We start from the raw sequence: 57671 nt of genomic DNA, 5'->3' as shown, positions 1-57671 counted from the left end.
CGCGCCGCGGGGGCTCGGGTCCCGCTGACATGTACGTCGTCGCCACCGCCGGCCACGTCGATCACGGCAAGTCGACCCTCGTGCGCGCCCTCACCGGGATGGAGCCGGACCGGCTCGCCGAGGAGCGGCGGCGCGGCCTGACGATCGACCTCGGCTTCGCGTGGACGCGGCTGCCCTCCGGCCGCGAGGTCGCCTTCGTCGACGTGCCCGGCCACGAGCGGTTCCTCGCGAACATGCTCGCGGGTGTCGGCCCCGCCCCCGCGGTGTGCTTCGTGGTCGCGGCGGACAAGGGCTGGCAGGCGCAGTCGTCGGATCATCGCGACGCGGTGGCGGCGCTCGGCATCGAGCACGGCCTCGTGGTGATCACGCGCGCGGATCGCGCGCCGGACCGGGTCGCCGAGACGATCGAGCAGACCCGGATCGCGCTGGCGGGCACCCCGCTCGAGCGCGCACCGGTGGTGGTCTCGGCGCTGCCCGCCGGCTTCGACGAGTCGGGTGGCGCGGCGCCGAGCACCGGTCTCGGCGAGGTCGTGGAGCGGCTCGACGACGTGCTCGCGGCCGTGCCCGAGCCCGATGCCGGGGCCCGTGTGCGGCTCTGGGTCGACCGCTCCTTCACCATCAGGGGGGCGGGCACCGTGGTGACGGGCAGCCTGACGGCGGGCACGCTGCGCCAGGAGGACCGCCTGCAGCTGATCGGCGACGGGGGAGCGCACCCGACGGCCGTGCGGGGGCTGCACAGCCGGAACGAGGCGGCGACCGCGGTGACGCCCCACGCGCGGGTCGCCGTGAACCTGCGCGACGTCGCCGCCGACGCCGCGCACCGCGGAGACGCCCTCGTCACGCCGGACGCGTGGCCGATCGTCGACGCGGTCGACGTGCGGCGCACCACGGGGGCCGGCTTCGCCGATGCGCCGCAGCAGCTCGTGGCGCACATCGGCACCGCGGCGGTGCCCGTTCGCCTGCGGCCGTTCGGCGACGATCACGCGAGGCTCGCTCTGCAGCGGCCGCTGCCGCTGCAGCTCGGAGACCGACTCGTGCTGCGCAACCCCGGCAGCCGCTTCGTGTTCGCGGGGGCGCTGGTGCTCGACGCGGATCCGCCCGCGCTCACGCGGCGGGGCGACGGCGCCCGCCGGGCCGCCGTGCTCGCCGCGCGCCCCGACACGGGGGACGCCCTCGCCGAGGTGGAGCGACGCGGCGCGATGCCGGTCGAGCAGCTGCGCCGACTCGGTCTGACGGGGCTCGAGGCGGTGCCGGAGGGGCTCTCGGCGGTCGGTCGCGCGGGCGCCTGGTGGGTGCATCCGCCCACGCTCGACCGCTGGGCGAGCCTGCTGCGCGAGGCGGTGGCCGAGAAGCTGCGCGCGGATCCGCTGACGCCCGGCCTCGCGGAGGGCGCCGCCGCCGACGCGCTGCTGCGCGCCGATCCGCCGCTGCCGCACGCTTCGCTGCTGCCGCTCGCGGTGCGCCGGGCGGGGCTCGAATCGCGGTCGGGGGTGCTCAGACCGCCCGGCACGGGCGTGGACCTCGGTGCGGCGGAGGCCGGGGTGGCGCAGCTCGAGCGACGGCTGCGCGAGCACCCGTTCGCGGCGCCCGAGGCCGACGACCTCTCGCGGCTGCGGCTCGGCGCACGCGAGCTGGCCGCGGCGGAGCGCGCCGGTCGGCTGCTGCGGCTGCGCGACGGGATCGTGCTGCTGCCCACCGCCCCCGCCGAGGCGATGCGCCGGCTCGCGTCGCTCGAGCAGCCCTTCACCACGAGCGGGGCGAGGCGCGCGCTCGACACCACGCGTCGGGTCGCGATCCCGCTGCTCGAGCACCTCGATGCGCGAGGGTGGACGCGGCGCATCGACGGGGTGAACCGGATCGTGGTGCGGTAGCGGCGGCGCGAGAGGCAGCCTCGTGTGCGGTTCTGCGGGCGATTTCCGCCCGCTGCCGCGTGCGCGAACCGGGCTCGGAATCCGCGCCTGCGGAAGTGCGGATGTAGGATCGGGGCATGTCGCACTATCGGATCCGGGAGGCAGCGCGTCTGATCGGCGTCAGCGATGACACGATCCGCCGCTGGGTGACGCAGGGGCTGCTCGAATCGAGCGTCGACGAGGCCGGAGTGCAGGTGATCGAGGGCGCCTCGCTCGCCGGGCGGGCGAAGCAGCTCGCACCGGTCACCGGCGACGACGGCCCGGTGCTGCGCAGCGCCCGAAACAGTTTCACCGGCATCGTGACGCGGGTCGACGCCGACGGCGTGGTCGCCGTCGTCGAGGCGCAGTGCGGGCCGCACCGCCTCGTGTCGATCATGACTCGGGAGGCCGTCGACGAGCTCGGCCTCGAGGTCGGTTCGCGCGCCACGGCGATCGTGAAGGCCACCAACGTGATCATCGAGACCCCTCGGAAGGATGCGGCATGAATCCCAAGACGCTCAGAGACGCGACCCGCATCGGCGCGCTCGCACTCGCCGCGGGCCTCGCCGCCGCGCTCGCGGGCTGCGGCTCGGGCCAGCCGTCGGGGCCCGCGAGCACTCCCGACCCGGCGCCCGCATCGCAGATCGGCGGCGACCTCACCGTCTACGCCGCGGCCTCGCTCGAGCCCGCCTTCGAACAGATCGGCGACTGGTTCGTCGACGAGCACCCCGACGTGTCGATCGAGTTCTCGTACGACGGCTCCTCGGTGCTCGCCACGCAGATCCTGAGCGGCGCCCCGGTCGACGTGTTCGCGTCGGCCGACGCGCCGAACATGGAGAAGATCACCTCAGAGGCGCGGAACGACGGCGAGCCCACGGCCTTCGCCACGAGCGAGCTCGCGATCGCCGTGGCGCCGGGCAACCCGCTGGGCATCGAGACGCTCGCCGACCTGGCCCGAGCGGGCGCCGGCGCCCCGGTCACCGTGATCTGCGCGGCGGAGGTGCCCTGCGGCAATGCGTCGCGCGCGCTGCTCGAGCGCGACGGGGTCGAGCTCGCGCCGGCGAGCGAGGAGCAGAACGTGACGGCGGTGCTCACCAAGGTGCGCGAGGGCGAGGCCGACGCCGGGCTCGTCTACCTCTCCGACATCCTGCGCGCCGAGGGCGAGGTCGACGGCATCGAGATCCAGGACGCCTCGGACGCCGCCGGCGACTACCTGGCGGTGCCGATCGAGGGATCCGACGCCCCCGAAGCGGCTGCCGCCTTCTCCGAGTTCCTGCTCACCGACCGCGTGCAGCAGCTCCTCGCAGACCTGGGCTTCGGCCCCGCGCGCTGAGCCGTGACCGATCGGGCTGCGCGGCGCCCGGCCCCGCGCTCCGCGGCGGACCGGGACGCGCGGCGTGTGCGGCTGCCCGCGGGGGTGCTGGTGCCGGCCGCGATCGGCGCGGCCACCCTGCTGCTTCCCCTCGCTGCGCTGCTGCTGCGCGTGGACTGGCGGGCGGTGCCCGAGACACTCTCGGCCCCGGGCACCCTCAGCGCGCTGGGGCTGTCGCTCGGCACCGCGACGATGGCGACGATGCTCTGCTTCGCGCTCGGGGTGCCGCTCGCGCTCGTCATCGCCCGCACCGAGGGCGCCGTCGCCGCCGCGCTGCGCGCCTGCGTCACGCTGCCGCTCGTGCTGCCGCCGCTCGTCGGCGGCCTCGCGCTGCTGAGCCTGCTGGGGCGCGGGGGCCTGCTCGGCGACTGGCTCTTCGGGCTCGGGATCCGCATCCCGTTCACCACGGCCGCCGTGGTCATCGCGCAGACCTTCGTCGCACTGCCGTTCCTGGTGATCGCGGTGGAGGGCGCGCTGCGGGGTCAGGGGAGCGCGTACGAGCGGGTGGCCGAGAGCCTCGGCGCCCGGCCCTGGACCGTGCTCAGGCGGGTGACGCTGCCCCTGCTCGCGCCCAGCCTCACCGCCGGCGGCATCCTCTGCTTCACGAGAGCCCTCGGCGAGTTCGGGGCGACCGCGCTCTTCGCGGGCAACGCGCCCGGCACCACCCGCACGATGCCCCTCGCGATCTACACCGCGTTCAACGGCGCCGGGGTCACGCAGGATGCGGCGCTCACCCTCTCCCTGCTGCTCGTGCTCGTCGCGATCGTGGCGCTCGTCTGCATGCGCTCCCGAGGCTCGGGAGCCGCGCTGTGAGCGGCGGCTCGGGCCGCGGGATCGCGGGTGCACTGCGATGCCGGATCGAGGTGGCGCGCGGCGACTTCCGCCTCGACGCCCGGTTCGAGGTCTCCCCGGGCGAGATCGTCGCGGTGATCGGCCCGAACGGTGCGGGCAAGTCGACGCTGCTCGGGGCGGTCGCGGGCACCCTGCCGCTGAGCGCCGGCCGCGTCGAGCTGGGCGGGCGAACGCTGAGCCGCCGGGAGCCGGGATCGCCGACGACGCTCCTGCCGAGATCCGCGAGGCGCGTGGGCCACCTCGATCAGCGGGCCCGGCTCTTCCCGCACCTCGACGCCGCCGCCAACATCGCCTTCGGGCCGCGCTCTCAGCGGGTGCCGCGCACGCGAGCCGTGCGCGTCGCGCACGACTGGCTCGAGCGGGTGGGCCTTGCAGGCCGAGGCTCCGCCCGCGAGGACGAACTCTCGGGCGGGCAGCAGCAGCGCGTGGCGATCGCGCGCACGCTCGCCGCCGATCCGGGGGCGCTGCTGCTCGACGAGCCCTTCGCGGCGCTCGACGTCTCGAGCGCCCAGGATCTGCGCCGTCTCGTCGCCGACGAGATCCGCAGGCTCGGGGTGCCCGCGCTGCTCGTCACCCACGACCCGGTGGATCTCATCGCGCTCGCCGACCGCGTGCTGGTGCTCGAGGGCGGGCGGATCGCGCAGAGCGGCGCGGTCGCGGAGGTGCTCTCGGCCCCGGCGACCGGCTTCGCGGCCGAGTTCGCGGGCAGGGTGCTGGTGGCCGGGGTCGCCTCGGCGGGCGGTTCGCTGCGACTCGAGGGAGCACCCGTCGACCGGATCCGCGGATCCGGGCCCCTGCCGCGACCGGGCCTCACCGCGGTCGCGAGCTTCGACCCGACCGCGGTGCGGGTGAGCTCGCACGGGCGGCGGGCCGGTGAGGCACCGATGCCCGGCGACCGCGGCGACTCGGATGGGTCGAGCACCGTCTGGGCCGGCACCGTCTCGGCGCTCTCCGCGAGCCGCACGGGCGTGCGCCTCGCGTTCGCGGAGTGGCCCGAGTTCGTCGCCGAGGTGCCGGTGAGCCGCGCGCTCGATCCCGAGATCGCCCCCGGCTCCCGGGTGCGCCTCGAACTGCGGGCGGCCGACGTGACCTTCGCGGTGCCGCTCCCGGACGGTTGAGGCGGCGGGCCCGCCGCTCGATCCTCGGCGTCGCGCCCGCCGCCGCTCGTCCGCGCTCGGCCCGCTCGCTCCTTCTCCCGCCTCGGCGCACGGGCGCCGGTGCTAGGGTGAGGATCGGAGTGAGGACTGCGATGCGACCGGAAGAGCGGGGATCGGGCGGCGCGGGAGCGCGTCGGCTTCCCTCGATCGGGCTCTCGGACGCCCGGGGCAGGCCCCTGCGCGATCTGCGCATCTCGGTGACCGACCGCTGCAACTTTCGCTGCGTCTACTGCATGCCGAAGGAGATCTTCGGCCGCGACTACCAGTTCCTCGACCGTTCCGAGATCCTCAGCTTCGAGGAGATCGAGCGGGTGGCCAGGATCGGCGCCTCCCTCGGCGTCGTCAAACTGCGCCTCACGGGCGGCGAACCGCTGCTGCGGCGCGGCATCGAGGATCTCGTCGCCGCGCTCGCCGCGATCCGCACCCCCGACGGGCAGCCCCTCGACCTGGCGCTCACCACCAACGGGTCGGCGCTGCCCGTGAAGGCGGAGGCGCTGCGGGCCGCGGGCCTGCGGCGCGTCACCGTCTCGCTCGACTCGCTCGACGACGAGCGGTTCCGCGCCGTGAACGACGTGCGCTTCCCCGTGCAGCGGGTGCTCGAGGGCATCGCCGCAGCCGACGCGGCGGGGCTCGCTCCGGTGAAGATCAACACCGTGCTCAAACGGGGGGTGAACGACGACGAGATCCTGCCGCTCGCCGAGCGGTTCCGCGGCACCGGTCATCCGCTGCGCTTCATCGAGTACATGGACGTGGGAGCCTCGAACGGCTGGCGCCTCGACGACGTGGTGCCCTCGGCCGAGGTGGTGCGCCGCATCGACGAGGCGCACCCGCTCGAGCCGGTCGCCCCCGCCGCTGCGGGGGAGACTGCGAAGCGGTGGAGGTATCGCGACGGCGCCGGAGAGATCGGGGTGATCTCGAGTGTGACCGGCGCCTTCTGCGGCGACTGCTCGCGCGCCCGCATCTCGGCCGAGGGTCAGCTCTTCACGTGCCTGTTCGCCTCCAGCGGCTTCGACCTGCGCGCGGTGCTGCGTTCCGGCGCGTCCGACGACGACGTGGCGCGAGCGCTCGGGGGCGTGTGGTCGCGGCGCGCCGACCGCTACTCCGAACTGCGCGGCCGCGCCGCGCCCGCCGCCGCTCCCGCGCGCATCGAGATGTCGTACATCGGCGGCTGAACGGGACTGCCGTCCGTCCGTCGGGCGCGGGAGCCGGACCTCGCTCACCAGCAGTTTCTCCTCAGGACTCGCCGGTGGTTCTCCGCTGCCCTGCGGATAGGGAGACCGCCGATGAATACGCCTCAGACCGCTGCGTGGCGAGTTCGCTTCGCCCCGCTACACTGCGGGTATGTCGCAGCAGGTCTATCTCGATCACAACGGCACCACCCCGATCGCGGCGCGGGCGGTCGACGCGATGCTCCCGTACCTCACCGATCACTTCGGCAATCCCTCGAGCTCCAACCCGCAGGGCCTCGCTGCGCGCGGCGCCGTCGACACGGCCCGCGAGCAGCTCGCCGCGCTGATCGGCGCGCACCCCGACGAGATCACCTTCACGTCGGGCGGCACCGAGGCGAACAACCTCGCGATCAGGGGCGCGGCGCAGCTCGCCGAGCAGCGTGCGGCGCTGACCTCGGTGGTCGAGCACCCGGCCACGGCGCAGCCGATCGCCGTGCTGGAGCGCGAGGGATGGGCGGTGCACCGGCTCTCCGTCGACGCCGACGGCCGGGTCGATCCGGGCGCCGTGCCCGGGGCGCCGCTCGGGCTCGGCACCCTGATCCTCGCGCAGAACGAGGTCGGCACGATCCAACCCGTGGCCGAGGTCGCCGAACGGGTGCGCGCGGCGGGCGGCGTCGTGCACGCCGACGCCGCGCAGGCCGTGGGCAAGATACCGGTCTCGGTCGACGCGCTCGGAGTCGACCTGCTGAGCATCGCCGGCCACAAGCTCTACGCGCCGAAGGGGGTCGGCGCCCTCTACGTGCGGCGCGGCACGAAGATCGCGCCCGTGCTGGTCGGCGCGGGGCAGGAGCGAGGACTCCGCCCGGGCACCGAGAACGTGGCGGGGATCGTGGCTCTCGGCGCGGCGGCCGAGCTCGCGGGAGAGCTGCTCGCCGACGAGTCGGCGCGCCAGCTCCGCCTGCGCGAGCTGCTGTGGGACCGGCTCGTCGCGGGGCTGCCGCAGCTGGTGCGGATCAGCCCCGTCGACGGCTGCCTGCCGAACACGCTCATGGTCGCCATGCCGGGCCGCGTCGGCGGCGAGGTGCTGGAGCGCGCGTCGGGGGTCGGCGCCTCCACGGGCAGCGCGTGCCACTCGGGGGTGCACACCCCGGCGCAAACCCTCCTCGAGATGGGGCTCGACCCCGATCTCGCGCTCGGCGCGCTGCGCCTCTCGCTGGGCCGCGCGACCACCGAGAGCGACGTCGACGCCGTCGCGGCGACCCTGATCGCGGCCGCGAGGGGCGACTGACCGCGCCTCGGAGGCGTCGGGGGACCGGCCCGCGAGATCGCCGGTCGGCCGGCAACTTCCCCGTCGGGCGAGACAGACCCTAGAGGCCGACCCAGTCGGAGACGCCGTCGGCGTAGTGCTGACGCTTCCAGATGGGCACCTCGCGCTTGATGCGCTCGACGAGCCGCTCGATCGCTTCGAACGCCTCCCGCCGGTGGGGCGAGGCCGCGGCGGCGACGAGGGCCGCGTCGCCGATGCCGAGCGCGCCCACGCGGTGCACGGCGGCGAGCCGCACACCCGAACCGCGCTGCTCCTCGGCGAGGATCGCCGCGAGAATGCGCGGGGCGTCGGGATGGGAGCTGTAGTCGAGCGAGCGCACTCGCTCGCCGGCGTCGTGATCCCGCACCACGCCGTGGAAGACGACCACCGCGCCGCACTCGGCCGCCTCGACGGCCGCGCGCACCGCCGCCTCGTCGATGGGTCGGTCGGTGAGGCCGGCGAGCGGGTCAGACATCGCCGCCCTCCAGCAGTTGGGGTGCGACCGCCGCGAGCGCGACCACCCCGCCGCGCAGGTAGCGGGCCTCGACGCCCCGGCTCGCGAGTACCCGGGCGGCGCGGATCGAGCGCGGATCCCGCTCGCAGTAGACCGTGACGGGCCCCTCCGCCGGATGCCACGGGAGCGCCGCCTCCGAGCCCTCGAGCGCGTCCAGAGGCAGCCCGGCCGACCCCGCGATGCGGCGCGCGGCGTGCTCGCCGGGCGTGCGCACGTCGACCAGCCGCGGCGGGGAGCCCCCGCTCAGCTCCGCGGCGAGGGCCTCGGCCGAGACCGAGGCGGGCAGCGGCTCCGACCCGGCGCAGAAGAGCTCGTAGTCGACGAGCGCCGAGACGGGGGCGGCCTGCGGATCCCGCCCGTAGGGCAGTTCGCGGAACCGGGACGCGAGCGCGTCGTAGAGCAGCACCCGCCCGATGAGCGGCTCCCCCAGCCCGGTGATGAGCTTCAACGCCTCCGTCGCGAGCAGGGAGCCGATCGTGCCGCAGAGGCCGGGGAGCACGCCGCCGGTGCCGCAGCTCAGCACCTCCTCGGGTGGCGGGGGAGCGGGGAAGAGGTCGCGGTAGCCGGGCCCGTGGCGGTGCCAGGCCACACCGACCTGCCCGTGGTACTGCAGGATCGCCCCCCAGACCAGCGGCCGGCCCGTGAGCTCGGCGGCGTCGTTCGCGAGATACCGGGTGGCGAAGTTGTCGCTGCCGTCGATGATCAGGTCGTAGCGCTCGAACAGCTCGATCGCGTTCGAGGAGTCGAGTCGGATGCGGTGCTGCTCGACCCGCACGCCGGGGTCGAGTCTGCCGACCGCGTCGGCGAGGGACTCGGTCTTCGGGCGGCCGAGGTCGGCGGTGCCGTGCGCGATCTGCCGGTGCAGGTTCGAGAGCTCGACCTCGTCGTCGTCGACGACCCCGATGACGCCCACCCCCGCCCCGGCGAGGTAGGGCACGCTCGCGCTGCCGAGACCGCCCGCCCCGATGACCAGCACGCGGGCGGCGTGCAGACGGGCCTGAGCGGGCGCGCCGAAGCCGGGCAGCGGGAGCTGGCGCTGTGCGCGGCGCAGCCGCTCCTCGGGGAGCGGACCGCCCGGTTCGACGAGCGGAGCCGGGCGGTCGTGGTCGGCGGGGGTCATGGGGCCATTGTAGATCTGGGGGGCGGGGCGGGCGCGGGCTACGATGGAGAGCATGACGGGCATCACGGTTCGGTACTTCGCCGCGGCGGCCGAGGCCGCGGGCGCCGACCAGGAGGAATGGCAGCCGATCGGCGCGGCGACGATCGACGCGCTTCGAGCCGAGCTCGAGCAGCGCCACGGCGCGCCGATGCGGCGGGTGCTGCGCAGCGGCTCCTTCCTCGTCGACGGCACGGTGCGGCGCGACGGCGGCGAGATCGGCGGATCCGTGGTCGACGTGCTGCCGCCGTTCGCCGGCGGATGACGGGCGGCACGATGACCGAATCGCAGCCGGGGCACGGCTCCGACGGGATGGGGGTCGAGGGCGCGGCTGCGCGCACCGCCGACGAGCACGCGGCCGCCTGTCGCGTCGTGCTGCGGCAGGCGCTGCAGCGCGCGGGCGCCCGAGCGCCCGAGACGGTCGCGCTCGACGATCCCGAGCTGCTCGGGCGGATGACGGGGGGAGCGCTCGTCTCGGACATGCCCCTGCCGCCGTTCGACAACTCGCAGATGGACGGGTACGCGGTGTGCGCCGCCGACCTCGCCGGAGCCGCCCCGGGCGCGCCGGTCGAGCTGCAGATCGGGATCGCGACCGCCGCGGGCGACGCCCCCGTCGCGCATGCCCCGGGGACCGCCTCTCCGGTGATGACCGGGGCGCCGATCCCGGCCGGCGCCGACGCGGTCGTGCCCGTCGAGCGCGCGCTGCCGCCGCAGTTCCCGCCGCTCGCACGGGCCGGCCGGGGGGCGCCGCAGGGGGCGGTGGCGTTCGCGGCGCCGGTGGCGACGGGGGAGTTCGTGCGCCGCGCCGGCTCCGATCTCGGCGCGGGCGCCGAGATCCTGCCCGCCGGCGTGCGGCTCGCCCCCGCCCGCATCGGCGCGCTCGCGGCCGCCGGGATCGCCGAGGTGCCGGTCGCGCCCCGCCCGAGGGTGCTGCTCTGCTCGACCGGTGACGAGATCACACCGCAGGCAGGGCCCGGAGGCCTCGCCCCCGGCCGGATCCACGACGCGAACACGCCCATGCTCGCCGCCGCGCTGCGATCCGCCGCCGCCGAGGTGCGGGTGGTGCGCTGCGACGACAGCCCCGGCGCGCTGCGGGCCGCACTGCGAGCGCACGAGCGGTGGGCCGATCTGCTCGTGACGTCGGGCGGCATCAGCGCGGGCGCGTTCGAAGTGGTGCGCGAAGCCCTCGCACCGCTCGGGGCCCGGTTCGTGAAGGTCGCCATGCAGCCGGGAGGGCCGCAGGGGCTCGGGATGCTCGCCCTCGACGCCTCGGGCGGGGCCGATGCGGCTTCCGCCGGCCCGCGGCTGCCCGCGCTCTGCTTCCCCGGCAACCCGGTGAGCGCGATGCTCTCGGCCGAGCTCTTCCTGCTGCCCACGCTGCGGGAGCACGCCGGGCTCCCGGCGGAGCGCCCGCGCGAACAGCGCCCGCTCGCCCACGACGCGGAGTCGCCGGAGGGCAAGCTGCAGCTGCGCCGCGGCACGATCGCGCCCGATGGCAGGGTCGTGCTCAGCGGCCCCAGCTCCCACCTGCTGCGGGGCCTCGCCACCGCCGAGGTGATCGCGGAGATCCCGCTCGGAATCGGCTTCCTCGCCGAGAACGCCCCCGTCGTCGTCTGGAGGATCCATGACTGAAGCCCGCCCCGCTCCCGACCCCGCCGACCCGCGGCTCACCCACCTGCGCGAGGACGGCAGCGCCCACATGGTCGACGTGAGCGACAAAGCCGTCACCAAGCGCACCGCGCGCGCCGAGGCGGTGCTCGTGACCCTCCCCGGGGTCGTGCAGCAGCTCATGGAGGGGCGGTTGCCGAAGGGCGAGGCGCTCGGCACCGCCCGCGTGGCCGGCATCATGGCGGCGAAGCGCACGTGGGAGTTGATCCCGCTCTGCCACCCGCTGCCCATCAGCCGCGTCTCCGTCGACTTCGAGGCCGAGGGAGACCGGGTGCGCGTGCTGGCCGAGGTGAGCACGCGCGGCGTCACGGGCGTCGAGATGGAGGCGCTGACGGCGGCGAGCGTGGCCGCCCTCACCCTGTACGACATGATCAAGGCGGTGCACAAGCGCGCCGAGATCACCGGCACCCGGGTGCTCGCCAAATCCGGCGGCAAGAGCGGCGACTGGGAGGCCTCGTGAGCGTGCGGCCGCCGGGCCGTGCCGTCGTGGTGGTCGCGTCGACGAGCTCTGCGGCCGGTCGCTCGGTCGACCGCACCGGCCCGGTGATCGCCGAGTGGTTGCGGTCGCGCGGCTTCGAGACCGAGGCGCCGGCCGTCGTGCCCGACGGCCGGCCCGTCGCGACGGCCGTGCGAGACGCCGTCGCCGCCGGGTGCGCGGTCGTCATCGTCACCGGCGGCACCGGGGTCTCGCGCACGGACCGCACGCCCGAGGCGGTCGACCCGCTGCTCGATACGCGGGTGCCCGGGCTGATCGAGGAAATCCGCCGACGGGGCCTCGCCTCCTCGCCGCTGGCGCTCATCACGCGCGGCGTGGCCGGGTTCGCGGGCGGCACCTTCGTCATCACGCTGCCGGGTTCGCCCGGCGGCGTGGCGGACGGGCTCGACGTGCTCGGGGGAGTGCTCGAGCACCTGCTGAGCCAGCGCACGGGCCCCGAGTCACGGCACCCGCAGCGCTGAGCGGCACGGGTCAGCGGCGCGGCTGCGGCGCGATCACCTCGTTCGCGGGCGCGAGGGCGAGCAGGATCAGCACGGCGCCGATGACCGCGAGGCCGATCCAGCCGAGCGCGGTGAGTCGCTCGCCCACGATCGCGACCGCCAGGATCGCGGCGACGGCCGGCTCGGTCAGCGTCACCGTCGTCGCCGTGCTCGGCGGCACTCGGGCGAGGCCGTAGCCGAACAGCAGATAGCCGAGGAACATCGGCACGAGCGCCATGTAGGCCGCCACGAGCGCGGCCTGGGGAGAGGCGAGCAGCGGCGCCCCGGTGAACGCCAGCACGGGCAGCAGCAGCGCCCCGCCGCACCCGAACACGGCCCCCATCGAGGCGGCCCTGCTCACACCGCTCGCGATGAGGCGGTGCGCGACCCATGAGTAGGCGGCGTAGGCCGCCCCCGCGATGAGGCCCAGCAGCACGCCCGTGACGGTCGATGAGGCGGTCGACGCCGGCTGCCCGAGCTTCGACAGGCACAGCAGCGCCGCGCCCGAGATCCCGAGCGCGGCGGCGAGCGCCCACCAGCCGCTCAGGGGCCGGCGCTCCACCACCCGTTCGAGCAGGCCCGAGGCGAGGGGCGCCGAGGCGAGCGACACGACCGACCCGATCGCCACCCCCGCGAGGTGCATCGAGCTGTAGAAGGCCAGCGGGTAGACGGCGACCGCGATCGCCCCCGTGGCCACGAGCCCGCGCCGGTCGCGGAGTCGGCCGCGTGCGGCGCGCAGCGCGGGGACCGCGACGGCCGCCTGCAGCAGGCCGCCGACGCCGAGCGCGGCCGCGCCGATGGCGAGCGGTCCGGCCTGGGGCGCGAAGGTCGCGGCCGTACCCGTGGTGCCCCAGAGCAGCGAGGTCGCGGTGATCGCGGCGATGCCAGCGAGTCTGCGCCCGCGGGCGGTGCTCCGGGCGCCGGCGGGGGTCACCGGGCGCCCAACAGCGATGTCGCGATGCCGCGGGCGCGCAGCAGTCGCTCCGGGCCGCCCTCGAGTCCTGCCCGGCTCATCGCCCCCTCGAGCAGGAACGAGAGGTGCTCCGCGGTGCCGGCCGGGTCGGGCGCGCCGGCGGCGTGCAGATGCTGGGCGAGGATCGACTCGACCTCCTCCTTGTGGCGCCGCACCTCGTCGCGGGCGGGGTTGCCGACGGGCAGCTCGGCGGCGGCGTTCAGCAGTCCGCAGCCGCGGAAGCCGCGATGGTACGCGGCTCGGGCGTGGTCGAGGTAGGCGTCGAAGACGGCGAGCACCCGCTCGCCCGGCGTCCGCGCGTGCGCGAGGCGCGCGCGGTAGAGGCCGAGCCACTCGTCGTGCCTCGCGCCGAGGTAGGCCCGGGTCAGATCCTGCTTCGACGAGAAGTTGTTGTAGAGGCTCTGCTTCGCGACGCCCGCCTCGGCGGTGATCGTGTCGATGCCGGTCGCGGTGATGCCGTCGGCGTAGAAGAGTCGCGCGGCGGCCTCGAGCAGGCGGGCGCGTGCCGGCCGGCGCGGGCCGACGGGGGGTTCGGGTGCGGAGCTCATGCGGTCCTCTCGAGACTGACTAGGTAGATCAGTCTACTCGTCGATCGGCTGATCCTCCCGCGCTCCGGCGAGGTCGCTAGGCTGCTAGGGCGTGTCTCGCAACCGCAAGGACTTGCGAGACCCGCCCTTGTCGCCGGCCCGCGCCGCCCGCACCCGATCCGCCCGAAGGAATCGAATTGACCGCACCCCAGACGGACGCCGCCGAGCGCGCCCGATACCGTCCCGACCCCTCGGTGCTCACGGCGCTGCGCAGCCCTCGACTGCTCACGCGGGAGGTGCTCGCCGGGATCGTCGTCGCGCTCGCCCTGATCCCCGAAGCCATCGCGTTCTCGGTGATCGCGGGCGTGGATCCGCGCATGGGGCTGCTCTCCTCGTTCATCATGGCGACGAGCATCGCCTTCCTCGGCGGCCGGCCCGCGATGATCACGGCCGCCACCGGCGCCGTGGCGCTCGTCGTTGCGCCCGTGGTGCGCGAGCACGGGCCCGAATACCTCATCGCGACGGTGCTGCTCGCAGGGCTGATCCAGATCCTGCTCGCCGTGCTCGGCGTGGCGAAGCTCATGCGGTTCATCCCGCGCAGCGTGATGGTCGGCTTCGTGAACTCGCTCGCGATCCTCGTGTTCATCGCGCAGCTGCCCCAGCTGATCGGCGTGCCCTGGGCCGTGTACCCCCTGGTGGTGGGCGGCATCCTGATCCTGCTGCTCATGCCCCGGATCACGCAGGCCGTGCCGGCGCCGCTCGTCTCCGTGATCATCGTGACGATCGTGGTGGTGGTCTGCGCCATCAACGTGCCCACGGTCGGCGACCAGGGCGAGCTGCCCCGCAGCCTGCCCGAGCTGGTGATCCCGAGCGTTCCGATCGAGTGGGGCACGCTCGCCGCCATCGCGCCCTACGCCTTCGCGATGGCGCTCGTCGGCCTCATGGAATCGCTCATGACCGCGAAGCTCGTCGACGAGATCACCGACACCCACTCCGACAAGACGCGCGAGGGCTGGGCGCAGGGCGTCGCCAACCTGCTCTCCGGCCTCTTCGGCGGCATGGGCGGCTGCGCGGTGATCGGTCAGACGATGATCAACGTGAAGGCGTCGGGCGCGCGCACCCGCATCTCGACCTTTCTCGCCGGCGTCTTTCTGCTGATCCTCGTGGTCGTGCTCGGCGATCTCGTCGCGATGATCCCGATGGCCGCTCTCGTCGCCGTGATGATCATGGTCTCCATCGAGGCCTTCGACTGGCACAGCGTGGCGCCCTCGACCCTGCGGCGCATGCCGAAGAGCGAGACCTTCGTGATGCTGTCCACCGTCGCGCTCGTGGTGGCCACCCACAACCTCGCGATCGGCGTGATCGGGGGCGTGCTCGTCGCGTCGGTGCTGTTCGTGCGGCGGGTCGCGCACTTCGCGCGGGTCGACCGCGAGGTGACGGGGGAGGGCGACGCCGAGGTGGCCGGCTACCGCGTCTCGGGCGAGCTGTTCTTCGCGTCGAGCAACGACCTCACCACGCAGTTCGAGTACCGGCGCGATCCCGAGCGCGTGGTGATCGACATGTCGGGCGCCCACGTCTGGGACGCATCGACGGTGGCCGCGCTCGACGCGGTCGTGACGAAGTACGAGCGACTGGGCAAGCGGGTCGAGCTGGTCGGCATGAACGCGCGCACGAGCGACTTCCACGCGCGCCTCACGGGCACTCTCGGGGGCGAGGGCTGAGCGGCGCGGGTCGCCGCGCAGGCGGGGCGGGATCCCGGAGGGGCGGGCGATCGCTCGCGCTGGCGGCGCTGGCGGTGTGCGCGCTCGCCCTCGCGGGCGCGCTCGCGATGCAGGGCGTGGACGCCCCCGAGGGGAGCGGCGCGGCTCCGGACACGGGCTCGTCGCGGCAGGCCGACGAGGGGGCGAGCGGCGATCCTGCCGCGGGCGAGGCGGCGGCTGATCCGCCCGCGGGCGATCCCGGGCCGTCGGCCGCGGATCCCGGATCGGCCGGTGCGCCCGTTCCCGCGCCCGCGCCCGCCGCGGAGCGCACCGCCGCCGAGGCGCTCGACGCACTCCCCGTCAAGGGGCGCGCGCCGAAGACCGGCTACGACCGCAGGACGGGATTCGGGAGCGGGTGGCAGGATCCCGACCGCAACGGCTGCGACGCCCGCAACGACACGCTGCAGCGCGACCTCGCCGATGCCCGACTCGACGGCCCGTGCACAGTGCTGTCGGGGGTGCTGCTCGACCCGTACACCGGGGCGCGCATCGACTTCGTGCGCGGCGAGCGCACCTCCCAGGCCGTGCAGATCGACCACGTCGTCGCGCTCTCCGACGCCTGGCAGAAGGGCGCGCAGGCGCTCACGCGAGAGCAGCGGGTCGTGTTCGCCAACGATCCGCTCAACCTGCTGGCGGTCGACGGCGCGGCGAACTCGAGCAAGGGCGACGGCGACGCGGCGACCTGGCTGCCGCCCGAGCGGGGCATCCGCTGCGAATACGTCGCCCGGCAGATCTCGGTGAAAGCCTCGTACGGGCTGTGGGTGACGGCTGCCGAGCGCGATGCGATGCGGCGCGTGCTGACGAGCTGCCCGGGTCAGCCGGCGTACGAGTCGCCGCTCGCCGGAGCCGAGACGGGCTGAGCTGCGACTGGCTGAGCTGCGACGGGCTGGGCCGCGGCGGGCTGATCCGTCGCGGGCTGAGCCAGCGCGGCTCCGGGAGCGCCCGAGGAGACCGGCACCCCCGGCGGCGACGGTCGGCGGCGACCATGGCCGCCGGCCGTCGCCAGACGCTCCGTCGAGGAGCGAGGCGGGACGCAGCCTAGGCCGGGCGGTTGACCGGCGAGTCGGGCGCACCCGCCTCGAGCAGCGAGACGGCGTTCTGCGCCTGGATTCTCACGTACTCGATCTCGGTGCGCGCCGAGAAGTAGGCGATGTGCGGGGTGAGCACCACGTCGTCGCGGCCGAGCAGNCGGGCGCACCCGCCTCGAGCAGCGAGACGGCGTTCTGCGCCTGGATTCTCACGTACTCGATCTCGGTGCGCGCCGAGAAGTAGGCGATGTGCGGGGTGAGCACCACGTCGTCGCGGCCGAGCAGCGGATGACCCGGCTCGGGCGGCTCCTGATCGAGCACGTCGAGCGCCGCCCCCGAGAGCCGCCCCGAGTCGAGCGCCGCGGCGACCGCGTCGGGATCGATGAGCCCGCCCCGCGACACGTTCACGAGCACGGATCCTCGCGGCATCGCCGCGAGGAAGTCGGCGTCGACCATGCGCTCCGTCTGCGGGGTGAGCGGCAGGTGGAGGGAGAGCACGTCCGACGATGCGCGCACCTCCTCGAGGCCCGCGCGCCGCACTCCGAGCGCGTCGAGCTCTGCGCGCACCTCTGGAGTGTCCGGCAGCATCGGGTCGTAGCCGACGACCGAGCCGAAGAGGGGCGCCGCGAGCCGCACGAGCTCGCGTCCGATCTTGCCGAGACCGATGACGCCGAGCGTGGTCTCGCTGAGGCGGGGAGGCGCGGCGGGGGCCCGGTCGTTCCAATCGGCCGGGTTCGCGGAGGCCGTGTAGAACGGGAGCTGGCGCACGCTGCTGAGCAGGATCGCGAGGGCGTGGGTCGCGACCTCCTCGGTCGCGGCGCCGGGCACGTTCGTCACCCACACGCCTCGCTCGCTCGCGGCCTCGACATCGACGTAGTCGAATCCCATCGACATGAGCGACACGATCCTGAGCGACGGCAGCGCCTCGACGATCTCGCGGGTGACGGCGGCGTAGCCCGGCAGCAGCGCGACCGCGCCCTGCGCGCCCGCGATGATCTCGGCGGGATCGCGGGTGCCGAGCACCCGCACCTCGAAGCCGTGCTCTTCGAGCAGGCGGATGCCGGCCGAGGGGTCGGTGTCGTCGACGTCGGTGTAGACGGCGATCGGCCGCCCGCCGTCGGCGCTCACGAGGCGGCCTCCTCGGAGAGATCGAACGCGGCCTGATCGATGTGGATCAGCTGCAGGCCGCCCTCGCGAACGGCCGCCTCGACGGCCTGCGCCAGCTCTCGCGGGCCGCCGGCGCGGCGGCCGCGGCCGCCGAACGCGTCGGTGACGGCGACCCAGTCGGGCTGGGCGAGGTCGACGCCCACCGGCGCGATGCCCGCGTCGGCCTCGTTCTGCTTGATCTCGGCGTAGCCGCCGTTGTCGACCACGATCACGGTGACGTCTTCGCCCTGCTCGACCACGGTGATGAACTCGTTCATCGAGAACATCAGCGCGCCGTCGCCGGTCACCACGAACGCCGGGCGGTGCGGGGCCGCGATGCGCGAGCCGAGGGCGGCGGGCAGGCCGTAGCCGAGCGTGGCGTAGGTGGCCATGTAGGGCGTCGAGTTCGGCTGCGACACCCGCAGGGCGTTGAGCAGCCCCCAGTAGGCGATCTGCGACGAGTCGGTCGCCACGATCGCGTGCTGCGGCAGGGCCGCGGCGATGCGTTCGGCGAGCGCGGCGTTGGGCGCCGACAGCTCGCTCGACTCGGCCCGGGCGGCCTCGAGGCTCTCGCGCACCCGGTCGGCGGCCCGGTCGCCGCGACCGGCGTCGGCCTCGGTCTCGGGCAGCGCCTCGAGGATCGCGGTGAGCGCGGTCGCGGCGTCGCCCACGATCCCCAGGTCGGCGCGCTGGTTCTTGTCGATCTGCGATTCGAGCAGATCGACGCGGATCACGGTGCCCCCGGCCTCGAGTCGGGGCACCCACAGCTCGGCCTCGCCGACCTTCGAACCGACGACGAGCAGCACGTCGGCCTCCTGCGCGATCCGCCTCCCCGCGGCGAGCCGCAGGTTCGAGCCGGCCGCGAGCGGGTGGTGCTCGTCGAGCACGCCCTTCGCGTTGAGGGTCGTGACCACGGGGGCGGCGATCCGCTCGGCGAGAGCGCGCAGCTGCGCAGCTGCCCCGCGCGATCCGCCGCCCGCGAGGATCGCCGGGCGCTCGGCCCGGGCGAGCAGTGCGGCGGCCGAGGCGACGTCCCCGGCGGCGGGCCGGGCCGGGTCTGGGAGCGGCCGCGGCGCCGTCGCCGTCGCCGGCAGCTCGGTCTCGCGCTCGAGCACGTCGAGGGGGATCTCGAGGTAGACGGGGCGCGGCCTCGTCGTGGCGAACAGCTCGAACGCGTCGTGGACGGCCGCGACGGCCTGCTCGGCGGAGGTCACGCGCCGGCCCCACTCGACGATCGCCGAGGCGGCGCCGAGCTGGTCCTTGGTCTCGTGCAGGGTGCCGACATCGGCGAACTCGGCGCCGAGAGCCGGGCCGGGTGAGACGATGATCATGGGGCGCGACTCGCAGTAGGCGGTGCCCGCCGCCGAGAGCGCGTTGAGCAGGCCCGGCCCGCTCGTCGTGATCACGACGCCCGGCAGACCCGTCTGCAGCGACCAGCCGTCGGAACCGTAGCCCGCGCCCTGCTCGTGGCGGGTCGTGACGGGGCGGATCCCGAGCGCGCCGAGGGGTCGGTAGAGCTCGAGGTTGTGGGTGCCGGGGATGCCGAAGACGGTGTCGACGCCGTAGCCGCGGAGGGTTTCCATGACGACCCAGCCGGTCGTGCGCTTGGGTGTGGTTTCCATGCTGCTCCTCGAGTTCGTGGTGTGCGCCGAGAGGCGGATTCTGCCGCGGGATCGTCAGATGCTGCGGCGAAATCCACCTCTCGGCCGGGGTGATGCGGGGTGAGGCGGGTGGTGCGGGTGGGGGAGCCCCGGGGGGAGCCGCGGTCAGCGGGTCTCGGGGTCCCGCGTGTCGATCGCGGTGGTGTCGAGACGCGGTGTGAAGGAGCCGGTGACCGGGGCCGCGTCGGAGTGCTGCGGTGCGAAGCGCACGCCGATGAACGCCGCGAGCGCGAGCACGCCGAAGAACCCGACGACCGACCAGAAGTTGCCGTCGGTCACGATGAGCAGGGTGGAGGCGATCGCGGGTGAGAGGCCGCCCCAGACCGCGGCGCCGATGCCGTAGGAGAGCGACATCGAGGTGTAGCGCGACTGGGGGCGGAACATCTGCGCCATGAGGGTCGAGAGGGGCGCCCAGGCGCCGCTCAGCGTGACGCGGATCAGGATCACGAACAGCCAGATCAGCGCCACGTTCTTCGCCTGGATCGACATCACCAGCGGGATGATGACGAGGAACGACGGGATGATGCCGAGGTACATGACGGCCTTCGGCCCGATCTTGTCGCCGAGCGCCGCGATCGGCAGCGTCACGATGAGCTCGACGAGCGAGGCGATCGTCATGGCGCCGAGGATGATGGACGGGTCGAGGCCGATCTCGGGGGTGTCGGCGTAGTTCTGCACGAAGGTCGTGGCGATCACGTAGCCGCCCGACGACATCGCGATGATGCAGAAGCCGAGCAGGATCGGCAGCCAGTTGTTCTTGAGCGCGAACAGCAGCGGCGTCGACTGCTCCTGCCCCTCGATCTTCGCCTCGAACACGGGGGTCTCCTCGACGCGGTAGCGCACCCAGAAGCCGACGCCGATGAGCACGATGCTGAAGAGGAACGGCACGCGCCACCCCCAGCTCAGCAGCGCGTCCTCGCCCAGCGCAGAGAGGGCCCAGAACGCGCCGGTGGCCATCATGGCGCCGAGGGGGTTGCCCACCTGCGTGAAGCCGCCGTAGAACGTCTTCCACTTGGCGGGTGCGCTCTCGACGGCCATGAGGCTCGCGCCGCCCCACTCGCCGCCGACGGCGAGGCCCTGGGCCATGCGGCACAGGATGAGCAGGATCGGGCCCCAGATGCCGATGGTCGCGTAGCCGGGCAGCACACCGACGAGGGTCGTGGCGACGCCCATGAGGATCAGGGTGATGGTGAGGGCGGGCTTGCGGCCGAGCTTGTCGCCGACGTGACCGAAGATGATGCCGCCGATCGGCCGCATGAAGAAGGCCACGGCGTAGGTGCCGAAGGAGGCGAGTGTCGCGAGCGCCGGGTCGGCCTCGGGGAAGAACACGTGCGGGAAGATGATCGCCGCCGCGGTCGCGTAGACGTAGAAGTCGTACCACTCGATCGAGGTGCCGACGAGGGCGGCCATGCCGCCTCTCAGCGCGCGCCTGTGGGAGTTCGGCGCGGCGGCCGTTGATGTGGACATGTGAGCTCCTTTGCTGGATGCCGACAGGGGGTGGATGCGGGGTTGGCGGGGAAGGGAGGGGCGGATGCGGTCGCACCCGCCCCGGGGAGGATCAGCGGGCGAAGACGCGCTCGCCGCCGACCCAGGTCTCGGTCACGCCGATCCGGGCGAGCTCCGAGACGGGGGTCATGTGCGGATCGCGGTCGAGCACGGCGAAGTCGGCGCGCTTGCCGGCCTCGATGCTGCCGAGCTCGTCCTCGCGGCCCAGGGCGCGGGCCGCCGAGATGGTGTGGGCGCGCAGCGCCGTGTCGAGCGAGACGGCGAGGTCGTCGGGGCCGAGCTGCGTGCCGCGTCGAGTGATGCGGGAGACGGCGGCCTGCACGGCCTCCATCGGGCGGGGATCGGCGACGGGGGCGTCGGACGAGATGGTGACCGGCACCCCAGCGCGCTCGAACTCGCCGAGGGGGTTGAAGCGCTCGCCGGGGGTGCCGACGGCCTGCTCGACGCCCTCGCCCCAGTTGTAGTGGTGCTGCGGCTGGTTGACGGGGTGTATGCCGGCCTTCGCCATGCGGGCGATCTGCTCGGGGGTGGGCAGGCCGCAGTGCTCGATGCGGTGGCGGGCGTCGGGATCGGGGCGATCCTCGAGCGCCGCCTCGATCGCCCCGATCACCATCTCGAGCGCGGTCGGCGACTGGGAGTGCGTGGCGGTCTGCAGGCCGACCCGGTGCGCCTTCCTGATGAGTTCGGCGTAGTCGGCGGGCTCGTGGTACAGCTGGCCGGTGCGGCAGGGGTCGCCCACGTAGCCGTCGGGGAAGTAGGCGGTCCAGCCGCCGAGCGTGCCGTCGGAGTAGAACTTGATGCCGGCGAAGCTGAGGTGCTCGTTGCCGAACTGGCCGTGCAGGCCCATCTCGATGGCCTCGTCGAGCAGGTGCGAGAGCAGGTACATGCTCACGCGCACCTTGAGGTCGCCGGACTCGGCGAGCCGCAGGTACATGTCGAACTCGCGTCGGCTCACCTGGGCGTCGCCGATCGTCGTGACACCGCCCTCGAGGAAGTTTTGCTGGGCCGCGGCGAGCTGGCGCTTGTGCTCCTCGGGCTCGTCGGCGAGATGGAAGTTGGGGCCGTGGTGGCCGATCTTCACGCCCTCGAGGCCGGTGAGCACGTTGCAGGCGGCGTCGGAGAGCTCGCCCGTGAGCTCGCCGTCGGCGTCGCGGAAGAACTCGCCGCCCTTCGGGTTGGGGGTGTCGCGCGTCACGCCGTGCAGCTCGAAGGTGTAGCTGTTGACGACGCCGCCGTGGCCCGACGCGTTCATCAGGTAGACCTCGCGGTCGGTGGCGACCTCGTCGAGCTCGAAGCGGGTGGGGTGGCGGCGCTCGGCGAGGTTGCGCTGCTCGTAGCCGTAGCCGCGGATCGGGCGGCCGGGGGGCAGCGTCCGCGCTGCGTCGCGCAGCAGCGCGACGATCTCGGGGATCGATCCGGCCTGGTCGGGCCCGCAGTCGACCCAGCTCATCATCTGGCCGAGCATGAGGGGGTGCGCGTGGGCGTCGATGAAGCCGGGCACGACCGTCGCGTCGCCGAGGTCGACGAGTTTGGGTGCGAGCGCGCTCACCTCGGCGGCGGCAGCGCGGCACTCGTCGACGGAGCCGACGTGCGCGAAGCGGTCGCCGATCACGAGGAACGCCTCGGGGGTGCTGCCGGCCTCGTCGAGCGCGTCGATGCGCTCGGCCGTGACGATCTTCGGCGCGGCGGGGGTCGGGGCCTGGGTGAACGCGAGCTTGCGCACGGTGAACTCCTTCGTCTCGAATCGTTACGAGAGTACGCACTTTCGAACGGCCGCGACAGCAGAAAAATCGTTGAAATCGCGAGAGCGGATGATATGTCGATCAAGGTCGCCATTTTCTCGTGGAGAAGCTCAGATGAGCCCGATGTCGGTGATGATCTGGTGGAATCGCCCGCGGTGATCTGGCAGGATCGGAGCGTGGACGAGTTCGATGAAGACCTGATCCGAGCCCTGCAGCTCGACGGGCGAGCGCAGTTCTCCGCGCTCGCCGAGCAGCTCGGGGTGCACCGCACCGTCGTCTCGCAGCGCGTGCACGACCTGCTCGCGTCGGGCGAGATCCGCATCCTCGCGGCGGTGCACCCGCGGGTCGTCGGGCTTCCCGTCCAGGCGAACTTGCAGCTGCGCATCAGCGGGCCGACCCCGCCCGTATTCGAGCGCATCCGCGAGCTCACCAACGTCGTCTTCCTGTCGGAGATCAGCGGTCAGACGCAGGCGGTCGTCGAGGTCTGGGCGGCCGACCGCGACGACGTCGCCCGCTCCCTGCGCGAGATTCAGGCGATCGACGGCGTGCTCGACATGCAGTTCTCGCTCTACGACCGCGTGCTGCGCCGGCTGCGGCTCGGCGAGGACCCCGAGATGACCGACCTCGCCTTCGACGACTTCGACATCGCGCTCATCGCCGAGCTCCAGCTCGACGGCAGGCTCACGTTCGGGGAGCTCGCGCGCCGCACCGGCCGGTCCGCCTCGGCGTGCCGCGCGCGCGTGCTGCGACTGCTCGGATCGGGCGTCATGCGGATCGGCGCGGTGCGCAGCCGCCGCAGCGCGACGAGCTCGGTGCTCTCGGGAGTGGGCATCGTGCTCGGGGGCGATCCGAATGCTGCGGCCTCGGCCGAAGAGCTGCTGCTCGGCATCCCGACCATCGAGTTCGCGGCGCGCACCCTCGGCCGCTACGGCCTCATCGCGACGATCGCGGCGCGCTCGCTCGCCGATTACACCGACATCGTGCGCATGATCCGCGCCCACCCCGGGGTGCGCCTCGTCGAGACCTGGGTGCACGCGTTCGTCTGGCTGGAGCGCTACGAGTGGAGCCTCGACCGCCTCGACCGAAACCGCAGGGCGCGCCCCGCCCCGTCTGAGCTCGAGGCCGCGGACCCCGGCTGACCCGCCGCTTCACGACCAGGGGAGGACTGCGCCGACGTCAGGCGCCGCGTCCGCCCGACGCGTGGTCGTCGGCGAGCTGCTGGCCGGTGAGCGCGTGGATCGCCGCCATGATGCGCTCGGTCGCCTCCCGCCTCGCCCGCCCGGCGGGCAGCCCCGCGAGGTCGTCGAGCGGGACCGGGGCCCCGAAGCGCACCTCGACGCGGTCGGGCCTGCCGGTCTCGGGGTTGCGCAGCGCGCGGTTCGTGCCGACAAGCCCCACGGGCACCACGGCCGCCCCCGTCTCGAGCGCGAGCCACGCCGCGCCCGCCCGGCCGCGGTAGAGCCGGCCGTCGCGGGAGCGGCTGCCCTCGGGGAACACCGCGAACACGTTGCCCGCTGCGAGCACCTCGCGGCCCGCGTCGAGCGCGCTCTGCGCGGCCGACGAGGCCTCGCGGTGCACGGGGATCGCGCCGATCTGCCGGAAGAACCAGCCCCCGATGCGCGACTCGAAGAGCGACGCCTTCGCGAGGAACTGCACCTTGCGCGGCGAGAACGACGGGATGAGGATCGTGTCGAGCCCCGAGAGGTGGTTGCTGGCGAGCAGCACGGGGCCAGCCGCGGGCACGTGCGCGCGACCCGAGACGCGGGGTCGGAAGCGCAGGCGCAGCAGCGGTCGCAGCACGGCGCGACCGATGAAGAACACTGGGCCGGGCCGCGCGGCCGCGACGATCGACGAACTCACCCCTCGACCCTATCCGGCGAGGGTGCGCGAGACATCCCCTAGGCTCGACGCATGACCGGGATCGAATCGACGAAGGCCTTCCGGCGCCGCGCTCGGGCGAGTGCACCGCGCATCAGCGAGCGCGAGCGCATCCTGCCGCTCTCGCTCGTGCTCGGCACGCTCGGCGGGGTGTTCGCGGCGATCGCCGTGTTCATGCTCACCACCCTCGACCAGGCCGAGACCGCCGCGGAGCGGCGCGAGCAGTTCTGGGTGAGCCTGCTCGCGATCGTCGGCGCCGTGTTCTTCTTCGCCTCCATCGGGTACAGCGTCTGGGTTCTGGCCCGCAAGTGGCGCCGCCGTCGCGCGGCAGCCGAGCTCGCGATCTCCCGCGGCTGGCACTACAACGTCGAGTGGGATCCGCGGGCCTACCCGGCCACGCTCTTCCGCACGGGATCTCGCGCGTGGGTCGAGAACGCCGCGCACCTGCACGAGCCGCGCTACATCGAGGTCGGCAACTACTCCTTCGAGACCGCCGAGCGGGCATCCGGCCGCCGCGAAGTCGGATTCGTGGGCATCGGGCTCGATCGCAGACTGCCGCACATGTACCTCGAAGCCGCCCAGCGCGGCCGGCCGAGGGCGTACGTGCCGCAGTTCTCGGCAGACCAGCGCCTGTCGCTCGAGGGCGACTTCGACCGCTGGTTCCGCCTGTACTGCCCCCGCGAGTACGAGACGGACGCCCTCTACGTCATCACGCCCGACGTCATGGCTCTGATGATCGACGAGGCGCCCGGCTTCGACATCGAGATCATCGACGACTGGATGTTCGTCGTCGCGCGCGAGCCGTTCGACATGGCCGACGCACGCGTGCTCGACTTCGCGCAGCGGCTCGCCGCGACGCTCGGCGGCACGACGGCGCGGCAGTCGGCCCGCTACCGCGACGATCGCAGCGACGACGCCGCCTTCGTCGACCGATCGGGTGCGAGGCTGAAGACCGGCAGGTGGCTGGTCACGCTGCTGCCCGCGGTGATCACCGGTCTCGTGTGGCTCGGGATCGCCTGGGCGAACGGCGTCTTCGCGCTCGGGTGAGCGCCGCGCCCGCCGCATACACCGGGGCAGCCGCGGCTGGCAAGCCCCCGCGCGTCGCGCGAGGGCGACCGTTAGGGTGGGGTGAACGCAGCCACCGTGCACCCGACCTCAGGGAGGTGTCGACGTGATCGAGTTCGAGCACGTGTCCAAGGTCTACCCGGGCGGCGCCACGGCGGTGCACGACTTCTCCTGCGTCGTGCCCTCTCACCGCACCGTCGTGCTGGTGGGCTCGTCGGGCTCGGGCAAGACCACCCTGCTGCGCATGGTCAACCGCATGGTCGATCCGACGGCGGGGCGCGTGCTCATCGACGGCGACGACGTGCGCGAGCGCGACCCGGTCGAGCTGCGCCGCTCCATCGGCTACGTGATGCAGCACGGAGGCCTGCTGCCGCACCGCACCGTGCGCGACAACGTCGCGACCGTGCCGATCCTCTCCGGTGGCTCGCGGCGCGAGGCGCGAGCCGCGGCGGACGGGCTGCTGGAGCGCGTCGGCCTCGATCCCGACCTCGGCGACCGCTACCCGGCGCAGCTATCCGGAGGCCAGCAGCAGCGCGTCGGGGTGGCGCGGGCGCTCGCGGCCGACCCGAACATCCTGCTCATGGACGAGCCCTTCGGCGCGGTCGACCCGATCGTGCGCCGCGAGCTGCAGCGCGAGCTGCTGGAGCTGCAGGCCGAGCTCGGCAAGACGATCGTGTTCGTCACCCACGACGTCGACGAGGCGTTCCTGCTCGGCGACGAGTTTTCGCACGTGTTTTACCTCGCGGTCGNGCGCATCGCCCAGCGGGGTGCGCCCGCCGAGATCCTCGCCGATCCCGCGAGCGACTTCGTGCGCGACTTCGTCGGCGCCGACCGCGCCGAGCGCCGCCTGCGCCCGGTCGAGGTCGGGGGCAGGCGCGTCGCCGTCGACGAGGACGGCAGACCGGTGGGGGTGCTGGGCGGGTGAGCTGGCTGCTCGCCAACTGGCAGCAGGTGGCCGGGCTCGCGCTCGCCCATCTGCTGCTGAGCCTGCCCGCGATCCTCGTCAGCGTGCTCGTGGCCGTGCCCATCGGGCGCCTCGCGTTCCGGCGGCCCCGCATCGGCGGGCCCCTGCTCTCGGTCGCGACGCTCGCGTACGCGATCCCGGCGCTGCCGCTGCTCATCATCATCCCGGCCGTCACCGGCACGCCCCTGCGCTCGTGGCAGACGATGGTCGCCGCGCTCACGGTCTACGGCGTCGCGCTGCTCGTGCGCACCGCCTGCGACGCCTTCACCGCGGTCGACCCGCAGCTGCGCGACGCCGCCGTGGCCACCGGCTACTCGCCGCGCGGTCTCTTCTGGCGTGTCGACCTGCCGCTCGCGGTGCCCGTGCTCGTCTCGGGCGTGCGCGTGGTCACGGTGTCGACGATCAGCCTCGTCACCCTCGGGGCGCTGATCGGTGTGCCGGGCCTCGGCACGCTGCTCACCGACGGCTTCCAGCGCGGCATCGCCGCCGAGGTGTGGACCGGTGTCATCACGACCGCGGTGCTCGCGCTGCTGCTCGACGCGGCAGTGCTCGGGATCGGGCGCGCGCTCGCGCCCTGGACGCGAAGGGTGCGATCGTGACGCCCGCGGCGCTCGGGCTGTTCGGCGAGGCGCTCGCCTGGCTCGCCGACCCCGCGCACTGGAGCGGGGCGGGCGGCATCCCGAACCGCGCCCTGCAGCACCTCGGCGTGACCGCTCTCGCCCTCGTCATCGCCGCGGCGGTCGCTCTGCCCGCGGGGGTGCTCATCGGGCACACGCGGCGCGGATCCGGCCTCGTCGGCGGCCTCACGGGAGCCGCGCGCGCCCTCCCCACACTCGGTCTGCTCACCCTCTTCGGGCTCGCGTTCGGCATCGGCCTCACGGCCCCGCTGCTCGCGCTCGTCGTGCTCGCCGTCCCCTCGCTGCTCGCCGGCGCCTACGCGGGCGTGCAGGCGATCGACGCCGCCGTGCCCGCCGCCGCGAAGGCCGTCGGCTTCAGCCCGGCGCAGGTGATCCTGCGCGTCGAGCTGCCGCTCTCGCTGCCCGTCATGGTCGGCGGCATCCGGGCCGCCACGCTGCAGGTCGTGTCCACCGCCACGCTCGCCGCGTACACCGCCGACATCGGCCTCGGCCGCTACCTCTTCGCCGGCCTCAAATCGAGGGACTACGCCCAGATGCTCGCCGGCGCGCTGCTCGTCGTCGTGATCACGCTGCTGCTCGAACTGCTGCTCGCCGCCTGCCAGCGGGTCGCGACGGCCCGCTTCGGGCGCCCCGGATCCCGCGCCCCGCGCTTCCGAGCCCCGGGCTCCCGAACCGCCGACGGCGAATCCGCCGCTCCGCTCCCAACCACCTCAACCATTCACCGAGAGGAAGCCCGATCATGACCGCTCGCCCTCAGCCCCACACCCCCGCCCGGCCGCTCGGCCGCCGCCCCTGGCGCCGCACCGCGCTCGCCGCCGGCGCGCTCGCGCTCTCGGCGGCGCTGCTCACCGCCTGCGGAGGAGGCGGCGACCCGCTCGCCGAGCCCGGCGCCGAACCCGCCACCGGCGACGCCATCGTGATCGGCTCGCAGGACTACTACTCCAACGAGATCATCGCCGAGCTCTACGCGCAGGCGCTGGAAGCCGGCGGGTACGAGGTCGACCGCCAGTACCGCATCGGGCAGCGCGAGGTCTACCTGCCCGAACTCGAGGCCGGCACCATCGACCTGTTCCCCGAGTACACCGGCAACCTGCTGCAGTACTGGGAGCCCGACACCGAGGCTCGCCTGAGCGACGACGTCTACGCCGCGCTCGAGCAGGCCGCCCCCGACGGGCTGCGCGTGCTCGAGCAGTCGCCCGCCACCGACCAGGACTCGTACACCGTCACCCGCGAGTTCGCCGAGCAGTGGGACCTCGCCCAGGTCGACGACCTGGCCGGCGTGGACGAGCCGCTCACACTCGGAGCCAACTCCGAAGCCGAGAGCCGCCCCTACGGCCCGGACGGCCTCGCCGAGGTCTACGGCGTCGAGGGTGTCGGGTTCACGCCCATCGAGGACGGCGGAGGCCCCCTCACGGTGAAGGCGCTGCGCGACGGCTCGATCCAGCTCGCCATCATCTACACCGCCGACCCGACCGTCGCCGAGAACGACCTCGTCGCCCTCGAGGACACGAAGGGCCTCTTCCTCGCCTCCCACGTCGTGCCGCTCGCGAGCGACCGCGTCGACGAGGGCGCCGAGCAGATCATCGACGAGGTCAGCGCCGCGCTCACCGCCGACGACCTCGTGGCGATGAACGGTCGCAGCGTGAACGACGAGCTGGCCGCCGACCGTATCGCAGGCGACTGGCTCGCCGAGAAGGGCCTCGTCTGAGACGGGCGGCGCGGCGGGTCCGCGAATCCGCCCGACTTCGTCCCATGAGAACCGGAGAATTCAGTGTCGTTCATGGGACGAAGTCGGGCCGATTCCGCTTGGTCCGGTGGGGGCGCCGCTCGATCCGCCCGCGGGTTCTGAGAGGATACGTTCCATGAGCACCATCAGCGTCGACCTCGCGATCATCGGCTCGGGATCGGGCAACTCGCTCGTCACCCCCTTCTGGGACGACAAGCGGGTCGCGATCGCCGAGCAGGGCGTCTTCGGCGGCACCTGCCTCAACGTGGGCTGCATCCCCACCAAGATGTACGTGCGGCCCGCCGCGCTCGCGCGCACCCCCGAGGAGGCCGCACGGCTCGGCGTCGAGATGCGCACCGAGTCGGTCGACTGGCGCGCGATCCGCGACCGCATCTTCTCGCGCATCGACGCGATCTCCGAGGCCGGAGAGCGGTATCGCGCCGAGGAGCTCGACCACGTCGAACTGATCTCCCGGCGGGTGCGCCTCGACGGGCCGCGGGCGCTCGTCGTCGACGGGCCGGGTCGCCCGGGCGGCCGAGCCGCGTCCGAGCGGGACGCGTCCGAGCGGGACGCGGGCGAGACGGGCGCGGGCGAGACGGGATCCGATGCGGACGCCCGCGACGCGGTCGCGCGCGTCGAGGCCGGGCAGCTGGTGATCGCCGCCGGCTCGCGGCCCGTGATGCCCGACATCCCCGGCATCGACCTGCCGGGCGTGCACACCTCCGACACCGTGATGCGCATCGACGAGCTGCCCGCGCGCGTGGTCGTGATCGGCGGCGGCTACATCGCGTGCGAGTTCGCCGCCATCTTCTCGGGCCTCGGCTCGCAGGTCGTGCAGGTCGTGCGCGGAGACCGTCTGCTGCGCCGCCTCGACGACGAGATCGCGGGGTGCTTCACCGCCGAGGCGGGCCGTCGCTGGGACGTGCGGCTCGAGTGCTCCGTGCGCGCCATCCGCGTCGACGCCGCGCTCGCGGGCGGCGCGAGCGGGCTCGTCGCCGAGGTCGGGCGCTCGGGTGAGACGGGCACGGAGGCGATCCGCGCCGACATCGTGCTCGTGGCGACCGGGCGCCGGCCCAACTCCGACCTGGTGGGCGCCGCCCAGGCGGGCCTCGACCTGCACGACGACGGGCGGATCGCGGTCGACGAGTACCAGCGGGTGCTCTCGGGCGGCGAGCCCGTCGAGGGCGTCTACGCGCTCGGCGACGTGTGCTCGCCGTTCCAGCTCAAGCACGTCGCGAACCACGAGGCGCGGGTGGTCGCGCACAACCTCGAGCACCCGAACGAGCTGCGGCGATCCCGGCACGAGGCCGTGCCCGCGGCCGTGTTCAGCGACCCCGAGCTCGCCCAGGTCGGACTCACCGAAGCCGAGGCGGCCGAGTCGATCGGGGTCGAGCACGTCACCGCGAAGGTGCAGCGCTACGGCGACACCGCCTACGGCTGGGCGATGGAAGACGGCACGGGCGTGTTCAAGGTGGTCGCCGACCGCCGCGACGGGCGCATCCTCGGGGCGCACGCGATGGGGTATCAGGCCTCCAACCTGATCCAGGTCGTCGTGATGGCCATGAGCTTCGGCGTCGACGCGCACACGGCGGCGCGCGGCCAGTACTGGATCCACCCGGCCCTCATGGAGGTCGTCGAGAACGCGCTGCTCGGCCTCGACGTGCCGAGGGGCGACGCGCTCTGACGGACCCGCCCCGAGGTCGTCGAGGAGCGCGGTTCTCCCCGACGGGGCGGCCGTATCCGCTCCCCGAGCCCGTCGAAGGGGCAGGGCGCGGTCCGTTCCCCGAGCCTGCTGAAGGGGGCGGCGGTTGCCTGCGACGTGCTCAGGGAGCGCGGGCGCTCAGCCCGCGAGCAGCGCCGGAAACACGAAGTCGGTGTTGAGGGGCGCCATATCGGCGCGCTCGGCCGACGGATGCACCCACTCGAGGTGCTCGATCTCGGCCCGGGGCTCCGCCGTGGCGGCCGCCGTGACGAGCGGGTGCTCGAACACCGAGGCCTCGACGGTGTGGCCGGGCTCGTTCGCCGCCACGGCCCGGAACACGCCCAGCTCGCGCAGCCGATCCCGGTCGAGCGCGATCCCGAGCTCCTCCTCGAACTCCCGCACGGCGGTGTCGCGAGGATCCTCGCCCGTCTCGTGCTTGCCGCCCGGCAGCATGAGCGAGCCGGTGCCCCGCTTGCGCACGTTGAGCACGCGGCCGGATTCGTCGCGCATCACGACGGCGCTCACGCGGATGAGGAGGGTCTCTGCTGCAGCGGTCACCCGTCGAGCCTAACGCCGGTGGGCCTACTGCGCGTAGCCGGGCGCGGCGGGCAGCCCGAAGAACTCCTCGAGCGTCGTCGTGCCGGTGGCGCGCATCTGCTGCGCCAGCTCGGGGCCCACGTAGCGGAAGTGCCAGGGCTCGGGCATGAAGCCCGTCACCTCCTGCTTGCCCTCGGGGTAGCGCACCACGAAGCCGTGGTCGGCGGCGTGCTCGGCGAGCCACAGCCCCGCGGGCGTCTCGCCGAAGCAGGCGGCCAGGTAGCAGGCGCCGTGGTCGTCGAAGTCGACCGCGAGGCCCGTCTGGTGCTCGGAGTGGCCGGGGCGGGCCGAGTACGTGTCGGCGGCGGCCTGCCCGTCGCGCGCCGTGTAGCCGTCGTACAGGGCCACCTGCGTGGCGTAGTCGCGGTAGGCGCTGATGATGCGCACCGCGTGCCCGTCGGCCGAGGCCGCGGCGACGAGCGCCTCGACGGCTCGCGCGGCGGGTTCGCGCAGCGGCTGCGAGAACTCGTTCTCGACCCCCTCGGGCATCACGAGGTCGGTGGGTGCGAAGTCGGCGGGCGAGAGGGGGCGCAGCTTGTTGCTGACCACCCAGATCGACATGGGGTCGTCGACGGAGTGGGCGGCGCGGTCGAACTCGGGTTCGGCGGGCGGCTCCTCGGCGGGGGCGGGGGCGGGCTCGGGGGAGGGGGCCGCCGAGGCCTCGGCGGCGGGTTCGGGTTCGGGCGCGCAGCCCACGAGGGGCAGCGCGAGGGCGCCTACCAGCAGCGCGGCGAGTGCGGGGCGCGGGATCCTAACCGACATGCCCTCCACCCTATGCGGTGCCGCGCTCGCGGGCCTCGACGCCCGTGCCCCGTGCCGCCCGTATACCCGGCGAGAGGCGGATTTCGCATGCTTCTTGGGGTGCTAGGCTGCAAGATCCGCCTCTCGCGGGGGTGGGGAGGGAGGGCCTGCCCCACCGCATAGGGTGGAGGGCATGACGCAGGAGAAGCGGGCGCGGACCGGGCTGTCGCGCAGGGCCAGGCTCACCATCACGATCGTCGTCGCCGCGCTCGTGCTGCTCGGCGGGGGCACCGCTGCCGCGCTGTGGCTGGGCGGCGGGGAGGATCCCGAGCCCACCGCCGAGGCCCCGGCCCCCGAGCCCGCCCCCGCCGAGGAGCCGCCCGCCGAACCCGAGCAGCCGGACCGGCCCCTGCACGTCATCGCGATGGGCGACATGCTGCCGCACGACTCCGTCAACGCCAACGCCCAGCTGCCCGACGGGGGCTGGGACTACGGGCAGTTCTTCGCGGGCATCCGGCCGCAGCTCGACGCCGCCGACGCGACCTTCTGCAATCAGGAGGTGCCGAGTGCGGGGGCCGAGTTCGGCATCAGCGGCTATCCCGTCTTCAACGCGCCGACCGAGTTCGCCCGGGACCTGCACGGCGCGGTCGGCTGCGACCTCGTGAACCTCGCCAACAACCACGCCGCCGACAAGGGTGCGGCGGGCATCGCCGCCACCCGCGCGGCGTGGGACGGGCTCGCCCCCGCCGCACTGAGCGGCGCCAACCGCAGCCCCGAGGAGCAGCGAGCCGTGCAGGTCTTCGAGCAGGACGGGGTGCGGATCGCGCTCGTCTCGTTCGCCGAGTACTCCAACGCGCCGATCGACGGCGTCTCGCTCAACCTGATGGGCGACGACGCGCTCGTCGCCGACCTCATGGCGCAGGCTCGGGATCAGGCCGACGTGGTGATCGTGTCGGCGCACTGGGGCACCGAGGACTCCCACGAGGTGAACGGCGCCCAGACGGCGTTCGCGCAGCGGGTCGCAGACCTCGGGGCCGACGTGATCGTCGGCACCGGGCCGCACGTGCTGCAGCCGGTGACCTGGCTTCCGCGCGCCGACGGCGGGCGCACGCTCGTCTGGTACTCGATCGGCAACATGCTCAGCACGCAGCTCGAACTCGCGCAGCGCACGGGGGTGATCGCCGGCTTCGACCTCGTGCGCGACGAAGCGGGCGCGGTGCGGGTGGAGAACCCCACGGCGATCCTCACCTACATGCACTACGAGTGGACGCCCGAGCAGGAGGCGGCGGGCGACCTCATGGCGCGGCACGGGCTGTCGATCACGCCGCTCGCCGCGTCGGGCGAGCTGCTGCAGGCCGCGCGCTTCGGGGTGACCGCCGAGCAGCAGGCGGCCGACTCGGCCGCGATCCTCGGGGCTGAGGTGACGATCCTGCCCGAGTAGCGGCGCTCGCCGACCCGGTCGAGCAGGCGCCGCAGCCGAGGGTCGGCGCGGGATCAACCCCGCGCCTCGGCTCCGGGATCGGCTGAGAGCGCGGTGTACGCCTCGCCGCTCAGCCGGTCGGCGATGACCGGGAACTCGGCGCGCACCTCGGCGACCCGTGAGGCGTCGACCTCGACGACGAGCACCTCCTCGCCGTCGCCGCACTCGGCCACGACGCGACCGGAGGGGTCGACGACGCGGCTGAAGCCGCCGAGCGCCACCGCGCCCGCGCCCTCGCCCTGAGTGCCGCAGGCGTTGCAGGCCAGCACCCACACCTGATGCTCGACCGCTCGCGCCTGCGTCAGCAGTCGCCAGTGCTCGCGGCGGGCGGCGGGCCACGCGGCGGGCACCACGACGGTCTCGGCGCCGCGAGCGCTGAGCTCCTGCCAGAGGCCCGGGAAGCGCAAGTCGTAGCAGGTGGTGCTCGCGGTCTCGCCGAGCGGGCCGGGCACCACGCTCAGCGAGCCGCCGGGCCGCAGCAGCTGCGACTCGAGCGACTGGTAGCCGAACACGTGGATCTTGCGGTAGGTCTGGGCGATGCGGCCGCGGGCGTCGATGAGCACGGCCGTGTTGTGCAGCGCGCCGTCGGCGCCGCGCTCGACGATGCTGCCCAGGTGCACGGCGGCACCGAGGTCGCGGGCGACGCGCCGGCCCATCTCGACGGTCGGCCCGTCGAGGGTCTCGGCGCGTTCGTCGTAGCGGTCGAAGGCGAAGTAGCCGGCGCTCCACAGCTCGGGCAGCACGAACAGGTCGACTCCCTCGTGCTGGCGCAGCAGCTGCTCGACGCGCTCGATGCGTTCGGCCGGGCTCTCGGCGTCGGGGCTCGCCACCTGCACGAGGGCGATGCGGCGGATCGCGGAGGGGCTCTCCGTCTGAGCAGTCGTCGCGTTCATACCCCCACCCTAACGAGTGCCTCGCGTTCGCCCGGCCGTTTCGACCCGGGGTCGCCGGCGCCCGCCCGGGAGGGCGACGCGGGAGACCGGCGAGCCGACGGGAAGGGGCAGACGCGGCCGACGCGGCGGTGCAAGAATGGCAGCATGAGCATCGACACGGCAGAGCTTCCCGAGCCCGAGGGCCCCGAGGATCGCCCCGCCCCGGCCGGCAACCCCGGCTGGCTGAGCGACGACGAGCTGCGCTTCGTGCGGGGTCGCCTGCCGGTGGTGTACGTCGAGGCGGTGCCGGTGCGGCTCGACGGGCTCGGCAAGATCATCGAGGTGGGGCTGCTGCTGCGCAGCACCCCCGAGGGGGTCATCACGCGATCGCTGGTGTCGGGCCGCGTGCGCTTCGGCGAGACGCTGCGCGAGGCCCTCTTCCGTCACCTCGAGAACGACCTCGGCCCGATGGCCTTCCCCCAGATGCCCACCGCCCTGGTGCCGGTGCAGGTCGCCGAGTACTTCCCGATGCCCGGCATCTCTCCCTACGTCGACGAGCGCCAGCACGCGGTCTCGCTGGTCTACGTGGTGCCGGTCACGGGCACCTGCAACCCCCGCCAGGACGCGCTCGAGGTGAGCTGGATGTCTCCCGACGAGGCCCTCTCGCCGGACACGCTCGACGAACTGCCGGACGGGCGCGGGCGGCTGCTGCGCGACGCGCTCGCCGCCGTCGGCTGCTGACGGGGAGGCACACGGGAAGCGATCCGCCGATCCCGCCGGGTCAGGCGCGCTGCCTCCACGCGATCACGTGCGCGCGGGAGAACCCGCGGGCGCACCTGCCGCACGAGGTGACGCGGGTCGGTCTGCGGAAGCGGTAGTGCTCGTGCCCGGCCGGGCACGAACCCACCCACGGTGCGCGCTCGTGCGCGATCTCCCCGTCGTGGGTGCGCCCGCCGACGTAGCCGATCTCGGCCGCGACGCGCTTCCACGCGGCGCCGTGACCCGCCTCGGACCCCGCCATCGCGTGGGCGACCTCGTGCAGCAGCACCTGGTGGATCTCGTCGTCGTCGAACTTCTCCGCGAGGTAGCGCGACACGGTGATACGGCGCTCGGTGTAGTTGCAGAGGCCCGCACGCCGCTTCGCGCGGTCGAAGTCGAAGCTCCACGAGCCCGCGCCGAAGCGCGGTTCGAGATGCATGCGGATCAGGGCGTCGGCCCACACCCGCACGCGTCCCAGCTCAGCCACGACCGAACACCTCGGGCGGCGGCTCGGGGCTGGGGGCGGCGTCGGCGTCGAACACGGGCCTCGCGCCGCGCAGCCACTCGTCGAGTTCGCGCCCGGCGAGCATGCGGGCGGGGTGCGGGCCGCTCGCGAGCAGGCGGGGCAGCCAGTCGAGGTCGTCGGCGCGGGCGTCGGGCGAGGGGGAGCCGTCGGTCTCGCCGGAGGCCAGCAGCACGACGTTGCCGAAGCGCCGGCCCTTCAGCACCTGCGGTTCGGCGATCGCGGCCACCGTGGGGAAGAGGGATGCGAGCGTGGCGGTCTGGCCGCGTGTGAACGCCTGCCCGGAGCCGTCGGTCACGTTCACCACCACCACGCCCGCGGGCGCGAGGAGCGGGCGGATAAGCTCGTAGAACTCGGTGCTCGACACGTGCGCGGGCGTGCGGTCTCCCGCGAAGATGTCTACGACCACCAGATCCATGGCTCCGCGCATGCCCTCGGGCAGCTTGCCGAGCACCTCTCGGGCGTCGCCGCGTCGCACGCGGATGCTGGCGCGACGGGGCAGGGGAGCGGCCTCCCGCACGAGATCGACGAGGGCGCCCTCGAGCTCGATGATCTGCTGGCGGCTGCCGGGCCGTGTCGCCTCGACGTACCGGGGCAGGGTGAAGGCGCCGCCGCCCAGGTGTAGCGCTGAGATCGGGGCGCCCTCGGGCCGGAACAGGTCGATCACGTGGCCGATGCGGCGCACATACTCGAAGAAGAGCTGGGACGGGTCGCGCAGGTCGACATGGGACTGCGGAGTGCCGTCGACGAGCAGCTGGATCGCGCCCGGCACCCAGCGGTCCTCCTCGAACTCGGCCGTGAGGCCCGAGGTCAGCACGATCGGTTCGGGCAGGATCACGGGGCGGTCTCCGCCGAATCGTGCGGCGGGTCGAGCCGCGCCGCGCCCTCCGCCTGCGTCGCACCGAGCCCGAGCTCGGAGATCTTCCGCAGCATGTCGGCGTTCGACGGCTCGACCTGGTGGCTGCGGTCGGGGTAGACGATCACGGGGATATTGGTGCGGCCGCTGATGTCGCGGGCCACGTCGACGGCTGCGGGATCCTGCACGAGATCGACGTAGCGGTAGGGGGCTCCCGCGCGCTCGAAGATCAGCTTGGCGCGCCGGCAGTCGCCGCACCAGTCGGCTCCGAAGATGATGGTCTCGCTCATGCGTCCAGCCTAGGCGGCGGGGCCGATCCCGGTTTCGCCGAGCGCTCCCAGAGCCGGCGCGAGAGCACCGCGGCGCAGACGCCGAGCAGCGCCCCGGCGAGGGTGTCGCTGAGCCAGTGCACGTGCAGGGCGGTGCGGCTCCACATCATCACGACGACCCAGCCCGCTGCGAGCGCCCACGCCCACCCGCTCGCCGAGCGGGAGAGCCGGCCCGACTCCGCCGCGACGAGCGCGAGCGAGACCGCGAGGGCGGCGGCGCCCATCGAGTGCCCGGACGGGTACGAGCTGCCGGCGGCGTGGAAGAGCGGGTCCCAGGGCCGGGGTCGCATGACGAGCGCCTTCAGGGTCTCCGAGGCGGCGATGCCGATCACCATCGCGGTCGCGACGGAGGCCGCGTCGCGGGGCCGTCGCAGCGCGAGCAGCAGCGCCGCGGCGATCGCCGTGCACGCCGCGGCGCCGATCCCGCTGCCCGCCTCGGCCATGAACACCGCGACCGCGTGCGGCGCGGATCCCCGGGTCGCCCCGGCGACGCCGTGCCACCACTCCTCGACGCCGAACGGTCCCGAATGCACGAGCCGCAGGTAGGCGCCCAGCGCCGCGATCAGCACGAGGCCCGCGACCGCCCACGGGGTCGCGGTGCGCGCGAGCGAGGCGGTGCGCGGAGGGATCGACATGCGCTCTACGGTAGCCCGGCCTCCTGCGAACGACCCGGCGAGGCCTCCTGCGAACGACCTCGCGGGGTTACTCCCCGCGCTCGCTCAGCACCGATCGACGTTCACGCACCCGATGACGGGTCGGCGAGGTGCGAGAGGCCGATCGGTGCTTCGCGGAACAGCGGTGCGGGACGCGACGGATCGGCCCGCAGTCGATTGGGCGGATCGGGCCGCCGGGGAATATGCTGGGAGCGACCCGCGATCCTTGCGAACGACGTCCGGCGCAGTAGACAGTCGGTAACAATGGTGTTACAGTCGATAGTTGCACTACGGACACCAGTATGCCTTCATATAGCGGTAGGCCCCGGGAGCTGGCGCGAAAGCGCAGATGAGCCTCGCCCGCGTGATCCGATGCATCTCTCGCAAGACCAGGTCAACCGGCCCGACGGGGCCCACGGAGGTAGTTTCCTTGGCTGCTGCGCGCAACGCATCGTCAACCACCCAACCGAAGAACGGTCGCAACCACTCGCGGCTCTCCTTCGCCAAGATTTCCGACACGCTGTCGGTGCCCAACCTGCTGGCACTGCAGCTCGAGAGCTTCGACTGGCTCGTCGGCAACGACGCGTGGAAGGAGCGCGTCACCGAGGCTCAGGCCGAAGGGCGCGACGACATCGCGCTGAAGAGCGGTCTCGAGGAGATCTTCGACGAGATCTCTCCGATCGAGGACAACGCCGGCACCATGCAGCTGTCGTTCGAGAACCCGATCCTCGACGAGCAGAAGTTCACCATCGAGGAGTGCAAGGAGCGCGGCAAGACCTACGCCGCCCCGCTGTACGTCGAGGCGGCCTTCTACAACACCGAGACTCAGGTGCTGAAGAGTCAGACGGTCTACATGGGCGATTTCCCCATCATGACCGACAAGGGCACCTTCATCATCAACGGCACCGAGCGCGTCATCGTCTCGCAGCTCGTGCGCAGCCCCGGCGTGTACTTCGAGCGGGCGCAGGAGAAGACCAGCGATAAGGACGTCTTCACCGCCCGCGTGATCCCGAGCCGCGGCGCGTGGCTCGAGTTCGAGGTCGACAAGCGCGACCAGGTCGGCGTGCGCATCGACCGCAAGCGCAAGCAGTCGGTCACGGTGTTCCTCAAGGCGCTCGGCATGACCAGCGAGGAGATCCTCGAGGAGTTCGCCGGCTACGAGTCGATCGCGCTCACCCTCGAGAAGGACGGCATCCTCACCCAGGAGGAGGCCCTCAAGGACATCTACCGCAAGCAGCGTCCGGGCGAGCAGGTGGCGATCGAGGCGGCCAAGGCCCTGCTCGACAACAGCTACTTCAACCCGAAGCGCTACGACCTCGCCAAGGTCGGCCGCTACAAGATCAACCGCAAGCTCGGCCTCGACGCCCCCATCACCGACTCGGTGCTGTCGCTCGAGGACATCGTCGCGACCATCAAGTACCTCGTCGGCCTGCACGCGGGCACCGAGACGCTCCCCGGCGTTCGCGACGGCCAGCCGATCGACCTGCGTCTCGACACCGACGACATCGACCACTTCGGCAACCGTCGCATCCGCGCCGTGGGCGAGCTCATCCAGAACCAGGTGCGCACCGGCCTCAGCCGCATGGAGCGCGTCGTGCGCGAGCGCATGACCACGCAGGACATCGAGGCGATCACCCCGAACACCCTGATCAACACGCGCCCCGTGCTCGCGGCGATCAAGGAGTTCTTCGGCACCTCGCAGCTGTCGCAGTTCATGGATCAGAACAACCCGCTCGCGGGTCTGACCAACAAGCGCCGCCTCTCGGCGCTCGGCCCTGGCGGCCTGTCGCGCGATCGCGCGGGCGTCGAGGTGCGAGACGTGCACCCGTCGCACTACGGCCGCATGTGCCCCATCGAGACCCCTGAGGGCCCGAACATCGGCCTGATCGGCGCGCTCGCGACCTTCGCGCGCATCAACGCCTTCGGCTTCATCGAGACCCCCTACCGCCGCATCGTCGACGGCAAGGTCACCGATCAGGTCGACTACCTCACCGCCCACGAAGAGGACGAGTACCTCATCGCGCAGGCCGGCGCCCCGCTCACCAAGGACGGCAAGTTCGCCGAGAAGCAGGTGCTCGCGCGCCCCCGCGGCTCCGAGGTGGTGCTGGTCGATTCCGACCGCGTGCAGTACATGGACGTCTCGCCGCGCCAGATGGTGTCGGTGGCGACCTCGCTCATCCCGTTCCTCGAGCACGACGACGCGAACCGCGCGCTCATGGGCGCCAACATGCAGCGCCAGGCCGTGCCGCTCGTGCGCAGCGAGTCGCCCGTGGTCGGCACCGGCATGGAGGGCTACGCCGCGATCGACGCCGGTGACGTGATCACTGCGCAGAAATCCGGCGTGATCGCCGAGGTCTCGGCCGACTTCGTCACCATCCAGGAGGACGAGGGCGGCACCCGCAGCTACTTCATGCGCAAGTTCGACCGCTCGAACCAGGGCACGAACTACAACCACCGCGTCATCGTGAAGGCCGGCGAGCGCATCGAGGCCGGCGAGGTCATCGCCGACGGCCCCGCCACCGAGAACGGCGAGCTCGCGCTCGGCCGCAACCTGCTCGTCGCGTTCATGTCGTGGGAGGGCCACAACTTCGAGGACGCGATCATCCTCAGCCAGAACCTGGTGAAGGACGACACCCTCTCCTCGATCCACATCGAGGAGTACGACATCGACGCCCGCGACACCAAGCTCGGCAAGGAGGAGATCACCCGCGACCTCCCCAACGCCAGCATGGAGGCGCTGAAGGATCTCGACGAGCGCGGCATCATCCGCATCGGCGCCGAGGTCAAGCAGGGCGACATCCTCGTCGGCAAGGTCACGCCGAAGGGCGAGACCGAGCTGAGCGCCGAGGAGCGCCTGCTCCGCGCGATCTTCAACGAGAAGAGCCGCGAGGTGCGCGACACGTCGCTCAAGGTGCCGCACGGCGTCTCGGGCACGGTCACCGCCGTCAAGGTGTTCGACGCCGAGAACGACAACGACGACGAGCTGGGCTCGGGCGTCAACCAGCGCGTGGTCGTGTACATCGCCCAGAAGCGCAAGATCACCGAGGGCGACAAGCTCGCGGGCCGCCACGGCAACAAGGGCGTCATCTCGAAGATCCTGCCGGTCGAGGACATGCCGTTCCTCGCCGACGGCACGCCGGTCGACGTGATCCTGAACCCGCTCGGCATCCCCGGCCGCATGAACTTCGGCCAGGTGCTCGAGATCCACCTCGGGTGGATCGCCAAGCAGGGCTGGAAGGTCGACGGCAACCCCGAGTGGGCTGCGAAGCTCTCGAAGGCGGCGCTCGAGGCCGCCCCGAACACGAAGGTCGCCACCCCCGTGTTCGACGGCGCGTCCGAGGCCGAGATCGCGGGGCTGCTCGACTCGACGCTGCCCACGCGCGACGGCGAGCGGCTCATCGACTCCAGCGGCAAGACCCGTCTCTTCGACGGCCGCTCGGGCGAGCCCTACCCGTACCCGATCTCGGTCGGCTACATGTACATCCTCAAGCTGCACCACCTGGTCGACGACAAGATCCACGCGCGCTCGACCGGCCCCTACTCGATGATCACCCAGCAGCCGCTCGGCGGTAAGGCCCAGTTCGGCGGCCAGCGCTTCGGTGAGATGGAAGTCTGGGCCCTCGAGGCGTACGGCGCGGCCTACGCGCTGCAGGAGCTGCTCACGGTCAAGTCCGACGACATCCTCGGCCGCGTCAAGGTGTACGAGGCGATCGTTCGCGGCGAGAACATCCCGGAGCCGGGCGTGCCCGAGTCGTTCCGAGTGCTCATGAAGGAGATGCAGTCGCTCTGCCTGAACGTCGAGGTGCTGGGCGCCGACGGCAACGCCGTCAACCTGCGCGACAACGACGATGAGGCCCACCGCACCGCGGAGGAGCTCGGCATCAACCTGTCCAGCCGCTTCGAGACCTCGTCGGTCGACGAGATCTGAGCCGACCCCACCCCGTCCTCCCGCTCGCAGTCGCGGGATCCCGAGCAGCCGCCGCGTAAGCCGCGACTGCTCGGGATGACAGGGGCCACAGACTTACAGTTTCCATCCCAAGGAGAACATTTTGCTCGAGGGTACGAGTTTCAATGAGCTGCAGATCCGTCTGGCCACCGCCGACGACATCCGCAGCTGGTCGTTCGGCGAGGTCAAGAAGCCGGAGACCATCAACTACCGCACGCTGAAGCCCGAGAAGGACGGCCTCTTCGGCGAGCAGATCTTCGGTCCCAGCCGCGACTGGGAGTGCGCGTGCGGCAAGTACAAGCGCGTGCGCTACAAGGGCATCGTCTGCGAGCGCTGCGGCGTCGAGGTGACGAAGTCGAGCGTGCGCCGCGAGCGCATGGGCCACATCGAGCTGGCCGCGCCCGTCACGCACATCTGGTACTTCAAGGGCGTCCCGTCGCGCCTGGGCTACCTGCTCGACATGGCGCCGAAGGACCTCGAGAAGGTCATCTACTTCGCCGCGTACATGATCATCGACATCGATGAGGAGGGCCGCCACGAGGATCTCGCCGAGCTCGAGGCCGAGCTGCGTCTCGAGCTGAAGGCGCTCGAGGATCAGCGCGACATCGCGATCGCGCAGCGCCAGCAGCAGGCCGAGTCGGATCTCGCCGCGCTCGAGGCCGAGGGTGCGAAGGCCGATCAGCGCCGCCGCGCCGAGGCCTCGGCCGAGAAGGAGATGTCGGCCATCCGCAAGGGCTTCGACGACGACATCGCTCGGCTGCAGCGCGTGTGGGAGGACTTCCGCAACCTCAAGGTGGGCGACCTGAAGCCCGAGGATGCGGTGTTCGCCGACCTCATGGACCGCTACGGCGACTACTTCGAGGCGTACATGGGCGCCGAGGCGATCAAGAAGCGCCTCGAGGGCTTCGATCTCGAGGCCGAGGCCGAGACGCTGCACCTGCAGATCGCCGAGGGCAAGGGCCAGAAGAAGATCCGCGCCATCAAGCGCCTGAAGGTCGTCAGCGCCTTCCTGCAGACGGGTGCGAGCCCGGCCGCGATGGTGCTCGACGTCGTGCCGGTGATCCCGCCCGAGCTGCGCCCGATGGTGCAGCTCGACGGCGGTCGCTTCGCGACCTCGGACCTCAACGACCTCTACCGTCGTGTGATCAACCGCAACAACCGTCTGCGCCGCCTGCTCGATCTCGGCGCCCCCGAGATCATCGTGAACAACGAGAAGCGCATGCTGCAGGAGGCCGTCGACGCGCTGTTCGACAACGGCCGCCGCGGCCGCCCCGTCACGGGCACCGGCAACCGAGCTCTGAAGTCGCTCAGCGACATGCTCAAGGGCAAGCAGGGCCGCTTCCGTCAGAACCTGCTCGGCAAGCGCGTCGACTACTCGGGCCGTTCGGTCATCGTGGTCGGCCCGCAGCTCAAGCTGCACCAGTGCGGTCTGCCCAAGCAGATGGCGCTCGAGCTGTTCAAGCCGTTCGTGATCAAGCGCCTCATGGATCTGTCGCACGCGCAGAACGTGAAGGCCGCGAAGCGCATGGTCGAGCGCTCCCGCTCCGAGGTGTGGGACGTGCTCGAGGAGATCATCCGCGAGCGCCCCGTGCTGCTCAACCGCGCACCGACCCTGCACCGCCTCGGCATCCAGGCGTTCGAGCCGCAGCTCGTCGAGGGCAAGGCGATCCAGCTGCACCCGCTCGTCTGCGCCGCCTTCAACGCCGACTTCGACGGCGACCAGATGGCCGTGCACCTGCCGCTGTCGGTCGAGGCCCAGGCCGAGGCCCGCGTGCTCATGCTCGCCTCGAACAACATCCTGAAGCCGTCGGACGGCCGCCCGGTGACCCTGCCCTCGCAGGACATGATCATCGGCCTGCACCACCTCACCACGGTCAAGCAGGACGCGGTCGGCACCGGCCGCGCGTTCGGCTCGATCGCCGAGGCGATCCTGGCGATGGACGAGGGCACCCTCGACCTCGGCGCGCAGGTGAAGATCCGTCTCACCGGCTACACCGATGCGAACGGCGTCACCAACGAGAAGCCCGTGCTGGTCGAGACCTCTCTCGGCCGCGCGATCTTCAACGAGGCGCTGCCGTCCGACTACCCCTACTTCGAGCGCGTCGCCGACAAGGGCAGCCTGTCGGGCCTGGTCAACGACCTCGCCGAGCGCTACCCGAAGGTGGAGGTCGCCGCGACCCTCGACCGCGTCAAGGACGCCGGTTTCTACTGGGCCTCGCGCTCGGGCGTGACCGTGTCGCTCTCGGACATCGTGACTCCCGCGAACAAGGGCGAGATCATCGCCGAGCACGAGAAGCGCGCCGCCAAGGTGCAGCGCGACTACGATCGCGGCATGATCAGCGACGGCGATCGTCGCAAGGCGCTGACCGACATCTGGACCGAGGCGACCGACGAGGTCGCGGCCTCGATGCGCGAGTCGTTCCCCGAGGACAACACCATCTTCCGCATGGTGTCGTCTGGCGCCCGCGGTAACTGGCTGCAGATCCGCAACATCGCGGGTATGCGCGGTCTGGTGTCGAACCCGAAGGGCGAGATCATCCCCCGTCCGATCATCAACTCGTACCGCGAGGGCCTGTCGGTGGCGGAGTACTTCATCGCCACCCACGGCGCCCGCAAGGGCCTCGCCGATACCGCTCTGCGCACCGCCGACTCGGGCTACCTGACCCGTCGTCTGGTGGACGTGTCGCAGGACGTGATCATCCGTGAAGAGGACTGCGGCACCCGTCGCGGCCTCGACCTGCCGATCGCCGCGGCCGACGCGAACGGCGTGCTCGTGCGCGACGAGAACGTCGAGAACTCGGTCTACGCGCGTACCCTCGCCACCGACGCCGTTTCGCCCGAGGGCGCCGTCGTCGCGAGCGCGGGCGACGACGTGGGCGATGTGCTCATCGACCAGCTGGTCGCCGCCGGCGTGACCGAGATCAAGGTGCGCTCCGTGCTCACCTGCGCCTCGGCCGTGGGCGTCTGCGCCACCTGCTACGGCCGTTCGCTCGCGACCGGCCAGCGCGTCGACATCGGCGAGGCGGTCGGCATCATCGCCGCCCAGTCGATCGGCGAGCCCGGCACGCAGCTGACGATGCGCACCTTCCACACGGGCGGGTCGGCCTCGGCCGACGACATCACCCAGGGTCTGCCCCGCGTGCAGGAGCTCTTCGAGGCGCGCACCCCCAAGGGCGCCTCGCCGATCGCCGAGGCCGCGGGCCGCATCACGATCGAGGACACCCCGAAGGGCCGCTCGATCCTCCTCACGCCGGACGACGGCACCGAGGAGAAGCAGTACCCGGTGCTGAAGCGCGCCACGCTGCTCGTCGAGGACGGCGACCACGTCGAGCTCGGCCAGCCGTTCCTCGCGGGCACGCTCGACCCGAAGGACATCCTGCAGGTCGGCTCGACCGAGGAGGGCAAGCACATCCCGGGCGAGCGCGCGGTGCAGAAGTACCTCGTCGAGGGCGTGCAGGGCGTCTACCGCTCGCAGGGCGTGCCGATCCACGACAAGCACATCGAGGTGATCGTGCGCCAGATGCTGCGCAAGGTGACCGTGGTGGATCACGGTGAGACCGAGCTGCTGCCCGGTGAGCTCGTGGACCGCTCGCGCTACCAGCGGATCAACCGCGAGGCGCTGCTCGAGGGCAAGCGCGCCGCGACCGCCCGCCCCGAGGTCATGGGCATCACCAAGGCCTCGCTCGCGACCGAGTCGTGGCTGTCGGCGGCCTCCTTCCAGGAGACCACCCGGGTGCTCACGCAGGCGGCGATGGAGGGATCGAAGGATCCGCTGATCGGCCTCAAGGAGAACGTCATCATCGGTAAGCTCATCCCGGCCGGCACCGGCCTGAGCACCTACCGCGACGTCGAGGTCGAGGCCACCGAGGAGGCGAAGGCGGAGCGGTACCCGAACCGCCTGTTCGCCACCGAGGGCACCTTCGATGAGAACGACCTGTCGTTCGTGGACTTCGACAGCTTCACCGCTGACGAGTTCAACCCGGGCAACTACAGCTAGGGCTCGGGCCTCGGATCCCGCGCGATGCGCGGGATCCGAGGGCCTGGCGAAGGGCGCGCGCACTTCGGTGCGGGCGCCCTTTTTCGTGTTTCCTGCGCGCGTGATCCCGGCATTGTCGCCGGCGGCTTGTATTGTGGCGGCCAGAGTATGTGCTCGGCAACGAGCGCCCACGACGAGAGGTGCAGCGATGAGCGACGACCGCGAGACCCCCGCATCGAGAGCAGCAGAGGCTCCCGAGACGTCGGCGAATCCGGGGGCGCCCGTGGAGGAGACCGAGGCGAGCCAGACCGAGGTGCTGGCGGCCGTCGAGCGTTCGAAGGGCGCGACCTCCGACGCCGACGAGGGCGAGGCGAAGCGCGAGCTCGTCGTGGTCGAGGAGACGGTGGTGGCGGATCCCGCAGCGGATGATGCTCTCGCCGACGATGCGACGGCCGCCGAGCAGGCGCGCCGGCAGGAGGCGTCCGAGGTCGACACGCAGCTCGACCTCGACCTGCAGTCCGGTTCGCGGCCCGCGGCCGAGGCCACCGATTTCGCGGTGCTCCCGGCGCTCGACGATCTTCCGTCGGCCGCCGCGGACGCGCAGCTGTCGCCCGAGCGCGACGGCGAGATCCGCATCAGCCCCGACCACCCGATGGCGGCGCTCTACATGCAGACGCCGATGCCCCCCGAGATCCGAGGCAACCGCGGCGCCGGCGTGCTCATCGCGCTGCTCGCGACCGTCGGCTTCGTGTTGCTCTACGCGGGCGTGATCGCCCTCTGGCTCGCGCCGACCCTCGCCCCGTCGCAGTTCGTCGACGGCCTCACCGCCGAGCTCGTCTCGTGGAGCACCGCGGCAGCCGCGGGCGCGTTCTTCGTGGGCCTCGCGGTGCTGGTGCTGATCGTGGGGCGCGCCGGCTGGTGGGCGTACGTACTCGGCAGCTTCCTCGTGGGCCTCGTCGTCTGGATGGCGGCGACCGCGGGCCTGCTCGTCGACGAGGCGGGCTTCCGCGCGCTGCTGAACATCGCCCCGGTCGCCATCGCCGAGCGCTTCGGCCTCACCATCCCCGCCATCGTCGCGGGCCTCGCGGCGCGCGAGGCCGCGATCTGGTTCGGCGCGTGGATCGGCGGTCGCGGCCGCCGCATGAAGCAGCGGAACGCGGTGGCCCTCGCCGAGTACGAGGCGGCCCTCGCCGAGGTGCAGGAGAAGCACTCGAAGCCCGAGCAGCCGATCGCCGTCTCGAAGCCCGAGAAGCCGCGGAAGCGGGCGAAGCAGTCGTGACCGACGGCTCCCGTCGCGGCGTGACGCGCGGCTACGTCGCGGGCCTGGCACTGGCCGCCGTGATCGTCGCGGCAGCGCTGCTCATCGCGATCTGGGGGCTGCTCTCGCTCGCCATGCAGCGGGAGCCCGTGTCGAGCGACGGCGTGCCCCGCTGGGCCTCGCCGCTGCTGCTGTTCCTGGGGCTCGCGTTGCTCGCCGGTGCGCTGTGGCAGCAGGCCCTCGTGCTGCTGCGGGGCCGCCGCGGCCCGGCGTGGGGCGTCATCGTCGCCGTCGCGGGCGGCGTGTACCTGCTGTGGTGCCTCGGGGGTGTGCTCGCGGGGCTCTCGGTCGACGAGACCTGGGTGAGCCCGTTCGCGGCTGCGCTGCCGCTCATCTGGGCCGTGGCGTCACTGCTGTTCTGGGCGGTGCTCGCGCGTCGCGTCTACACGGATCGACCCGTTCCGAAGTGGCCTTGGGAGCGTGCCGGAGAGGACGAGTGATCGTGGCGGGCGCGATCGACGAACGGGTGAACGCGGCGGTCGACGCGTGGCTGCGCTGGGTGCCGAGCTGGTCGCCGGGCACGCATCGGGCTCGGGCGCGGTTGTGCCGCAGGTGCACCGGATCGCCGCTGCTCGCGGCGGCCGGCCTCACGAGCGATGTTCCCCACCAGGTGACCCACGCGCTCGTCTCGCGCATGCAGCGCATCATCGACCGGCGCGTCGACGAGTTCACCGCCGAGCAGCTCCCCGCGCTGCACGGCGAGCTGGCGGGGGAGGAGCTGTGGAGCGCGGGCGGCTACGACCCCACCGAGGGTCTCGCCCCCGAGTACGAGGGGCTGGATCCCGATCCCGATCCCGATGACACCGAGCAGCCGTTCCTCTTCACCCTCGCCGGCCTCGCCGAGGAGAGCCGCCCCGCACCGCCGCTCCCGCGGCCGCCGCTGAGCCAGGAGGAGAAGCAGCGCCTGCGCCGCGAGATCGAACTCGCCGACGCGCAGGCCGAGGCGACGGGGCGCGAGGTCTGCTTCGCGCTCGTGGCGCATCGCACTCGCATCGAGGCCGCGATCCACCGCTTCGTCGAACCGCAGATCCAGGCCATGCTCGACGAGCTCTCCCAGCACCTCGAGCCTCCGCAGTAGCGCCGCGCCCTTGCGCTGCGCGGATGCAGGGCGTACAGTTGCATGTTGGTGCCCTCCACCGGTGGTTTCGTCGTGCACACGGCGCTGCGAGCGGGGGAGTATCACCGAGCAGGGTCCCTCGCTCAACAGAGCTGACACCCCCACGGCATAGCTGCACTCGGTCGTCGAGGCGCGTTCGCGCGTCGCCGACGACAGCAGCTCAGCGGTCGCGCAAGCAGCCGTACATGCTTGACCATAGAAGCATTCCTGTCACCGTGCAGGACGAATGAGGAGAATCAGTGCCTACTATTCAGCAGCTGGTTCGCAAGGGCCGTACGCCGAAGGTCTCCAAGACCAAGGCGCCCGCCCTGAAGGCGAACCCGCAGCAGGCCGGGGTCTGCACCCGTGTCTACACCACCACGCCCAAGAAGCCGAACTCGGCGATGCGCAAGGTCGCTCGTGTGAAGCTCCGCAACGGCACCGAGGTCACCGCCTACATTCCGGGCGAGGGCCACAACCTGCAGGAGCACTCGCTGGTGCTCGTGCGCGGTGGTCGTGTCAAGGACCTCCCCGGTGTCCGTTACAAGATCGTGCGCGGCGCGCTCGACACGCAGGCGGTCAAGGACCGTCAGCAGGCCCGCAGCCGCTACGGTGCGAAGAAGGTGAAGTAATGCCCCGTAAAGGTCCCGCTCCCAAGCGCCCCGTCGTCGCCGATCCCGTCTACGGCTCGCCCGTCGTCAGCCAGCTCGTCAACAAGATCCTGCTGGACGGCAAGAAGGGTCTCGCCGAGCGCATCGTCTACGGTGCTCTCGAGAACGTCGCGGAGAAGTCCGGCCAGGACGCCGTGACCGTGCTCAAGAAGGCGCTCGACAACGTGCGTCCCACGCTCGAGGTCCGCTCGCGCCGCGTCGGCGGCAGCACCTACCAGGTGCCCGTCGAGGTGAAGCCGCACCGCGCGAACACGCTCGCGCTGCGCTGGCTCACCAGCTACGCGAAGGCTCGTCGTGAGAACTCGATGACCGATCGCCTCACCAACGAGATCCTCGACGCGTCCAACGGCCTCGGCGCCGCGGTGAAGCGCCGCGAGGACACTCACAAGATGGCCGAGTCGAACCGCGCGTTCGCTCACTACCGCTGGTAGTCATCCGCGCATCGAGCTTGTCGAGATGGCGGACCCGTCATCTCGACAAGCTCGATGAACGATCGGCACCACCGATCCGCACACATTTTTCACCCCCTATTCGGAGGAGACCCCTGTGGCACAAGACGTGCTCACCGACCTGAGCAAGGTCCGCAACATCGGCATCATGGCCCACATCGATGCCGGCAAGACCACTACGACCGAGCGCATCCTGTTCTACACGGGTGTCAACCACAAGCTGGGCGAGACCCACGACGGCGGCGCGACGACCGACTGGATGGAGCAGGAGAAGGAGCGCGGCATCACCATCACCAGTGCCGCGGTGACCTGCTTCTGGAACAAGAACCAGATCAACATCATCGACACCCCGGGCCACGTCGACTTCACCGTCGAGGTGGAGCGCTCGCTCCGCGTGCTCGACGGCGCCGTCGCGGTGTTCGACGGCAAGGAGGGCGTCGAGCCCCAGTCCGAGACCGTGTGGCGCCAGGCCGACAAGTACGGCGTGCCCCGCATCTGCTTCGTCAACAAGATGGACAAGATGGGCGCCGACTTCTACTTCACGGTCGACACCATCGTCAGCCGCCTCGGCGCCAAGCCGCTCGTGATGCAGCTGCCCATCGGTTCCGAGTCGGACTTCACCGGCGTCGTCGACCTGCTCTCGATGCAGGCGTTCGTGTGGGAGGGCGACGCCAAGGGCGACGTCACCATGGGAGCGAACTACGAGACCCGCGAGATCCCCGCCGACCTCCAGGCCAAGGCCGAGGAGTACCGCGCGCAGCTCGTCGAGACCGTCGCCGAGACCGATGACGCGCTGCTCGAGAAGTTCTTCGGCGGCGAGGAGCTCACCATCGACGAGCTCAAGGCCGGCATCCGCAAGCTCGTCGTGAACAACGAGATCTACCCCGTCTACTGCGGCTCGGCGTTCAAGAACCGCGGCATCCAGCCGATGCTCGACGCGGTCGTCGACTTCCTGCCGAACCCGCTCGACGTCGGCGCCATCGAGGCGCACGACCCCCGCGACGAGTCGGTCGTCATCGAGCGCAAGCCGTCGGCCGACCAGCCGTTCTCGGCGCTCGCGTTCAAGATCGCCGTGCACCCGTTCTTCGGTCGCCTCACCTACGTGCGCGTGTACTCGGGCAAGGCCGAGTCGGGCGCCCAGGTCGTCAACTCGACCAAGGGCAAGAAGGAGCGCATCGGCAAGATCTTCCAGATGCACGCCAACAAGGAGAACCCGGTCGACGAGCTGACTGCGGGCAACATCTACGCCGTGATCGGCCTCAAGGACACCACCACCGGTGACACCCTGAGCGACCCGAACAACCAGGTCGTGCTCGAGTCGATGACCTTCCCCGAGCCCGTGATCGAGGTGGCCATCGAGCCGAAGACGAAGGGCGACCAGGAGAAGCTCGGCGTCGCGATCCAGAAGCTCGCCGAAGAGGATCCCACGTTCCGCGTGAGCCTCAACGCCGAGACCGGTCAGACCGTCATCGCCGGCATGGGCGAGCTGCACCTCGACATCCTCGTCGATCGCATGAAGCGCGAGTTCAAGGTCGAGGCCAACGTGGGCAAGCCCCAGGTCGCCTACCGCGAGACGATCCGCCGCGCGGTCGACAAGTACGACTACACCCACAAGAAGCAGACCGGTGGTTCCGGTCAGTTCGCGAAGGTGCAGATCGCGCTCGCGCCGCTCGAGGTCGAAGAGGGCAGCGAGAAGACCTACGAGTTCGAGGACAAGGTGACCGGCGGTCGCGTTCCCCGCGAGTACATCCCGTCGGTGGACGCCGGTATCCAGGACGCCATGCAGTACGGCATCCTCGCCGGCTTCCCCGTCGTCAACGTCAAGGCGACCCTGCTCGACGGCCAGTACCACGACGTCGACTCCTCGGAGATGGCGTTCAAGATCGCCGGCTCGATGGCCTTCAAGGAGGCCGCGCGTCTCGCTCAGCCCGTCATCCTCGAGCCGCTCATGGCGGTCGAGGTGCGCACTCCCGAGGAGTACATGGGCGACGTGATCGGCGACCTGAACTCCCGTCGTGGACAGATCCAGTCCATGGAGGACGCGAGCGGCGTCAAGGTCGTGCGCGCCCTCGTCCCGCTCTCCGAGATGTTCGGGTACATCGGCGACCTGCGGTCGAAGACCAGCGGTCGCGCGGTGTTCTCGATGACCTTCGACTCCTACGCTGAGGTGCCGAAGGCCGTGGCCGATGAGATCGTTCAGAAGGCTAAGGGCGAGTAACTGCTCCGCTGATCGGGCGGTTCCCGGTCGGCGTCGGAGACGGGGCTTCTCCCGCTCCGGCTCCGGCCGGGAACCCGCCTACGGGGCAGTAGCCCAAATCACTGCTCAGGTCGCGATCGCAGGCCAGAGCTTGTAACATAGGTACACACACCCCGCGCCCGCGCGCCCTCGAAACCGTCGGGGGGAAGCGGGTGCAACGATGTCCTGAGGAGGACCATAGTGGCGAAGGCCAAGTTCGAGCGGACCAAGCCGCACGTAAACATCGGAACGATCGGTCACGTCGACCACGGTAAGACCACCCTTACCGCGGCGATCTCGAAGACCCTCGCTGACAAGTTCCCGTCTGACGTCAACGTGCAGCGCGACTTCGACACGATCGACTCGGCTCCCGAGGAGCGCCAGCGCGGTATCACCATCAACATCTCGCACGTCGAGTACGAGACCGAGAAGCGCCACTACGCTCACGTTGATGCCCCGGGTCACGCCGACTACATCAAGAACATGATCACCGGCGCCGCTCAGATGGACGGCGCGATCCTCGTGGTCGCGGCGACCGACGGCCTGATGGCTCAGTCGAAGGAGCACATCCTTCTCGCCAAGCAGGTCGGCGTCCCCTACCTGCTCGTCGCCCTCAACAAGTGCGACCAGGTCGACGACGAGGAGATCCTCGAGCTCGTCGAGATGGAGGTCCGCGAGGAGCTCACCAAGAACGGCTTCGACGGCGACAACGCTCCCGTCGTGCGCGTCTCGGGCTACCAGGCGCTCCAGGGCGAGGAGAAGTGGGTCAACTCGATCCTCGAGCTCATGGAGGCCGTCGACAGCAGCATCCCCGATCCGGTGCGTGACAAGGACAAGCCGTTCCTCATGCCCGTCGAGGACGTCTTCACCATCACCGGCCGCGGCACCGTCGTCACCGGCCGCGCCGAGCGCGGTACGCTGAAGATCAACTCCGAGGTCGAGATCGTGGGTCTGCGCCCGACGCAGAAGACCACCGTCACCGGCATCGAGATGTTCCACAAGCAGCTCGACGAGGCGTGGGCCGGCGAGAACTGTGGCCTCCTCCTCCGCGGCACCAAGCGCGAGGACGTGGAGCGCGGCCAGGTCGTGGTCGCACCCGGTTCGATCACCCCGCACACCAAGTTCGAGGGCACCGCCTACATCCTCAAGAAGGAAGAGGGCGGCCGCCACAACCCGTTCGAGACGAACTACCGTCCGCAGTTCTACTTCCGTACGACTGACGTGACCGGCGTCATCACCCTGCCCGAGGACAAGCCGATGGTCATGCCCGGCGACACCACCGACATGTCGGTCGAGCTGATCCAGCCGATCGCCATGGAGGAGGGCCTCGGCTTCGCGATCCGTGAGGGTGGCCGCACCGTCGGCGCCGGCACGGTGACCAAGGTCGTCGAGTAAGTCTCGCCAGCGAGCTGACGAAGAACCCCCGGGAGAGATCCCGGGGGTTCTTCTCGTTTTCGAAGGCGTTTTCCACCTTCTGCANACGCCGACGCCGCCGACGGTGGAGCCGAAGCCCGCAGTGAAGCTCGTGAGGGCCTGCAGCGACTCCATGCCGGCTGCGATGCCCACGCCAAAAGCGCTTCGAAAAGGCCTCGGATGCCCCCGTTGCGGTTGCCCCGGCAGCACACGATCCCGGCCGAGTCGCAGCGCGGTAGGCATTTCCGCCTACTCCGTTTCTCCTCTTCCGCGGTGTTCCATATTGTCGAGTGGACGAAGCCTGCGCTCGCGGGGCCCGGAAAAGGGGAAGCAGATGGGGATGCGAGGACGATTGCGCCTTGGGGCGATAGGAAGCCTGCTCGTGGCGTTGCTGCTCGGCAGCGGTGCTGCGGCGCACGCCGCCGAGCCGGAGGGGCTCGGCCAGTTCACGCTGCCCGCCGGCACGGCGCGGGTCTGGGTCGAACTGGAGCAGAGCGGTCTGGCGGCGAACGCGGTGTCCGTGCGCGCCCAGATCGGCGGATCGACGCTCGACGTGCCGATGACGGCGACCACATTCGGCCTGCACGGCGAGTTCGCCGCGACTCAGGGCCAGGTGACGCTGACCATCCTTCCCGGGGTCGGGGCGCCGGCGGCCAGGCCCGACCTGGCGCTCACCGTGCTCGACCCGAACGGGCTCGTGCTGCAGGGCGTGAACATGCGCATCGCGATCCCGAAGGGGCCCGAGAGCGACGGCGAACAGCCGCAGCCCGCCGGGCCCGATGCCGAAGATCCCGACGGCGATCAGAACCGCGGAGCGAAGAAGAACATGGCGCGCACGGGCGGTGACGAGCCGACGTGGCTCATCGTCGCGGGCGCGCTGCTCGTGATCGCCGGCGGCACCGTCTACGTGCTTCGCCGCACCCGCGCCTCGCGAGAGGAGGCGGCACGATGAGGAATATGATGCGTCTCGCGATCGCCTCGGCGACCGCGTTCCTGCTGGTGCTCGGGTCGGCGACGGCGGCGAACGCCGAACCGATCGCGCCCGAGGACTTCGATCCGACACCGGTCTCCGGCGAGATCGGGTACCGGGTGAACGACCGTGATCGTCTGCCCGAAGTCGACTCCGAGGTCGGGATCGGTGCGGTGCTCGGCACCGAGCCGGGGTCTCTCGTCGCGCTCGGCGAGTCGGCGCTGGGCTACGGTTCGGCGCTGCTGCGGGTCTCGGTGTTCTCTCCCGCGCAGGACACGGTCGTGTTCCAGGCGGGCGGTGTCGCATCGCTGCGCACGCCGGCCGGCGTGTCGGCGTCGACCACCGTGCTCGTGCCGATCGACGCCGAGGGCCGCGCCCAGCTCTGGGCGAACGCGCCGGTGCAGGTGCGCGTCGAGGCGCTCGCGGCGTTCAACGGTTCGCAGGCGCAGCCGGGATCGACGATCGCCCTCCCCGAGCCGGTGCTCCGCGCCGACACCCGCAGCGGCCTCGCCGGAACGGGAATCGGATCGGAGCCGATCCACGTCGGCCTGACCGGCCAGGGAGGCGTGCCGACTGAGCGCGTGCGCGGCGCCTACGTCACGATCACCGCGGAGCTCGACGGGGCGGGAACGCTCGACATCGGCACCCAGCGTGTGCCGCTGCCCGCCGGCGTCAGCACCTTCACCACCGTGCTCTCGCCGGACGCCGACGGGGGAGTGCCCGCGAGCCTCGCTGGGGCGACCGGGCACCTCAGCCTGCACGTGATCGGTTGGATGGCCGACGCACCCGACCAGGGCACCCAGCTGAGCCTGCCGGGCAGCTTCGTGCCCACCTCGAGCCTCGACGAGACCTTCACCGACAAGGTCACCGAACGGCGCGACGACTTCGCGACCCTCACCCGCAACTCCGACGCGGCCTACTCGATCGGTCTGGTGACCCTCGCGCCCACGACATCCACGGAGCGCAGCTTCTTCGAGTTCGGGCCCGCCTACAGCGGCCGGGCGCGCGGCGCCGTGGTCGACCCCGCGCGCGGCGCCGCGCCGCAGCTCGTGATCGTGCCGGCCTCGACCGGCAGCGACGACGACGGCGACGGCTACACGCTGCGGCGAGGCGAGGCGCAGCTGTCGTGGCTGCCGGTCGGCGACATTCTCGGCGAGGAGCAGCGACAGGCCACGAAGAACTTCGAGATCTCGATCGACACGCATCAGCAGGGTGAGGGCGTCGATCTCTCCGAGGACGGCTACTTCACCCTCGGCGGCACGATCACGAGCGAGGGCGTCGCCCCGAGCCTCGACCGCGTGGAGATCTCCGTCGACGCCGTCGACGGGATCCTCGGCTACGCCGACGTGTGGGAGGAAGCGGGCGTGCTGCGCTGGGAGGCCGACCTCTCGGCGCCGCAGAGCGGCACCTTCGCCTACTCGGTCGAGGCCTTCGACCGCGGCGACAACTCGAAGCGCGCCGACGTCAGCCTGGATGTGCACCGCTTCACCGAGGACGACACGGTCATCGACCCCGAGATCCACGTGCTGAACGAGACTCCGGGCGTCTTCGACGGCCGCGTCGTCGCAGAGGAGCCCGACACGGTCTACGTCTCGGCGAGCCGCACCGTCAAGCCGGGAGACACGCTGATCTCCGGAGCCACCGAGGCCACGCCGAGCGGCCTCTTCGCAGAGGTCGAGTCGTTCGACCGCGTCGGCGACGAGTGGCGCGTGCGCACCGTCATGGCGAAGATCGAAGACGTTTTCCTGCAGGTCGACATCGACGAGGACGAAGACTACGACAACCTCGGCGAGAGCGAACTCGACGAGTCCAACTTCCAGGCGAGTCTCGAAGAGAACGGAGCCCCCGTCGAGGTCGAAGCGGAGCGGCTGCCGGGTGATGTCGGCTACGAGACCGCCGAGATCGTGACCGGCGACGACGTCGACCTCGATCCCTTCCCCGACGAGTGCGACCCGACCGGCACCGACACCTCGGCGATCCCGTGCCCCCCGACGCCGATCGAGACGGTCGGCGCGACCGCGGGCCGGCCCGACATCAGGTCGGCCGTGCTGAAGAACGGCGCGCCCGGCGGCATTCGACCGGCGGTCAGCGCAGAGCTCTCGACCGCGTTCGGCATCAAGGTCAACACCAAGCTGGTGAAGAGGGACAAGAGCTGGGGCATCACCGATGTCGGTGCGTCCTCGGCCGACCCCGAGGCCGAGGTGGCGAACGAGGTGAAGCAATGGGCGAAGGAGGGCAGCGTCAAGGGCGGTGTCGGCATCTCGCTCGCCGCGCAGGCTCTGCCGTCGCTCAAATTCACCCTCGAGACCGAGATCACCTGGAAGTGGCGGGTGATCCCCACCGGCATCACCGTCACCAAGTTCGCCATCGAGGTGTCGAACACGCTCAAGGCGCAGGCCGCGATATCGCTCTTCATCAAATTCGAGGGAGCGCTGACGCTGTCGCAGCGAGTGATGTCGATCAACCTGCCGATCACCACGATCATGGCGGGTCCCGTGCCGATCGTGCTGCAGAACACGATCGAGCTCGTCATGAAGGCCACCCTCGAGCTGAAGGCGACCGCCACCGCGAAGATCGGATTCTCCCGCACCGACACGGTCGGAACGCAGTACACACCCGAGAAGGGGTGGGAATCGCTCAACAAGCCGACCAAGTCGTCGAGCCTGCCGCTCGGGTTCAGCCCGATCGCCGACATCAACGCGGAGTTCGAGGGCGAGCTGGCCGTCGGCCCGGTGTTCGCCCCCAACACCGCGCTCTACGGTGTGGCCGGCCCCCAGCTCGACATCTCGATACGCGCCGGCATAGCCGGAGAGATCAAATACAGCGTGGCGAAGAACAAGTGGGTGCTCTCGGCCGAGGTGTTCGCCGAACTCGGCTACGCGGTGAAGGTCAAGCTCAAACTCTTCACCAAGGAGTGGGACCACACCATCAACGAGAAGAAGTTCAAGTTCGTCTTCTGGTCGGACGAGTGGGAGTACGGCGGTGACGCGAGCGGCGTCGCGTCGCTCGGGCCGCCGGGCGGCAGGAGCTTCGCGGCCCCGCCGCCGATCCCGGTCTGACCGGACCCAGGCCCGGGGCTAGTCTTCACCCCCTGCAGCCCCGGCTCGGGTGCTGAGACCCCACCGCCTCCCGGCACCCGAGCAGAGCCCGCGCCTCGCACCGCACCGAAATGGAGCGGTGCGAGGCGCGGGCTCTCGTGCGTCGGGGCCGCGCAGGATCCGCGGCGCACCCGGCCGGGTCGGCTGGGGAGCGCGCGGCGCGCGGTATCCTCGAAGGTGTTCCTGAGGTTCTTTCTCGGGTCGTTTCAGCAGAGCGAATGGAGTACGAGTGCCGCAGACCCTCGGTGAGCGCGTCGCCCACTTCACCAGGCAGTACGGGCTCCTGTTCCTGCTCGACGCCGCCTCCTGGGCGGTGGGCATTCTCGCGGCGCTCGTGCTGCGCTTCGACTTCAACCTGAACCGCATTCACTGGGGCTGGACGCTCGCGGTGATCGGCGTCACCGTGCTGTTGCAGCTATTGGGCGGCTGGGCGTTCTGGCTGTACCGCAGCCGCTACGAGGTCGGCAGCTTCGACGAGGTTCGGGCGATCGTGCTCGACGTGATCGCCGTCATGGTCGTGGCCTGGGTCTTCGCGTTCCTCGTCGGCTACGGCAACGGCATCCCGCGCAGCACCATGATCATCGCCGCCCCCATCACGTTCAGCCTCATGGGCGTCGCCAGATACGTGCTGCGGCTCTACAACGAGCGGCAGTTGAAGCCCGGCGCCGAGGCCGAGCGGACCCTGCTCTACGGCGCGGGGTACCTGGGCGTGCAGACCGCCAAGCGTCTGCTCACCGACGCCAAGGGTGCGGTGCTGCCGGTCGGGTTCATCGACGACGACCCCGCCAAGCGGCACCAGGAGGTGCGCGGCGTGCGCGTGCTCGGCGGTTTCAGCGACCTCGCCGACATCGTGCGCCAGACCCGCGCCGCCCGACTCATCGTCTGCATCGGCGACGCCGATGCGACGATGATGCGGCGCGTCGATCAGGCGGCCGACCGCGCCGGCGTCACCGCCATGGTGCTGCCCCCGCTCGAGCAGATCCTGCAGAACGCCTCGGCGATCTCGGATGTGCGCGAACTCTCGATCGAGGACCTCATCGGGCGCCACCCCGTGAGGCTCGAGACCGAGTCGATCGCCGAGTACCTGCAGGACCGGCGCGTGCTCGTGACGGGCGCGGGCGGATCCATCGGCTCCGAGCTCTGCCGCCAGCTCGCGAGATTCGCGCCGAGCGAGCTCATCATGCTCGACCGCGACGAGACCGCCCTGCAGGAGACGCAGCTCTCGATCAGCGGGCACGGGCTGCTCGACACCAACGACGTGGTGCTCGCCGACATCCGCGACGAGGCCACGCTGCAGCGCATCTTCTCGGAGCG

At 71.8% G+C, this 57671-nt stretch carries 51 protein-coding genes (2 of these 51 cut by a window edge); 35 read left to right on the top strand and 16 right to left on the bottom strand.

The genetic code is table 11. From position 1 onward, the window contains the following. The 8 genes from selA to H490_RS30705 form a co-directional block, all read left to right on the top strand. Positions 1-28: the 3' portion of an L-seryl-tRNA(Sec) selenium transferase gene (gene selA / locus H490_RS30740; RefSeq protein ID WP_017885382.1), read on the top strand. The gene continues 1364 nt to the left of window position 1, outside the view; 28 of the gene's 1392 nt are visible here — the last part of the coding sequence; its start codon lies beyond the left edge, outside the window; its stop codon occupies positions 26-28. A 1-nt stretch (position 29) separates the two neighbouring features. Then, entirely contained in the window at positions 30-1871 is a 1842-nt protein-coding gene (selB, locus tag H490_RS30735) for a selenocysteine-specific translation elongation factor (protein ID WP_017885381.1), read from the top strand. A gap of 116 nt (positions 1872-1987) precedes the next feature. Next, positions 1988-2395 carry a TOBE domain-containing protein gene (locus H490_RS30730; protein ID WP_017885380.1) on the top strand — a complete coding sequence of 136 codons (408 nt, stop codon included), beginning with the start codon at positions 1988-1990 and terminating at the stop codon, positions 2393-2395. Beyond that, complete coding sequence (gene modA / locus H490_RS30725) at positions 2392-3222, top strand: molybdate ABC transporter substrate-binding protein (RefSeq protein ID WP_017885379.1); 831 nt, start codon at positions 2392-2394, stop codon at positions 3220-3222. Before H490_RS30730 ends, modA begins: the two co-directional genes overlap by 4 nt. A gap of 66 nt (positions 3223-3288) precedes the next feature. Beyond that, a complete protein-coding gene (locus tag H490_RS30720) occupies positions 3289-4074 on the top strand; it encodes an ABC transporter permease (protein WP_017885378.1) in 786 nt (261 codons plus the stop codon). Next, positions 4071-5231, top strand: a complete 1161-nt coding sequence (locus H490_RS30715) for a sulfate/molybdate ABC transporter ATP-binding protein (protein ID WP_017885377.1) — start codon at positions 4071-4073, stop codon at positions 5229-5231. Before H490_RS30720 ends, H490_RS30715 begins: the two co-directional genes overlap by 4 nt. A 131-nt stretch (positions 5232-5362) precedes the next feature. Continuing rightward, positions 5363-6442: a GTP 3',8-cyclase MoaA gene (gene moaA, locus H490_RS30710; protein ID WP_017885376.1), complete on the top strand. Its 1080-nt coding sequence runs from the start codon at positions 5363-5365 to the stop codon at positions 6440-6442. A 169-nt stretch (positions 6443-6611) separates the two neighbouring features. After that, the gene (locus H490_RS30705) at positions 6612-7727 is read left to right on the top strand and encodes a cysteine desulfurase family protein (RefSeq protein WP_017885375.1); all 1116 of its coding nucleotides are present in this window, start codon (positions 6612-6614) and stop codon (positions 7725-7727) included. Positions 7728-7806: 79 nt separating this feature from the next. Here the strand turns inward: H490_RS30705 and H490_RS30700 are convergent, their stop codons facing one another. Both H490_RS30700 and H490_RS30695 read right to left on the bottom strand, forming a co-directional pair. After that, positions 7807-8220 carry a molybdenum cofactor biosynthesis protein MoaE gene (locus tag H490_RS30700; protein ID WP_017885374.1) on the bottom strand — a complete coding sequence of 138 codons (414 nt, stop codon included), beginning with the start codon at positions 8218-8220 and terminating at the stop codon, positions 7807-7809. Continuing rightward, entirely contained in the window at positions 8213-9379 is a 1167-nt protein-coding gene (locus H490_RS30695) for a ThiF family adenylyltransferase (RefSeq protein ID WP_031290393.1), read from the bottom strand. The genes H490_RS30700 and H490_RS30695 overlap by 8 nt, the downstream gene beginning before the upstream one ends. A gap of 52 nt (positions 9380-9431) precedes the next feature. On the opposite strand from H490_RS30695, the gene H490_RS30690 reads away from it, so the two are divergent. The 4 genes from H490_RS30690 to H490_RS30675 are packed head-to-tail and all read left to right on the top strand — an operon-like array spanning position 9432 to position 12040. After that, positions 9432-9680, top strand: coding sequence for a MoaD/ThiS family protein (locus tag H490_RS30690; protein WP_017885372.1), 249 nt, complete (start codon positions 9432-9434; stop codon positions 9678-9680). 11 nt (positions 9681-9691) lie between these two features. Further along, a complete protein-coding gene (gene glp, locus H490_RS30685; protein WP_193743423.1) occupies positions 9692-11047 on the top strand; it encodes a gephyrin-like molybdotransferase Glp in 1356 nt (451 codons plus the stop codon). Then, positions 11040-11543 (top strand): cyclic pyranopterin monophosphate synthase MoaC, encoded by a 504-nt coding sequence (gene moaC, locus H490_RS30680; RefSeq protein WP_017885370.1) that lies wholly within the window; start codon positions 11040-11042, stop codon positions 11541-11543. The genes glp and moaC overlap by 8 nt, the downstream gene beginning before the upstream one ends. Then, a complete protein-coding gene (locus H490_RS30675; RefSeq protein ID WP_017885369.1) occupies positions 11540-12040 on the top strand; it encodes a MogA/MoaB family molybdenum cofactor biosynthesis protein in 501 nt (166 codons plus the stop codon). The genes moaC and H490_RS30675 overlap by 4 nt, the downstream gene beginning before the upstream one ends. Positions 12041-12050: 10 nt before the next feature. Here the strand turns inward: H490_RS30675 and H490_RS30670 are convergent, their stop codons facing one another. Continuing rightward, positions 12051-12992, bottom strand: a complete 942-nt coding sequence (locus tag H490_RS30670; RefSeq protein ID WP_017885368.1) for a DMT family transporter — start codon at positions 12990-12992, stop codon at positions 12051-12053. Next, positions 12989-13579 carry a TetR/AcrR family transcriptional regulator gene (locus H490_RS30665; RefSeq protein ID WP_017885367.1) on the bottom strand — a complete coding sequence of 197 codons (591 nt, stop codon included), beginning with the start codon at positions 13577-13579 and terminating at the stop codon, positions 12989-12991. Before H490_RS30665 ends, H490_RS30670 begins: the two co-directional genes overlap by 4 nt. 176 nt (positions 13580-13755) lie before the next feature. Here H490_RS30665 and H490_RS30660 point away from each other — a divergent pair, with 176 nt between their 5' ends. Then, a complete protein-coding gene (locus H490_RS30660) occupies positions 13756-15279 on the top strand; it encodes a SulP family inorganic anion transporter (RefSeq protein ID WP_017885366.1) in 1524 nt (507 codons plus the stop codon). Between the two features lie 74 nt (positions 15280-15353). Beyond that, complete coding sequence (locus tag H490_RS30655; RefSeq protein WP_017885365.1) at positions 15354-16178, top strand: HNH endonuclease family protein; 825 nt, start codon at positions 15354-15356, stop codon at positions 16176-16178. Between the two features lie 252 nt (positions 16179-16430). Here the strand turns inward: H490_RS30655 and H490_RS30650 are convergent, their stop codons facing one another. The 4 genes from H490_RS30650 to H490_RS30635 form a co-directional block, all read right to left on the bottom strand. Further along, the gene (locus H490_RS30650; RefSeq protein WP_017885363.1) at positions 16431-17474 is read right to left on the bottom strand and encodes a C-terminal binding protein; all 1044 of its coding nucleotides are present in this window, start codon (positions 17472-17474) and stop codon (positions 16431-16433) included. Beyond that, positions 17471-19114 carry a thiamine pyrophosphate-dependent enzyme gene (locus H490_RS30645; RefSeq protein ID WP_041205883.1) on the bottom strand — a complete coding sequence of 548 codons (1644 nt, stop codon included), beginning with the start codon at positions 19112-19114 and terminating at the stop codon, positions 17471-17473. Before H490_RS30645 ends, H490_RS30650 begins: the two co-directional genes overlap by 4 nt. Positions 19115-19258: 144 nt before the next feature. Next, positions 19259-20620 carry an MFS transporter gene (locus tag H490_RS30640; RefSeq protein ID WP_031290382.1) on the bottom strand — a complete coding sequence of 454 codons (1362 nt, stop codon included), beginning with the start codon at positions 20618-20620 and terminating at the stop codon, positions 19259-19261. A gap of 91 nt (positions 20621-20711) precedes the next feature. Next, positions 20712-22382, bottom strand: coding sequence for an amidohydrolase (locus H490_RS30635; RefSeq protein WP_017885359.1), 1671 nt, complete (start codon positions 22380-22382; stop codon positions 20712-20714). A gap of 195 nt (positions 22383-22577) precedes the next feature. Here H490_RS30635 and H490_RS30630 point away from each other — a divergent pair, with 195 nt between their 5' ends. Further along, on the top strand, positions 22578-23540 hold the full coding sequence (locus H490_RS30630; RefSeq protein WP_069187489.1) for an Lrp/AsnC family transcriptional regulator: 963 nt from the start codon (positions 22578-22580) through the stop codon (positions 23538-23540). 37 nt (positions 23541-23577) lie between these two features. On the opposite strand, the gene H490_RS30625 is transcribed toward H490_RS30630, so the two are convergent. After that, positions 23578-24261, bottom strand: a complete 684-nt coding sequence (locus tag H490_RS30625; protein WP_017885356.1) for a lysophospholipid acyltransferase family protein — start codon at positions 24259-24261, stop codon at positions 23578-23580. 51 nt (positions 24262-24312) lie between these two features. Between H490_RS30625 and H490_RS31275 the strand changes: the two genes are divergently transcribed. The 6 genes from H490_RS31275 (at position 24313) to H490_RS30600 (ending at position 30356) form a co-directional block, all read left to right on the top strand. Continuing rightward, a complete protein-coding gene (locus H490_RS31275; protein ID WP_017885355.1) occupies positions 24313-25326 on the top strand; it encodes a hypothetical protein in 1014 nt (337 codons plus the stop codon). Positions 25327-25450: 124 nt separating this feature from the next. Continuing rightward, positions 25451-26269 carry an ABC transporter ATP-binding protein gene (locus H490_RS30620; RefSeq protein WP_017885354.1) on the top strand — a complete coding sequence of 273 codons (819 nt, stop codon included), beginning with the start codon at positions 25451-25453 and terminating at the stop codon, positions 26267-26269. Then, positions 26266-26907, top strand: a complete 642-nt coding sequence (locus tag H490_RS30615) for an ABC transporter permease (protein ID WP_017885353.1) — start codon at positions 26266-26268, stop codon at positions 26905-26907. Before H490_RS30620 ends, H490_RS30615 begins: the two co-directional genes overlap by 4 nt. Next, a complete protein-coding gene (locus tag H490_RS30610; RefSeq protein ID WP_017885352.1) occupies positions 26904-27689 on the top strand; it encodes an ABC transporter permease in 786 nt (261 codons plus the stop codon). Before H490_RS30615 ends, H490_RS30610 begins: the two co-directional genes overlap by 4 nt. After that, positions 27686-28654 carry an ABC transporter substrate-binding protein gene (locus H490_RS30605; protein ID WP_017885351.1) on the top strand — a complete coding sequence of 323 codons (969 nt, stop codon included), beginning with the start codon at positions 27686-27688 and terminating at the stop codon, positions 28652-28654. The genes H490_RS30610 and H490_RS30605 overlap by 4 nt, the downstream gene beginning before the upstream one ends. A 154-nt stretch (positions 28655-28808) precedes the next feature. Beyond that, on the top strand, positions 28809-30356 hold the full coding sequence (locus tag H490_RS30600) for an FAD-dependent oxidoreductase (protein ID WP_017885350.1): 1548 nt from the start codon (positions 28809-28811) through the stop codon (positions 30354-30356). A gap of 156 nt (positions 30357-30512) precedes the next feature. On the opposite strand, the gene H490_RS30595 is transcribed toward H490_RS30600, so the two are convergent. Next, positions 30513-30932, bottom strand: coding sequence for an NUDIX hydrolase (locus H490_RS30595; RefSeq protein ID WP_017885349.1), 420 nt, complete (start codon positions 30930-30932; stop codon positions 30513-30515). A gap of 24 nt (positions 30933-30956) precedes the next feature. Then, positions 30957-31733, bottom strand: coding sequence for a M15 family metallopeptidase (locus tag H490_RS30590; protein ID WP_017885348.1), 777 nt, complete (start codon positions 31731-31733; stop codon positions 30957-30959). 172 nt (positions 31734-31905) lie between these two features. Here H490_RS30590 and H490_RS30585 point away from each other — a divergent pair, with 172 nt between their 5' ends. Beyond that, a complete protein-coding gene (locus H490_RS30585; RefSeq protein WP_017885347.1) occupies positions 31906-33153 on the top strand; it encodes a CapA family protein in 1248 nt (415 codons plus the stop codon). Positions 33154-33206: 53 nt separating this feature from the next. Here the strand turns inward: H490_RS30585 and H490_RS30580 are convergent, their stop codons facing one another. Continuing rightward, entirely contained in the window at positions 33207-34085 is an 879-nt protein-coding gene (locus tag H490_RS30580; protein WP_017885346.1) for a carbon-nitrogen family hydrolase, read from the bottom strand. Between the two features lie 144 nt (positions 34086-34229). Here H490_RS30580 and H490_RS30575 point away from each other — a divergent pair, with 144 nt between their 5' ends. Then, the gene (locus tag H490_RS30575) at positions 34230-34805 is read left to right on the top strand and encodes a DUF4916 domain-containing protein (RefSeq protein ID WP_017885345.1); all 576 of its coding nucleotides are present in this window, start codon (positions 34230-34232) and stop codon (positions 34803-34805) included. Positions 34806-34845: 40 nt separating this feature from the next. On the opposite strand, the gene H490_RS30570 is transcribed toward H490_RS30575, so the two are convergent. Genes H490_RS30570 through H490_RS30560 form a run of 4 tightly spaced genes read right to left on the bottom strand, consistent with a single transcriptional unit; the run spans position 34846 to position 37166 of the window. After that, positions 34846-35310, bottom strand: a complete 465-nt coding sequence (locus H490_RS30570; RefSeq protein WP_017885344.1) for a SprT-like domain-containing protein — start codon at positions 35308-35310, stop codon at positions 34846-34848. After that, positions 35303-36184 (bottom strand): fused MFS/spermidine synthase, encoded by an 882-nt coding sequence (locus H490_RS0116470; RefSeq protein WP_017885343.1) that lies wholly within the window; start codon positions 36182-36184, stop codon positions 35303-35305. Before H490_RS0116470 ends, H490_RS30570 begins: the two co-directional genes overlap by 8 nt. Then, positions 36181-36492: a glutaredoxin domain-containing protein gene (locus tag H490_RS30565; protein WP_017885342.1), complete on the bottom strand. Its 312-nt coding sequence runs from the start codon at positions 36490-36492 to the stop codon at positions 36181-36183. Before H490_RS30565 ends, H490_RS0116470 begins: the two co-directional genes overlap by 4 nt. Further along, on the bottom strand, positions 36489-37166 hold the full coding sequence (locus tag H490_RS30560; protein WP_017885341.1) for a phosphatase PAP2 family protein: 678 nt from the start codon (positions 37164-37166) through the stop codon (positions 36489-36491). Before H490_RS30560 ends, H490_RS30565 begins: the two co-directional genes overlap by 4 nt. 448 nt (positions 37167-37614) lie before the next feature. Here H490_RS30560 and H490_RS30555 point away from each other — a divergent pair, with 448 nt between their 5' ends. The 12 genes from H490_RS30555 to H490_RS30500 all read left to right on the top strand — a co-directional run. Then, positions 37615-41112 (top strand): DNA-directed RNA polymerase subunit beta, encoded by a 3498-nt coding sequence (locus H490_RS30555; protein WP_017885340.1) that lies wholly within the window; start codon positions 37615-37617, stop codon positions 41110-41112. Positions 41113-41233: 121 nt separating this feature from the next. Beyond that, entirely contained in the window at positions 41234-45127 is a 3894-nt protein-coding gene (locus H490_RS30550) for a DNA-directed RNA polymerase subunit beta' (protein ID WP_017885339.1), read from the top strand. Positions 45128-45314: 187 nt separating this feature from the next. Further along, positions 45315-46385, top strand: coding sequence for a hypothetical protein (locus H490_RS30545; protein WP_017885338.1), 1071 nt, complete (start codon positions 45315-45317; stop codon positions 46383-46385). Further along, a complete protein-coding gene (locus H490_RS30540; RefSeq protein WP_017885337.1) occupies positions 46382-46864 on the top strand; it encodes a hypothetical protein in 483 nt (160 codons plus the stop codon). The genes H490_RS30545 and H490_RS30540 overlap by 4 nt, the downstream gene beginning before the upstream one ends. 2 nt (positions 46865-46866) lie before the next feature. Beyond that, positions 46867-47502, top strand: coding sequence for a spermidine/putrescine ABC transporter substrate-binding protein (locus tag H490_RS30535; RefSeq protein ID WP_128386434.1), 636 nt, complete (start codon positions 46867-46869; stop codon positions 47500-47502). 278 nt (positions 47503-47780) lie between these two features. Continuing rightward, complete coding sequence (gene rpsL, locus H490_RS30530) at positions 47781-48152, top strand: 30S ribosomal protein S12 (protein WP_017885335.1); 372 nt, start codon at positions 47781-47783, stop codon at positions 48150-48152. Continuing rightward, positions 48152-48622, top strand: coding sequence for a 30S ribosomal protein S7 (rpsG, locus tag H490_RS30525; protein WP_017885334.1), 471 nt, complete (start codon positions 48152-48154; stop codon positions 48620-48622). Before rpsL ends, rpsG begins: the two co-directional genes overlap by 1 nt. A 115-nt stretch (positions 48623-48737) precedes the next feature. Beyond that, positions 48738-50858, top strand: a complete 2121-nt coding sequence (fusA, locus tag H490_RS30520; protein ID WP_017885333.1) for an elongation factor G — start codon at positions 48738-48740, stop codon at positions 50856-50858. A gap of 219 nt (positions 50859-51077) precedes the next feature. Further along, entirely contained in the window at positions 51078-52271 is a 1194-nt protein-coding gene (gene tuf / locus H490_RS30515) for an elongation factor Tu (RefSeq protein ID WP_017885332.1), read from the top strand. 400 nt (positions 52272-52671) lie between these two features. After that, positions 52672-53241, top strand: a complete 570-nt coding sequence (locus H490_RS30510) for an LPXTG cell wall anchor domain-containing protein (RefSeq protein ID WP_017885331.1) — start codon at positions 52672-52674, stop codon at positions 53239-53241. Further along, positions 53238-56318, top strand: a complete 3081-nt coding sequence (locus H490_RS30505) for a hypothetical protein (RefSeq protein ID WP_152424350.1) — start codon at positions 53238-53240, stop codon at positions 56316-56318. Before H490_RS30510 ends, H490_RS30505 begins: the two co-directional genes overlap by 4 nt. 268 nt (positions 56319-56586) lie before the next feature. After that, positions 56587-57671, top strand: partial view of a polysaccharide biosynthesis protein gene (locus tag H490_RS30500; protein ID WP_017885329.1) — the 5' portion only. It continues 715 nt past the right edge of the window; the window shows 1085 of its 1800 coding nt (coding positions 1-1085); it begins with the start codon at positions 56587-56589; its stop codon lies beyond the right edge, outside the window.

It is taken from the genome of Leucobacter sp. UCD-THU (assembly GCF_000349545.1).
GTDB classification, from domain to species: Bacteria; Actinomycetota; Actinomycetes; order Actinomycetales; family Microbacteriaceae; genus Leucobacter; species Leucobacter muris.
The sequence above is the reverse complement of the archived record's forward strand: the minus strand, read 5'-3'. Positions and strand labels throughout refer to the sequence as shown.

Excerpts from the sequence above, each read along its gene's own strand:
- selB (WP_017885381.1), top strand. The coding sequence starts at position 30 with ATGTACGTCGTCGCCACCGCCGGCCACGTCGATCACGGCAAGTCGACC.
- H490_RS30730 (WP_017885380.1), top strand. The coding sequence starts at position 1,988 with ATGTCGCACTATCGGATCCGGGAGGCAGCGCGTCTGATCGGCGTCAGC.
- modA (WP_017885379.1), top strand. The coding sequence starts at position 2,392 with ATGAATCCCAAGACGCTCAGAGACGCGACCCGCATCGGCGCGCTCGCA.
- moaA (WP_017885376.1), top strand. The coding sequence starts at position 5,363 with ATGCGACCGGAAGAGCGGGGATCGGGCGGCGCGGGAGCGCGTCGGCTT.
- H490_RS30705 (WP_017885375.1), top strand. The coding sequence starts at position 6,612 with ATGTCGCAGCAGGTCTATCTCGATCACAACGGCACCACCCCGATCGCG.
- H490_RS30700 (WP_017885374.1), bottom strand. The coding sequence starts at position 8,220 with ATGTCTGACCCGCTCGCCGGCCTCACCGACCGACCCATCGACGAGGCG.
- H490_RS30695 (WP_031290393.1), bottom strand. The coding sequence starts at position 9,379 with ATGACCCCCGCCGACCACGACCGCCCGGCTCCGCTCGTCGAACCGGGC.
- H490_RS30690 (WP_017885372.1), top strand. The coding sequence starts at position 9,432 with ATGACGGGCATCACGGTTCGGTACTTCGCCGCGGCGGCCGAGGCCGCG.
- glp (WP_193743423.1), top strand. The coding sequence starts at position 9,692 with ATGACCGAATCGCAGCCGGGGCACGGCTCCGACGGGATGGGGGTCGAG.
- moaC (WP_017885370.1), top strand. The coding sequence starts at position 11,040 with ATGACTGAAGCCCGCCCCGCTCCCGACCCCGCCGACCCGCGGCTCACC.
- H490_RS30665 (WP_017885367.1), bottom strand. The coding sequence starts at position 13,579 with ATGAGCTCCGCACCCGAACCCCCCGTCGGCCCGCGCCGGCCGGCACGC.
- H490_RS30645 (WP_041205883.1), bottom strand. The coding sequence starts at position 19,114 with ATGGAAACCACACCCAAGCGCACGACCGGCTGGGTCGTCATGGAAACC.
- H490_RS30640 (WP_031290382.1), bottom strand. The coding sequence starts at position 20,620 with ATGTCCACATCAACGGCCGCCGCGCCGAACTCCCACAGGCGCGCGCTG.
- H490_RS31275 (WP_017885355.1), top strand. The coding sequence starts at position 24,313 with ATGACCGGGATCGAATCGACGAAGGCCTTCCGGCGCCGCGCTCGGGCG.
- H490_RS30605 (WP_017885351.1), top strand. The coding sequence starts at position 27,686 with ATGACCGCTCGCCCTCAGCCCCACACCCCCGCCCGGCCGCTCGGCCGC.
- H490_RS30600 (WP_017885350.1), top strand. The coding sequence starts at position 28,809 with ATGAGCACCATCAGCGTCGACCTCGCGATCATCGGCTCGGGATCGGGC.
- H490_RS30590 (WP_017885348.1), bottom strand. The coding sequence starts at position 31,733 with ATGTCGGTTAGGATCCCGCGCCCCGCACTCGCCGCGCTGCTGGTAGGC.
- H490_RS30585 (WP_017885347.1), top strand. The coding sequence starts at position 31,906 with ATGACGCAGGAGAAGCGGGCGCGGACCGGGCTGTCGCGCAGGGCCAGG.
- H490_RS30580 (WP_017885346.1), bottom strand. The coding sequence starts at position 34,085 with ATGAACGCGACGACTGCTCAGACGGAGAGCCCCTCCGCGATCCGCCGC.
- H490_RS30575 (WP_017885345.1), top strand. The coding sequence starts at position 34,230 with ATGAGCATCGACACGGCAGAGCTTCCCGAGCCCGAGGGCCCCGAGGAT.
- H490_RS30565 (WP_017885342.1), bottom strand. The coding sequence starts at position 36,492 with ATGAGCGAGACCATCATCTTCGGAGCCGACTGGTGCGGCGACTGCCGG.
- H490_RS30560 (WP_017885341.1), bottom strand. The coding sequence starts at position 37,166 with ATGTCGATCCCTCCGCGCACCGCCTCGCTCGCGCGCACCGCGACCCCG.
- H490_RS30545 (WP_017885338.1), top strand. The coding sequence starts at position 45,315 with ATGAGCGACGACCGCGAGACCCCCGCATCGAGAGCAGCAGAGGCTCCC.
- rpsG (WP_017885334.1), top strand. The coding sequence starts at position 48,152 with ATGCCCCGTAAAGGTCCCGCTCCCAAGCGCCCCGTCGTCGCCGATCCC.
- H490_RS30505 (WP_152424350.1), top strand. The coding sequence starts at position 53,238 with ATGAGGAATATGATGCGTCTCGCGATCGCCTCGGCGACCGCGTTCCTG.